50 protein-coding genes and 1 CRISPR repeat array (1 of these 51 running past the window's edge) are annotated in these 57671 nt (G+C 60.8%); of the genes, 23 read left to right on the top strand and 27 right to left on the bottom strand.

Annotation, left to right across the window (positions count from 1 at the left end; translation table 11 throughout):
* A protein-coding gene (locus tag HMPREF0326_RS14665; RefSeq protein ID WP_008686007.1) for an MATE family efflux transporter crosses the window boundary here: on the bottom strand, positions 1-1060 show its 5' portion. The gene continues 371 nt to the left of window position 1, outside the view; 1060 of the gene's 1431 nt are visible here — the first part of the coding sequence; its start codon is at positions 1058-1060; its stop codon lies off the left edge, out of view.
* Between the two features lie 472 nt (positions 1061-1532).
* Positions 1533-2378 carry a 1,4-dihydroxy-6-naphthoate synthase gene (locus HMPREF0326_RS14660; RefSeq protein ID WP_020990713.1) on the bottom strand — a complete coding sequence of 282 codons (846 nt, stop codon included), beginning with the start codon at positions 2376-2378 and terminating at the stop codon, positions 1533-1535.
* An 89-nt stretch (positions 2379-2467) separates the two neighbouring features.
* On the opposite strand from HMPREF0326_RS14660, the gene mqnE reads away from it, so the two are divergent.
* The 3 genes from mqnE to HMPREF0326_RS14645 are packed head-to-tail and all read left to right on the top strand — an operon-like array spanning position 2468 to position 5591.
* Entirely contained in the window at positions 2468-3625 is a 1158-nt protein-coding gene (mqnE, locus tag HMPREF0326_RS14655) for an aminofutalosine synthase MqnE (protein ID WP_008686010.1), read from the top strand.
* A complete protein-coding gene (mqnC, locus tag HMPREF0326_RS14650; RefSeq protein WP_008686011.1) occupies positions 3622-4749 on the top strand; it encodes a cyclic dehypoxanthinyl futalosine synthase in 1128 nt (375 codons plus the stop codon). Before mqnE ends, mqnC begins: the two co-directional genes overlap by 4 nt.
* A 2-nt stretch (positions 4750-4751) precedes the next feature.
* Positions 4752-5591, top strand: coding sequence for a menaquinone biosynthetic enzyme MqnA/MqnD family protein (locus tag HMPREF0326_RS14645; RefSeq protein WP_008686012.1), 840 nt, complete (start codon positions 4752-4754; stop codon positions 5589-5591).
* Positions 5592-5692: 101 nt separating this feature from the next.
* Here HMPREF0326_RS14645 and HMPREF0326_RS14640 read toward each other — a convergent pair whose 3' ends face one another.
* Entirely contained in the window at positions 5693-6547 is an 855-nt protein-coding gene (locus tag HMPREF0326_RS14640; RefSeq protein WP_020990712.1) for a hypothetical protein, read from the bottom strand.
* Between the two features lie 215 nt (positions 6548-6762).
* Positions 6763-7572: a sirohydrochlorin cobaltochelatase gene (locus tag HMPREF0326_RS14630; RefSeq protein WP_008686015.1), complete on the bottom strand. Its 810-nt coding sequence runs from the start codon at positions 7570-7572 to the stop codon at positions 6763-6765.
* A 188-nt stretch (positions 7573-7760) separates the two neighbouring features.
* Between HMPREF0326_RS14630 and rfbD the strand changes: the two genes are divergently transcribed.
* The gene (gene rfbD / locus HMPREF0326_RS14625; RefSeq protein ID WP_008686016.1) at positions 7761-8651 is read left to right on the top strand and encodes a dTDP-4-dehydrorhamnose reductase; all 891 of its coding nucleotides are present in this window, start codon (positions 7761-7763) and stop codon (positions 8649-8651) included.
* Positions 8648-9874 (top strand): DUF3179 domain-containing protein, encoded by a 1227-nt coding sequence (locus HMPREF0326_RS14620; protein ID WP_020990711.1) that lies wholly within the window; start codon positions 8648-8650, stop codon positions 9872-9874. Before rfbD ends, HMPREF0326_RS14620 begins: the two co-directional genes overlap by 4 nt.
* Positions 9875-9899: 25 nt before the next feature.
* Here the strand turns inward: HMPREF0326_RS14620 and HMPREF0326_RS14615 are convergent, their stop codons facing one another.
* Together HMPREF0326_RS14615 and HMPREF0326_RS14610 are read right to left on the bottom strand one after the other, a co-directional pair.
* Positions 9900-10379 carry a hypothetical protein gene (locus HMPREF0326_RS14615; protein WP_008686019.1) on the bottom strand — a complete coding sequence of 160 codons (480 nt, stop codon included), beginning with the start codon at positions 10377-10379 and terminating at the stop codon, positions 9900-9902.
* Complete coding sequence (locus HMPREF0326_RS14610) at positions 10372-11157, bottom strand: HD domain-containing protein (RefSeq protein WP_008686021.1); 786 nt, start codon at positions 11155-11157, stop codon at positions 10372-10374. Before HMPREF0326_RS14610 ends, HMPREF0326_RS14615 begins: the two co-directional genes overlap by 8 nt.
* A 137-nt stretch (positions 11158-11294) precedes the next feature.
* Between HMPREF0326_RS14610 and HMPREF0326_RS14605 the strand changes: the two genes are divergently transcribed.
* From HMPREF0326_RS14605 to dnaE, 8 genes are all read left to right on the top strand, one after another.
* Entirely contained in the window at positions 11295-13619 is a 2325-nt protein-coding gene (locus tag HMPREF0326_RS14605; RefSeq protein ID WP_008686022.1) for a CRISPR-associated helicase/endonuclease Cas3, read from the top strand.
* Between the two features lie 421 nt (positions 13620-14040).
* Positions 14041-14709 (top strand): type I-C CRISPR-associated protein Cas5c, encoded by a 669-nt coding sequence (gene cas5c / locus HMPREF0326_RS14600; protein ID WP_008686024.1) that lies wholly within the window; start codon positions 14041-14043, stop codon positions 14707-14709.
* The gene (gene cas8c / locus HMPREF0326_RS14595) at positions 14706-16442 is read left to right on the top strand and encodes a type I-C CRISPR-associated protein Cas8c/Csd1 (protein ID WP_020990709.1); all 1737 of its coding nucleotides are present in this window, start codon (positions 14706-14708) and stop codon (positions 16440-16442) included. The genes cas5c and cas8c overlap by 4 nt, the downstream gene beginning before the upstream one ends.
* A 3-nt stretch (positions 16443-16445) precedes the next feature.
* Positions 16446-17321, top strand: coding sequence for a type I-C CRISPR-associated protein Cas7/Csd2 (gene cas7c / locus HMPREF0326_RS14590; protein WP_008686027.1), 876 nt, complete (start codon positions 16446-16448; stop codon positions 17319-17321).
* An 18-nt stretch (positions 17322-17339) separates the two neighbouring features.
* Positions 17340-17969, top strand: coding sequence for a CRISPR-associated protein Cas4 (cas4, locus tag HMPREF0326_RS14585; RefSeq protein WP_008686028.1), 630 nt, complete (start codon positions 17340-17342; stop codon positions 17967-17969).
* Positions 17966-18997 carry a type I-C CRISPR-associated endonuclease Cas1c gene (cas1c, locus tag HMPREF0326_RS14580; RefSeq protein WP_008686029.1) on the top strand — a complete coding sequence of 344 codons (1032 nt, stop codon included), beginning with the start codon at positions 17966-17968 and terminating at the stop codon, positions 18995-18997. Before cas4 ends, cas1c begins: the two co-directional genes overlap by 4 nt.
* Positions 18998-19000: 3 nt before the next feature.
* Positions 19001-19291: a CRISPR-associated endonuclease Cas2 gene (gene cas2, locus HMPREF0326_RS14575; protein WP_008686030.1), complete on the top strand. Its 291-nt coding sequence runs from the start codon at positions 19001-19003 to the stop codon at positions 19289-19291.
* Positions 19292-19470: 179 nt separating this feature from the next.
* Positions 19471-20906: direct repeats of the CRISPR family, unit length 32 nt; unit sequence GTCGCCTCCCGTGCGGAGGCGTGGATTGAAAC.
* A 172-nt stretch (positions 20907-21078) separates the two neighbouring features.
* Complete coding sequence (dnaE, locus tag HMPREF0326_RS14570) at positions 21079-24558, top strand: DNA polymerase III subunit alpha (RefSeq protein ID WP_008686032.1); 3480 nt, start codon at positions 21079-21081, stop codon at positions 24556-24558.
* 98 nt (positions 24559-24656) lie between these two features.
* On the opposite strand, the gene HMPREF0326_RS14565 is transcribed toward dnaE, so the two are convergent.
* Positions 24657-26444: a sensor domain-containing diguanylate cyclase gene (locus tag HMPREF0326_RS14565; RefSeq protein ID WP_020990708.1), complete on the bottom strand. Its 1788-nt coding sequence runs from the start codon at positions 26442-26444 to the stop codon at positions 24657-24659.
* 423 nt (positions 26445-26867) lie between these two features.
* Here HMPREF0326_RS14565 and HMPREF0326_RS14560 point away from each other — a divergent pair, with 423 nt between their 5' ends.
* Positions 26868-27083, top strand: a complete 216-nt coding sequence (locus HMPREF0326_RS14560; protein WP_232221623.1) for a hypothetical protein — start codon at positions 26868-26870, stop codon at positions 27081-27083.
* A gap of 286 nt (positions 27084-27369) precedes the next feature.
* On the opposite strand, the gene HMPREF0326_RS14555 is transcribed toward HMPREF0326_RS14560, so the two are convergent.
* The gene (locus HMPREF0326_RS14555; protein ID WP_008686036.1) at positions 27370-28989 is read right to left on the bottom strand and encodes a DUF6056 family protein; all 1620 of its coding nucleotides are present in this window, start codon (positions 28987-28989) and stop codon (positions 27370-27372) included.
* A 115-nt stretch (positions 28990-29104) separates the two neighbouring features.
* On the opposite strand from HMPREF0326_RS14555, the gene HMPREF0326_RS14550 reads away from it, so the two are divergent.
* The 6 genes from HMPREF0326_RS14550 (at position 29105) to HMPREF0326_RS14530 (ending at position 32890) form a co-directional block, all read left to right on the top strand.
* On the top strand, positions 29105-29740 hold the full coding sequence (locus HMPREF0326_RS14550; protein ID WP_009303824.1) for a hypothetical protein: 636 nt from the start codon (positions 29105-29107) through the stop codon (positions 29738-29740).
* Positions 29741-29824: 84 nt separating this feature from the next.
* Complete coding sequence (locus HMPREF0326_RS17275; protein WP_008686038.1) at positions 29825-29992, top strand: hypothetical protein; 168 nt, start codon at positions 29825-29827, stop codon at positions 29990-29992.
* On the top strand, positions 29989-30420 hold the full coding sequence (locus HMPREF0326_RS14545; RefSeq protein ID WP_009303825.1) for a 6-pyruvoyl trahydropterin synthase family protein: 432 nt from the start codon (positions 29989-29991) through the stop codon (positions 30418-30420). The genes HMPREF0326_RS17275 and HMPREF0326_RS14545 overlap by 4 nt, the downstream gene beginning before the upstream one ends.
* Positions 30401-31276, top strand: coding sequence for a WcbI family polysaccharide biosynthesis putative acetyltransferase (locus tag HMPREF0326_RS14540; protein ID WP_020990707.1), 876 nt, complete (start codon positions 30401-30403; stop codon positions 31274-31276). Before HMPREF0326_RS14545 ends, HMPREF0326_RS14540 begins: the two co-directional genes overlap by 20 nt.
* 26 nt (positions 31277-31302) lie before the next feature.
* Positions 31303-32148: a hypothetical protein gene (locus HMPREF0326_RS14535; protein ID WP_009303827.1), complete on the top strand. Its 846-nt coding sequence runs from the start codon at positions 31303-31305 to the stop codon at positions 32146-32148.
* A 118-nt stretch (positions 32149-32266) separates the two neighbouring features.
* Positions 32267-32890, top strand: coding sequence for a flavodoxin family protein (locus tag HMPREF0326_RS14530; RefSeq protein ID WP_008686042.1), 624 nt, complete (start codon positions 32267-32269; stop codon positions 32888-32890).
* Between the two features lie 127 nt (positions 32891-33017).
* Here HMPREF0326_RS14530 and HMPREF0326_RS14525 read toward each other — a convergent pair whose 3' ends face one another.
* Positions 33018-33485, bottom strand: coding sequence for a hypothetical protein (locus tag HMPREF0326_RS14525; RefSeq protein ID WP_008686044.1), 468 nt, complete (start codon positions 33483-33485; stop codon positions 33018-33020).
* A gap of 169 nt (positions 33486-33654) precedes the next feature.
* On the opposite strand from HMPREF0326_RS14525, the gene HMPREF0326_RS14520 reads away from it, so the two are divergent.
* Positions 33655-34356 (top strand): potassium channel family protein, encoded by a 702-nt coding sequence (locus tag HMPREF0326_RS14520; RefSeq protein ID WP_008686046.1) that lies wholly within the window; start codon positions 33655-33657, stop codon positions 34354-34356.
* A gap of 121 nt (positions 34357-34477) precedes the next feature.
* On the opposite strand, the gene HMPREF0326_RS14515 is transcribed toward HMPREF0326_RS14520, so the two are convergent.
* The 9 genes from HMPREF0326_RS14515 to hlyD form a co-directional block, all read right to left on the bottom strand.
* Positions 34478-35626 (bottom strand): ABC transporter permease, encoded by a 1149-nt coding sequence (locus HMPREF0326_RS14515; protein ID WP_020990705.1) that lies wholly within the window; start codon positions 35624-35626, stop codon positions 34478-34480.
* Positions 35627-35628: 2 nt separating this feature from the next.
* Positions 35629-36756 carry an ABC transporter permease gene (locus tag HMPREF0326_RS14510; protein ID WP_008686048.1) on the bottom strand — a complete coding sequence of 376 codons (1128 nt, stop codon included), beginning with the start codon at positions 36754-36756 and terminating at the stop codon, positions 35629-35631.
* Between the two features lie 190 nt (positions 36757-36946).
* Positions 36947-40987 carry an MFS transporter gene (locus HMPREF0326_RS14505; protein ID WP_020990703.1) on the bottom strand — a complete coding sequence of 1347 codons (4041 nt, stop codon included), beginning with the start codon at positions 40985-40987 and terminating at the stop codon, positions 36947-36949.
* A gap of 27 nt (positions 40988-41014) precedes the next feature.
* Positions 41015-41350 carry an ArsR/SmtB family transcription factor gene (locus HMPREF0326_RS14500; protein ID WP_008686052.1) on the bottom strand — a complete coding sequence of 112 codons (336 nt, stop codon included), beginning with the start codon at positions 41348-41350 and terminating at the stop codon, positions 41015-41017.
* Between the two features lie 538 nt (positions 41351-41888).
* Entirely contained in the window at positions 41889-42344 is a 456-nt protein-coding gene (tnpA, locus tag HMPREF0326_RS14495) for an IS200/IS605 family transposase (RefSeq protein ID WP_008686514.1), read from the bottom strand.
* Between the two features lie 238 nt (positions 42345-42582).
* Complete coding sequence (locus tag HMPREF0326_RS14490) at positions 42583-43206, bottom strand: nitroreductase family protein (RefSeq protein WP_008686054.1); 624 nt, start codon at positions 43204-43206, stop codon at positions 42583-42585.
* 64 nt (positions 43207-43270) lie between these two features.
* A complete protein-coding gene (locus tag HMPREF0326_RS14485; RefSeq protein WP_008686055.1) occupies positions 43271-44182 on the bottom strand; it encodes a helix-turn-helix transcriptional regulator in 912 nt (303 codons plus the stop codon).
* Between the two features lie 365 nt (positions 44183-44547).
* Positions 44548-46362 (bottom strand): ATP-binding cassette domain-containing protein, encoded by a 1815-nt coding sequence (locus HMPREF0326_RS14480; protein ID WP_020990702.1) that lies wholly within the window; start codon positions 46360-46362, stop codon positions 44548-44550.
* On the bottom strand, positions 46359-47354 hold the full coding sequence (gene hlyD / locus HMPREF0326_RS14475; RefSeq protein WP_008686058.1) for a secretion protein HlyD: 996 nt from the start codon (positions 47352-47354) through the stop codon (positions 46359-46361). Before hlyD ends, HMPREF0326_RS14480 begins: the two co-directional genes overlap by 4 nt.
* A gap of 172 nt (positions 47355-47526) precedes the next feature.
* On the opposite strand from hlyD, the gene HMPREF0326_RS14470 reads away from it, so the two are divergent.
* On the top strand, positions 47527-48009 hold the full coding sequence (locus HMPREF0326_RS14470; RefSeq protein ID WP_009303837.1) for a hypothetical protein: 483 nt from the start codon (positions 47527-47529) through the stop codon (positions 48007-48009).
* A 76-nt stretch (positions 48010-48085) separates the two neighbouring features.
* Here HMPREF0326_RS14470 and HMPREF0326_RS14465 read toward each other — a convergent pair whose 3' ends face one another.
* From HMPREF0326_RS14465 to HMPREF0326_RS14425, 8 genes are all read right to left on the bottom strand, one after another.
* Positions 48086-48349 (bottom strand): RNA recognition motif domain-containing protein, encoded by a 264-nt coding sequence (locus HMPREF0326_RS14465; RefSeq protein WP_008686059.1) that lies wholly within the window; start codon positions 48347-48349, stop codon positions 48086-48088.
* A gap of 162 nt (positions 48350-48511) precedes the next feature.
* Positions 48512-48769: a CBU_0592 family membrane protein gene (locus HMPREF0326_RS14460; RefSeq protein WP_008686060.1), complete on the bottom strand. Its 258-nt coding sequence runs from the start codon at positions 48767-48769 to the stop codon at positions 48512-48514.
* Positions 48770-48854: 85 nt separating this feature from the next.
* The gene (locus HMPREF0326_RS14455) at positions 48855-49874 is read right to left on the bottom strand and encodes an ABC transporter substrate-binding protein (RefSeq protein ID WP_008686061.1); all 1020 of its coding nucleotides are present in this window, start codon (positions 49872-49874) and stop codon (positions 48855-48857) included.
* 84 nt (positions 49875-49958) lie between these two features.
* Complete coding sequence (locus HMPREF0326_RS14450; RefSeq protein ID WP_008686062.1) at positions 49959-50741, bottom strand: ABC transporter permease; 783 nt, start codon at positions 50739-50741, stop codon at positions 49959-49961.
* Positions 50742-50840: 99 nt separating this feature from the next.
* Positions 50841-51650 (bottom strand): ABC transporter ATP-binding protein, encoded by an 810-nt coding sequence (locus HMPREF0326_RS14445; RefSeq protein ID WP_008686063.1) that lies wholly within the window; start codon positions 51648-51650, stop codon positions 50841-50843.
* 27 nt (positions 51651-51677) lie between these two features.
* Positions 51678-52505 carry an ABC transporter ATP-binding protein gene (locus tag HMPREF0326_RS14440; protein ID WP_008686064.1) on the bottom strand — a complete coding sequence of 276 codons (828 nt, stop codon included), beginning with the start codon at positions 52503-52505 and terminating at the stop codon, positions 51678-51680.
* Between the two features lie 164 nt (positions 52506-52669).
* Positions 52670-53461: a hypothetical protein gene (locus HMPREF0326_RS14430; protein ID WP_008686065.1), complete on the bottom strand. Its 792-nt coding sequence runs from the start codon at positions 53459-53461 to the stop codon at positions 52670-52672.
* Positions 53462-53708: 247 nt separating this feature from the next.
* A complete protein-coding gene (locus tag HMPREF0326_RS14425; RefSeq protein ID WP_020990701.1) occupies positions 53709-55568 on the bottom strand; it encodes a sigma-54-dependent Fis family transcriptional regulator in 1860 nt (619 codons plus the stop codon).
* 458 nt (positions 55569-56026) lie between these two features.
* Between HMPREF0326_RS14425 and HMPREF0326_RS17105 the strand changes: the two genes are divergently transcribed.
* Positions 56027-56784, top strand: a protein-coding gene (locus tag HMPREF0326_RS17105; protein WP_147568307.1) for an IS5 family transposase whose coding sequence is annotated in 2 segments (ribosomal slippage) — positions 56027-56351 and positions 56351-56784 — 759 coding nt in all. Because the reading frame shifts where the segments join, the coding sequence is not laid out codon by codon here.
* 276 nt (positions 56785-57060) lie between these two features.
* Here HMPREF0326_RS17105 and tnpA (HMPREF0326_RS14410) read toward each other — a convergent pair.
* Positions 57061-57516, bottom strand: coding sequence for an IS200/IS605 family transposase (tnpA, locus tag HMPREF0326_RS14410; RefSeq protein WP_008686514.1), 456 nt, complete (start codon positions 57514-57516; stop codon positions 57061-57063).
* Positions 57517-57671: the final 155 nt, after the last annotated feature.

The following is a 57671-nucleotide window of genomic DNA, read 5'->3' as shown; positions in this document are numbered from 1 at the left end:
CCACCGTGCAGACGGCGATAGCCAGAGCGAACAGCACGCTCAGGCCCAGGGCCGTGCGCGCGGCCACCCGGGCCTGCTCCATTTTGTCCGCGCCCAGGCAGTGTCCCACCCGGATGGTGGCGGTCATGCCCAGCGCAAGGGGAAACATGAACATCAGGGTGCTGAAGTTGGTGGCGATCTGATGCCCGGCCACGGCCACCGTGCCCAGTGGGGCCAGCAGGATGGCTGTCACGGCAAAAAGCGAGACTTCAAAGAACAAGGCCAGAGCGCTGGGCAGGCCGATGCGCAGGATACGAAGAATCAAGGCCGGGTCGAAACGCGGATAGTCCGGGGCGGAACCGTCCCTTTGGCGCGCGGCGCTCCGGGAAAACAGAGGCGCGTAGATGGGGTGCAGATCCCGATACTGCGGGTCGCGGCGCAGGTAATAGAACATGGCCAGGGCCATGAACCAGTAACAGAGCGCCGTGGCCACGCCGCAGCCCACCGCGCCCAGGGCGGGCAGGCCGAATTTGCCGTAAATCAGCACATAGTTGCAGGGCACGTTGAAGGTCAGGCCCAGCATGCCGATGATCATGGCCGGGCGCGTGCGCGAAAAGCCCTCCAGGAAGCTGCGCTGGTTGACGAAAAGCATGAAGCCCGGCATGCCCCAGAGAATGGCCCGCAGATAGCCCCCGGCCAGGCGGGCCAGCTCCGGCTCCAGACCGAAGGCGGCCATGTGCCAGGACACGGCGTAAAACAGGCTCATGAACAGCACGCTGATGCCGCAGGTGAGCCAGATGCCCTGGCGCAGCAGATGCGCCGCGCCGTTGCGGTCGCCCGCGCCCACCATCTGGGCGGTCAGGGGCGGCAGCGCGAACAGGCTGCCCAGGCCCAAAAGTGAAAGCGGCGCCCAGATGGAACCGGCCACGGCTACGGCGGCCATATCCTCGGCGCTGGCTTGGCCGGTCATGGCCGTGTCCGCGAAGTTCATGCCCACCTGGGAAAGCTGGGCGATAAAGATGGGCAGACCGATGGCGTAGAAACGCCGGGCCTCGGTCCAGGAAAAAAAGCGTCGGCTCATGCGGGGCCTCTGAAAAATAAAGTGTACTTTCCGGCCGGCGCTCCGGCCTGTCGGCGGCAATGCGCCGCGGTCCGCGCCTGCCGTGAAAAATCGGGCGAGATCCACAGGGCGATGACGAGCATTGCCTTGTCAGGCCATACGGATGGGGCGGTTTGTCCGAAGGCGCTTTGCGGGACAAATTCCGGGACCGTCTCCCAAAAGACGGATCAGAACAGTTCAAGTATCAAATACTCTCAGGCACGGCCCAAGAGGCAAAAGACGCTCTCAGAAGAAGCCCTCTGGGGTTGTTAACACTATGGAATTTTTGTTCGCCTGCAAGGAAGATAAACCCGCTTTAAGGGAGTGTACTCTTGACTCCGTCGTTGCAGCGAAGCTGCTTACGAATGAGGACAGCAGCGATCTGGTACTCGACCGAAAAAGCAGGTAAAATCTGACGCAGCAGGCGGGCAAAAAGACATACCGTTAACAGGTCCTAACGCAAAAACAACCCTTCGTCGGGAATCCGTCGTCCTTCCAGGGCGGCGGCGCGGCCCACCAGCAGCTCAATGGCTTTCCGGCCCGCCTCGCCTAGATCAAGGCTGTAGTCCGTGACAAAGGTTTCGATATGGGCCCGGGTCACGGCGTCGTCCAGCTCCTGCGCGTGGGAGCGGATAAAATCCCGCGAGGCCTCGGGATGGGCGCGGGCGTAGCGCAGGCTCCCGGCTATGGCCGTCTGCACGGCTTTGGCCGTTGCCGGGGGCACGTCACGGCGCACGGCGATGGCTCCCAGCGGCAACGGCACGTGGAACGCGCCTTCCCACCATTCCCCCAGATCCAGAATCCTGGTCAGGCCCATGCGTTGATAGGTGAAACGTCCCTCGTGGATAATCACGCCCAGGTCCGCGTCGCCGCGCGCCACGGCGGGCATGACCTCGCTGAAAAGCATTTCCCGGCGCGGCCCCTGAAAGCCGCCGTGCAGGGTGAGCAGCAGATTGGCCGTGGTCAGCAGGCCGGGCACGGCCACCCGCGCCGTGGCCCAGGCTTCCGGCGGCAGCGCTTCGCGGGCCACCACCAGCGGGCCGCAGCCCCAGCCCAGGGCCGCGCCCGAAGCCAGCAGGGCGTAATCGTCCATGATCCGCGCGGCCGCGCCCAAAGACATCTTGGTCACATCCAGTTCCTTGTGCCGGGCCAGGCCGTTGAGTTCCTCCACATCGGCCAGATGCGGCCTGAAGGCCACGGGCGCGGGCACCAGGCCGTGCAGCAGGGCATGGAAAATAAAAGTGTCATTGGGACAGGGCGAAAGGCCCAGGGAGAGCGTTTCAGACATAGGGGCGGACATTTTTTCCCTCACATTGACAGCGCACGCCGGGCGGGCTTAGTCTTGCCGACGGCCGTTTTGGCCGCCACTCCAGCGTACAGGACTTGCACATGCTTGACGCCGCACACTACGCCGCACTGGGCCTTTCGTCCATCCATGAAAAAGTGCTGTCCGGCCAGCGTCTGAGTTTCGACGACGGCCTGGCCCTGTTCAACTGTCCGGATATCACCGCCGTGGGGGCCCTGGCCCTGCACGCGCGCCGCCGCCTGCACGGCGACGCGGCTTTTTACGTGGTCAACCGGCAGATCAACTATACCAACGTCTGCGTCAACGGCTGCACATTCTGCGCCTTCCGCCGCGACGAAGACAGCGAGCCCGGCGCGTTCCGCCTGAGCAAAGAGGATATCCTGGAGCGGCTGCGCGCGGCCCGGCAAGGCTCCCTGCACCTGGACGAACTGCACATCGTGGGCGGCTGTCATCCCAAACTGCGCCTGGACTGGTTTGAGGACGTGCTGCGCACGGTGCGGGAGATCTACCACGATCTGCCGCTCAAGGCCTTCACGCCCGTGGAAATCGAGCATTTCGCCAGGCTGGAGGGCATCAGCAGCCTGGAAGTGCTCCAGCGCCTCAAGGCCGTCGGTCTGGTCATGATGCCCGGCGGCGGCGCGGAAATTTTCGACGAGGAACTTCGCCCGCAAATCTGCCCGCACAAGGCCGACGCCAAGGCCTGGCTGCGCATTTCCGGCGAGGCGCACGGCCTGGGCATCAAGACCAACTGCACCATGCTTTACGGCCATCTGGAAAATCACGCCCAGCGCGTGGACCATCTCTGCCGTTTGCGCGAGCAGCAGGACAAAAGCGGCGGCTTCACCTGTTTCATCCCACTGCCCTTCCTCACTGAAAACAGCCGCCTCAAGTTGCCCGAGGACCGGCTGGGGCCCCAGCGCGGGCTGGACCAGCTGCGCACCGTGGCCGTGTCCCGGCTGATGCTGGACAACATTCCGCACCTCAAGGCCTACTGGATCATGATGGGGCCCAAACTGGCCCAGACCGCGCTCTGGTACGGGGCCGACGATCTGGACGGCACCATCGTGGAGGAGCGCATCGGGCATATGGCCGGGGCCGAATCCGCCCAGGGGCTGACCATCCCGGAGCTGGAAAACATGATCCGCCAGTCGGGCTTCAGGCCGGTGCGGCGCAACGCCGTTTTTGAAACCATGTCGCCGGACGCCCCCGGCAAAAGCAGCCACGCGGAGGCGCGCTCATGAATTTCGCTCCCGCCCACAGCCCTTTTGAGGAAAACGCGCCCGAATTCGCGGACGTCCGCGAGGCGGCCGCGCTGGCCGCTGGCGGTCAGCGCCTGGATCGCGCCGCCGCCGAAGCCCTCTACTACAAAGCCAGCCTGCACACCCTGGCCGCTCTGGCCCACGCCATGCGCCTGCGCCTGCACCCCGAGCCGGTGGTGACCTATGTGGGCGACCGCAATATCAACTATTCCAATGTCTGTGTCTGCGGCTGCCGTTTCTGCGCCTTTTTCCGTCCCCCGGAAAGCGGCGAAGGCTATGTCATCAGCCGGGAGGAAATGGCCGAAAAGGTGGAGGAAACCCTGCGCCTGGGCGGCACCCAGATTTTGCTCCAGGGCGGGCACCATCCGGATCTGCCTCTGGAATGGTATGAAGACCTGCTGCGCTGGCTGCGCGAAACCTGGCCGGAACTGCACATTCACGCCTTTTCGCCGCCGGAGATTTTTTTCTGGTCCGAAAAATTCGGCCTGACCGTGCCTGAAGTGCTCCGCCGCCTCAAGGCGGCCGGGCTGCACTCCCTGCCCGGCGGCGGCGCGGAAATCCTGCATAACGAGGTGCGGGCGCGGGTTTCGCCCAACAAATGCACGGCCGACCAGTGGCTGATGGTCATGGAAGAAGTCCACAAACTGGGCATGCGCACCACGGCCACCATGATGTTCGGCCATGAGGAGGAACCCTCCCACCGGCTGGACCACCTCTTTGCCGTGCGCGCCAGCCAGGACCGCACCCACGGCTTCACGGCCTTCATCCCCTGGACCTTCCAGCCCGCGCACACCCGCATCCACTGCGCGTCCCTGCCCGCGCCCGCCTATCTGCGGCTGCTGGCCGTTTCGCGCCTGGTGCTGGACAACGTGCCCAATATCCAGTCCTCCTGGGTGACCATGGGGCCGCAGGTGGCGCAGCTGGCACTCTTCTACGGGGCCAATGATTTCGGCTCGCTGATGATCGAGGAGAACGTGGTGGCCGCTGCGGGCGTGTCCTACCGCCTGAGCCGCGGGGAAATCCACAAAATCATCCGCGCGGCGGGCTTCACGCCCGTGCAGCGCACCATGAACTACACGCCTGTGCGGCCCCAGCCCGAGGTTTAACCATGAGCACCCCCCACGTCCTGCGCATGGGCCGCATCAGCTATCTGAACGTGCTGCCCGTGTATCATCCCCTGGAAGCGGGCATCCTGCCCCACGACTTCGAGCTGGTCTCCGGGCCGCCCGCCCTGCTCAACGAGATGATGTCACGGGGCGAACTGCACGTCTCGTCCTGTTCCTGCTTCGAGTATGCCCGGCGGCCCGAGCGTTACTATCTGGTGGGGGATCTCTCCATCGGCTCGCGCGGCCCGGTCATGAGCGTGCTGCTGCTCTCGCGCCTGCCTGTTGAAGAGCTGGACGGGCACGAGATTCTGATCAGCGGCGAAAGCCACACCTCCGTGGCCCTGCTGCGTTTGCTCATGCGCGACCGCTACAAGCTCGACGTGCGCTTTTCCACCGGGCCGGTCACTCCGGCCCTGCGCTCGGACAACCCGCCCACGGCCTTTCTGGCCATCGGCGACGAAGCCCTGCGCCTGCGCAACCATCCGGACTATCCCTACCGTCTGGATCTGGCCGAAGCCTGGCGTGACTGGACAGGCCTGCCCTTCATTTTCGGGCTCTGGGTGGTCAGCCGGGAAGCCGCGGAACAGGGCCTGTTCAGCAGCGACCCCGGCGCCCTGCTGCGCCGGGGGCGGGACTGGGGCCTGTCCCACATGGATGTGATTCTGGATCTCACCGGCCTGGGCTGCCCGTTGTCGCGCGAGGAACTGCGCATCTATTACCGCGACGGCCTGGTCTACAGCCTGGGCGAAGAGGAATTGCAGGGCCTGCGACTCTTTTACAAAAAACTCGCGTCCGCGGACATGATCCCCGCCGCGCCGCCCCTCCGTTTTTTCAGCATGTAACATTGCGACCGCCATGGCAAAGAAGCCGGGAGCGCTGATATGCGTCCCGGCTTCTTGTCGTACAGACCGCGTCTCCGCGTCCGTCGTCTTGCTTTTGGCGTCTACTTCATGGCATCGACAATGGCCTTGGCGCTGACCTGTCCCAGCACCTTGCCGTCCACCACCACTGCGGGCAGGCTTTTGACGCCGTAATAGCGGCAGAGCTGAACCGTCTGGTACATGTTCACATTGCCCGCATTATAACAGTATTTGGCCACCGCCAGTTCATCCCTGGCGGGCACGGGCGGGCGCAGTTTGGACAGGTACCCGTAATGAATGGGATAGTCCGTGGCCGTGGCCGTGGCGTCGTATTCATTGGTAAAGGGCTTCACGCCGCCGGAACGCTTTTGCGCCGCCTTGACGGCGTTCCAGCGTTCAAGAGCGTAGCTCAGGTAGGGCATGGCCTGGCCTGGCCGGGAATAGGAAATCCAGATGGCAAGGCCCATCAGGTCCGTGCCGTAATTTTCCCGGCTGTTGCCGAACACGGCGATCTTACACTGCTTGGGTGATAAAGAGCGGCTGGCCTCAACCACCGCATGCCAGACCTTTTCGCTCTGGGGCGCGGAAAAATCGAGCAGGACCAGGACTTCATGAGGGGCCTTGGGATCGCCGAAAACCACGGGATAGAGTTCCTGACGCCAGTGCCCGCGGTAAGCGGCCTCGCCCTCGATGCTCTGGGTGTGCGCTCCCATCTTGCCGAGCATCTGCGAGGCTTCGGCAGACATCAGGCGGGTGTTGGGCAGGCGGTCATGCATATACGGGTTGAAGGCATTGGCCCCGCCGCCCGGCGTTCCCGGCGCAAGGACGGTTTCCGTTTCCGCGCCGGGGGCGGGATCGCCTGATGCGGCGGTTCCGGCCGCGCCGCAACCGGCCAGCAACAAACCCAGAAGCACTGTGGACACAAGAAGTCCGCGCATGATTCACCTCTTTGCTTAAGAAAATGACACAAACGCGCCGTCCGGCCCTGCCGGGGCGCGGTTCCGGATCAGATTAACTTTGAGATTGTACAATCTCAAAGTTTTGAAGACGCCCGCTTCGGCATTCAACAGCGCAAATAAATTGCGCTTATGCCTCGCGGCGGCCGTCTGCTCACGCAGTCGCCGGAGCAATTTCACTTTGAAATTGTTTCGGATCACGCTTCAGATCCGGCTGCTCCGTTGTCTGCCGCCGCGTCGAAAGAACGCGCGGCGTCCTCAAGATGGCGCAGCCAGATTTCGGCAAATCCGGCATATTCCGCCGTGCCCTTGAGCACCGGCACACATTGGCGGCCGTCGGCCTCAATGCGCGAACGCCAGGATTGCGCCTGTTCCCCGGCCATGTCCTGCAGGGCGTGACGGCCCACCACCGAAAGCAGGGGCATAAGCCAGACCCGTTCCGACGTAAGCCGGGGCAAAATATCTTCCAGCACCACCGCGCCGTTCATGGTGCCCACATGCACGCGCGGGTCCAAGGCGCTCACGGCCTGTGCCAGGTCCCCATAACGGGCCACAGCCGCGTGCCGGGCTCCGTGCCCCATGAGCACCACATCCTCTCCGGGCGCGCGTTCCGGCGGCAGATGGCGCGTCAGGGCCAGAGCCGCCTGGGCCACATCCTCCGGCTCGGCCAGCAAAGGCGCGCCCACCCGGCAGACAAGGCCCTCTTGCGCGGCCACCTCATCCACGGCGGCGCAGACCTCGGCATGCTCGCGCCCGGGAATGGTCTGGAGCGGCTGCACGGCCACTTCGGTAAATTTTTCAAAACACAGCCGCCGCAGGGCCTTGAGCACGGAATCGCTTTTCTGCCTGGCTTTGGCCAGACGTTCGCGCAGCAACAGCGAGGTATAGGCCCAGCGCACCGGCAGGCCCGGAAAACGCGCACGCACGCGGGCGTCAAAATTTTTCAGGGCGCTCTGGCCCTGGGCGCTGCTCGCGCCGAAAGCCACCAGAAGAATTGCGCGTTTCATACCGCTGTGTTGTACGTCACTTGCCCGGGTCAGGCAAGGCGACTCATGCCGCAACAGCGCCGTCCGCCGGAAACTCTCAGATATTGACCCGGCTCCCCCAACAAGGCTACAGTGCCCGCAACATGGTTACTCCGCCCGTTCCGTCGCGCCGTCAGGCCCCGGGGGCGGGAGAAGCCGGGGAGGTTCAGATGGCTAAGGCCTTGGTTCTGGGGGGCGCTACCGGTCTTTTGGGTCTGGCGCTCACACGCGTGCTCACGGAACGCGGCTGGCAGGTGGAAACCCTGGGCCGCGCCGACGGCAATCTGCTGGAGATGCCCTTTCTTGAGGAACGCCTGGCCAAGGCGGACGCGGACGCGGTGTTCAACGCCGTGGCCTGGACGCAGGTGGACGACGCCGAGGACCATCCCGAGGACGCCCTGCTCATGAACCGCACCCTGCCCGACGCTCTGGCCCGCGTGCTCAAGGCGCTGGGGCGAGGACATCTGGTGCATTTCAGCACGGATTTCGTCTTTTCCGGCCCGCATCAGACCCCCTGGCGCGAGGACGACGCGCCGCATCCGGCCGGGGTCTACGGCCGCACCAAACTGGCCGGCGAGGAAGCCGTGCTGCGCGTGCTGCCCGAACGGAGCTGCGTGGTGCGCACGGCATGGCTGTTCGGACCGGGCCGCAAAAATTTCGTGGACACCATTCTGGCGGCCTGCCAGAAACGCGATGCCATCAGCGTGGTGCACGACCAATTCGGTTCGCCCACCTACAGTCTGGATCTGGCCCAATGGAGCACAAGCCTGGCGGAAAAGGAGGCCACGGGCATCTGGCACGCGGTCAACAGCGGCCAGGCCAGCTGGTGCGAACTGGCCTGCGAGGCTATTGCCCTGACCGCCGGACCCTGCCGTCTGGAGCCCATCGCCAGTTCCCAATGGCCCCAGAAGGCGCAGCGCCCGGTCTATTCCGTGCTGGACACCAGCAAGCTCAGCGAATTTCTGGGCAAGAAGCCACGCCCCTGGCCCCAGGCCCTGCGCGATTTTCTGTTCAGCGAATACGTGCCCGGCGCGCACGCCGACAAAGAGGGCACGCATTGAGCCGCAAACGTCCTTCCGGCGCCTGCGCCGCATGGAGGCGGCGACTGGCCGCCCCGGCGGTTCTGGCTACACTGGTCTGCCTGATGTGGGATCTTTGGGCCACGCCGCTTTCAGCCCGCCCGCAAAATCTGCGGCAACTGTCCGAGATCACCAATAAACTGACCGAAACCAGCGTCAGTTACGGGGCCATTCCCGCGCTCTACCGCCCGCGCTACGACCGCGTGCAGGACGCGGATCTGAACATGAGCCAGGAGGATGTGGTCTTTGTGGTCATGCTGCCGGGCGGGCCGCGCATTTATCCGCAGCGCTTCATGGTCTGGCATCAGGTGGTCAACGAACTTATCGACGATGTGGCCTATGCCGTCACCTACTGCCCGATCACCGGCACGCTGATGGCCTACAACGCCTCCATGAACGGTCTGAACCTGATTTTTGATCTGGAGGGCCGCCTCTACGACGGCAACAGCGTGCTCATTGACCGTAATTCCGGCAGCCTCTGGCTCCAGGAGACGGGCATGGCCTTTGACGGACCGCTGCTGGGCCGGGGCATGCCCACCATTCCCGTGTTCTGGACGACCTGGGGCGCGGCGCGCCGGGTCTACCCCGACGCCCCGGTGCTGGCCCAGCCGCGCGGCAGCCGCCCCTACGGCCGCGATCCTTACGGGAGTTATCTCAAAAAAAACACATACTACAACAACGATATCCTGGTCTATCCGGTGCAGCGTCTGGACCGGCGTTTTGCCCGCAAAACGCCCATGCTCTGTCTGGAATACGAAAATTTTCTGTTGGCTGTCGATATCGCCTACGTCAAAAAGAAAGGCGCGGTGAACTTTTTTCTGGGACCGTCGGCCCTGCTGGCCGTGCATGATCCCCAACTGGACGTGGTCCGCATCTATAACCGCCAGATCTGGTCCGAGCCCTTTCTCTTCGTAAGCCAGTACGGCCGCCTTATGGACATCAATACGCGCAGCGTCTGGGATCCGGCCACGGGCAAGGCCCTGGACGGCAATATGCGGGGCGCGTCCATGAAGCAGTATTTCGGCGGCTATTCCATGTGGTTCGCCTGGTACAGCCTGAACCCGGAAACCCTTGTGATTCCCGGCCCCGGCGAAGTGCCCGCCGATCTGCTTTCGCTCACCCCGCCGGGCGTGGATGATCCGGCCGGGAAGAGCCCTTCGGCGAAGAACGGCGATGCGGCGGGTACGAGAAGCTCACAGCCGTAGGCTATCCGCTTCAGTCATCCACCAGTCAGCCTGCCAAACGCAGCAAAACCGCCGCGCCGCCCAGCAGGGGCCGACGTTCCGACACGCGCAGGCCCGCCCGCTGGACGCAGCCTTCAAGACCGCCCTGCTTTAGAAAAGACGCAAACGCCGCGCCGCCGCGCCTACTTGGCCACAGGTCAGGCCAGAAGCCCAGCAAGGCGCGCGCCAGCAGACAGGCGGGCAGTTCCAGATTGCGCTCCGGCGGTTTGAAATCCGCCGCCAGCACTTCCCGTCCCGTCCGGGCGGCCAGGCTCAGCAGGGCCGCGCCCTCATCCAGAGGCAAGTACCACAGAGCGAATGCCAGACGGATGTACGCCGCGCTTCCCGGAGTCGCGGCCCGCAACCAGGCTTTGGAAGGATTGAGCGGCCCGCTCGTCGGCATGTCCAGCGCCGCCTTTGGCCAGGGCACGCGTTCGGCAAAAAAATTTCGGGGAAAGCGGGGCGGCGGGCAGAGAGCGTCAGTCACGCGCGCGGGCTCCGTCAAGCCGCTCCAGCAGGGCCGCGCGCACGGGGCCGTAGGTCGCGTTTTGCGGCAGGCCGTCCAGAAGGCGACGGGCATGGCCGTTTTCCACAAACTGGCGGCGGCTGGCCTCAAAGTGCATGTCAAAGAACCAGGTGCCGAGCAACACGCGAAAGTCATTGACGCTGCGCAGATCGGCATAGGCCGCCACCTGCCCGGCCCTGGCCGCGCGCAGCACGGCTTCCCCGGCCAGGGCCGGATCATCCGGCAGGTTCAGGACCACCGTGGGGCTGTACGGGCCGGGCCCGCCCAGATGCTCGTCCATGATCCGCAGAATATCCAGCTTGTCCGCGTCGCGCACCACATGGGCGGCCAGTTCCGTCTCGCGCGGCAGATGCGCGGGCAAGGCAAAGCGATTGTGCAAGCCCACGGCGGCCAGCACGATCTTGCGTGTGGCCGCGTCCTCTCCGGCCAGACGCGCCTCACGCTTGAGGATTTTCACGCCCAGTTGGCCGTGATTGCAAGATTCCCGGTCTTTAAAAGTGTGGTAGCGCAGATACTGCTCAAAGCGCGCCACGTCGTGGTACAACGCGGCCAGCAGGCAGGCACGGGTCAGGGCGACGCCAAAGCCCTCGCTGGCCGCTATGCGGCGCGCATTGCCCAGCACGGCCATGGTGTGCCGGAGCTTCAGATCCATGGGCGCGGGGTCGCCCTGCTCCTTGGCGCGCTCCCGCGCGGCATAGGCCGCGAACCACTGTTCATGCAGGCAGATATCCGGATTCATGGCCTTGGATGTACGCCGGGGCGGCCCGCAAGGCAAGTCCGGGCCGGAAACCCGGTGTACTGGCGGCTTCAGGCCGCGTTGACGGTACCTGGGATTATTTTTAGCCTTACAGATTCTCCACTCAGCAGGAGGCCGCCATGCTCTATGCTCACAGCCTTCCGGATCAACCTGTTTCCCTCTGGCAGAGTCTTGAACAACATCTGCGGAAAAGCGCACAACGGGCCGAAACATTCGGACGCGCATTCGGCGCGGGCGATTGGGCCGCATTGGCCGCCCGGCTGCACGATCTGGGCAAGGCTTCGCCAGAGTTTCAGGCTTATATCAGCGGACAAGGCGGACGCCGCCGCATTGACCATTCCACCGCCGGGGCGCGCCTGCTCCTGCGGCATTGGAAGACTCGGGGAAAAGAAGGGGAACACATGGCCCTCTGGCTGGCCTATTGCATAGCCGGGCACCACGGCGGCCTGCCGGACCTGGGCGACGGGGCCTCGGATGCGGGCAGCCTGCGCTCCCGTCTGGACCCGTCCTATGCCGTTCCCGACTATTCCGCCGGATTGGATCTGGCGACGCCCGCTGACATTCCCCAACCGGGCGCTCTGCCCTTTCCCTTTCGCCTTTCCAGAGAACATGCCGCATTCAGCGTCAGTTTTTTCGTGCGCATGCTTTTTTCCTGTCTCACGGACGCGGATTTTCTGGATACGGAACATTTTTACGCTCCGGAGAATCGTCAGCAGCGTGACCGCTGGCCCTCTCTGGATACGCTATGCGAGCGGCTGCATGATTTTTTGTCCGCCCAAGGCTTTCTGCTCGCGACGTCTGGCGACAGCCCCATTGTAGCGGCCAGAAAAGAGATCCTTCAGCATTGTCTGAATGCCGCCGCGCTGCCGCCCGGCGCATTCACCCTCACGGTGCCCACCGGCGGCGGCAAAACGCTTTCCTCGCTGGCTTTCGCCCTGGAGCACGCCCGGCGGCATCATCTGGACAGAATCATTCTGGCGGCTCCCTACACCAGCATCATTGAACAGAATGCGCGGGTGCTGCGCGACGCCCTGGGCGCGGACGCCGTACTTGAACACCACAGCAACTATGTCCATCCCGTTGAGCAGGCGGCAGCGGACCAGACCGGGGAAAGCGACGCCCTCCAGGGGGCTGCCGCCCTGCCGTTCAGGCTGGCCGCCGAAAACTGGGCTGCGCCGGTTATCGTCACCACGGCGGTGCAGTTCTTCGAATCTCTGTTTTCCAGCCGTCCTTCCCGCTGCCGCAAGCTGCACAATATGACCCGCAGCGTGGTTATTCTGGATGAAGCGCAGATGCTGCCCGTTCCTCTGCTGGAGCCTTCGGTGCTGGCGCTGCGGGAGCTGACGGAACATTACGGCGCAAGCCTTGTGCTCTGCACCGCCACCCAGCCGGCGTTGCGCCGGGACGGCCCCCTGAAAAACGGCTTTGCAAAGAACAGTCTGCGCGAACTGATCCCCGCCCCACGGATGGCGGAGCTTTTCAAGACCTTCACGGCGCACCGGCGCCTGACCATCAGCCAGCCGGGCAAACTGAGTGATGAAGAGCTGGCCCGCCGCCTGCTGCGGGAACATCAGGTTCTCTGCATCGTCAACAGCCGCGCCCAGGCCCGCGCGGCCTATGAAAGTCTGGAGCGGGACGATGACGCCCACTTTCATTTGAGCGCGCGCATGACTCCCCGCCACCGGCTGCTCGTGCTGGACACCATACGTCAGCGTCTGCGCCGGGGCCTGCCCTGCCGGGTGGCCAGCACATCCCTCATCGAATGCGGGGTGGATATCAGCTTCCCCTGCGTATACCGGGTCCGGTGCGGGCTGGACTCCGTGGCCCAGGCAGCGGGCCGCTGCAACCGCTCCGGTGAACTGCCCTCCGGCAGTCTGCATGTCTATACGCCGGAAAGGCCCGTCTCCCGCGCGCAAGCCGATCTCTATCTGCGCGCCCGTTTTTTCAGTCAGGTGGCGGAAAAACATGCGGATATCCTCGCTCCGGAAGCTGTGGAAGCCTATTTCAGCGAGCTTTACGGCTTCGCGGATCTGGATGCGAAACACCTGCTGAAAACACTGCGCGAAAAAAACAGGCGCTTTGCCGTTCCCCACATCTTTGATTTCCGCACCATGGATGCTCTCTATCAGCTTATCCCGGAAGACACGGCGCCGGTCATAGTCACGCACGGCGTAAACGACGGCGGCGATCTGGCGGAAAAAAGCCACGCGCTTGTACGTCGCCTGGAAACGGAATACCCGCCCCACCGTCTGACCCTGCGTTTGCTGCAGGGCTTCAGCGTACAGGTATACCCATATGAGCTTGAACGGCTGCGCGCGGCAGGCAATCTGGAAAGGCTGCACGGCTGTTTTGACGTGCTGCGCAGCGGCGCGGGTTATGATCCGAAACTGGGTCTGCTGGTGGACGATCCCACCCGCCAGACTCCGGAGGATTGCCTGTTTTAACTTTATAAGCCCAGTAATAGAATTATAGTCTATACTTTATACAAAATTCTTGTTACAGGTTTCTGACCTGAGGGAGTTCTCCTGCCCGCGCCCTCAGGAAGAGAGGTGGCCTGTACACAGGCCACCTCCGCAACAAAGGAGGAAGGCGGGTGGCGGCGTGACGTGTAAACAGCGCCTGTGAAAGCTGGTCGGCGCATCAGTACGCGCCGTGGATTGAAATAATTATTGGGCTTAGGGCAATTTCACGGTGAAATTGCTCGTGGCGGCCGCGTGAGCAGACGCCCGCCACGAGCTTCAGCCATTGGCGGCTATGCCGTCTTGCCTTGAATGAGGGCTGAGCCTAGACAGCGGTCATCCGCGCACCTGCGCGGGCATTTCTGAAACGGGCAACGCCGGAACCCGGCATGTTCAGGAGGTACGCATGGCCTACGGCATAGCACTGCATGTCTGGGGTGAATATGCATTATTCACACGACCGGAGACAAAATCAGAGCGCATGTCTTACGAGGTTATAACCCCGTCAGCGGCACGCGGCATTCTCGAAGCGATTCACTGGAAGCCGGCCATACGCTGGTTTATTGACAAACTGCATATTCTGAATCCCGTCTGTTTTGATTCCATACGCCGTAACGAGCTGGCCTGCAAAGGTTCGGCGCAAAATGCGTTACAAGCCATGAAAAAATCCGGTCCGCTGCATATCGCCGTTGAAGACGTGCGCCAGCAGCGGGCCGCGCTGGTGTTGCGCCGGGTGGCCTATGTGATCGAAGCTCATTTTGAACTTACGGACAAGGCCGGGCCGGACGACAACGAGGGCAAGCATCTGGACATTTTCAACCGCCGCGCCAGAACCGGACAGTGTTTTCACCGTCCCTGCCTGGGCTGTCGGGAATTTCCCGCCCATTTTTCCCTGCTGGAGGGCAGCCTGCCGCCTTCGCAACTGGCCGACGACGCGCCCCGCGATCTGGGCTGGATGCTCTATGACCTGGATTTCGCCCACAATATGCAACCCATTTTCTACCGGCCCCGCCTGGCGGGCGGCGTCATCGACGTGGCGGACTGCCTGCGCAGATCCGGGGAGGCACGGCCATGATTTTGAGTCAACTGGCGGCCTTTTATCAACGCATGCTTGAAGAGACGGATGCGGAACTGCCCCGTCCGGGCTATAGCCGCGAGCTGATCGGCTTTGTGCTGGTGCTCACTCCCGAGGGAGAGTTGCGGCACATTCTGCCCCGCCTGGACGACAAGGGCAAAGCCCGGCCCATGCTGGTGCCCGCGCCGCGAAAGCAGCCCGGCTCCGGCATCAGCCCCAATCTTTTCTGGGACAATACCGGCTACCTGCTGGGGGTGGACAACAAGGGCAAAGCCGAGCGCAGCGCCAAAACCTTTGCCGCCTTCCGACAGGCCCACGCGGCACTGGCCCGTGACACCGGCAATGCCCGGCTTGAGGCCGTGGCCGCCTTTCTGGAAGCCTGGCGTCCCGAGATGTTCGCCGGTCTGGACATCGGTGACCTTATTCTGGACAAAAACGGTATATTTCAGATTGAAGGAGATCAGGGCTTTTTACATGAGCAACCGGACATCCGCACCATCTGGGAAGAGCAGCGCCGCCCCTCCGGGGAGAATGGCCTGACCGGCGTCTGTCTGGTGACAGGAAAAAGCGCGCCCATTGTCCGCATTCATCCGCCTATCAAAGGCGTCAGCGGAGCCAACCCCACCGGCGCGGCCCTGGTTTCCTTTAACTGCGACGCCTTTGAATCCTACGGAAAAAACCAGAGTTACAACGCTCCCGTAAGCAGCGAGGCCGCCGAGGCTTATACCGCAGCGCTGAACTTTCTGTTGCGAAAGGACAGCGGGCACTGCCTGCGTCTGGGCTCCACCAGTCTCGTTTTCTGGACGGAGCAGCCCGGCCCGGCGGAAAAAATCTTTGCCTCCTGCCTGTTCTACGAGGATGGCGAGGCCGTGGAATGCGGCGCTGATACGGCTGAAGACAGGGAACTGCTGGGCAGGGCGCGCGCTGTCCTGCGCGCCGCGCGTGACGGGAAAAAACCGGCGGATAGCGATCTGGCGGCCCTGCGTGAGGCGGAAACGCGCTTTTTCCTGCTGGGCCTGAAGCCCAACCAGGCCCGCCTGGGCGTCAATCTGTGGCAAATCTCCTCGTTCGGGCAACTGCTGAACAACCTCAGCCGCCATTACCGCGATCTGGCCCTCGCGCCGCAGTATGCAGGCGATCCTCCCTTGCCGCCGCTCTGGATGCTGCTGCGGGAGCTGGCTCCGCAGGGCAAAACGGAAAATATTCCGGCCAGCCTGGGCGACGCCCTGTCCCGCGCGGTTCTCTCAGGCGGCCGCTACCCTGAGAATCTGCCGGCGATTGTCTTGCAACGCATCCGCGCGGACAAGAAGATTTCCTATTTGCGCACGGCGCTGCTCAAAGCCTTTCTGCTGCGCAATCATCCCTCACAAGGAGCCTGGACCATGGAACTTGACGACAACCGCAAAGACACTCCCTACCTGCTGGGCAGGCTTTTCGCCCTGCTGGAAAAAACGCAAAGCGACGCCGTGGGCGCGGTAGGCGCCTCCATCAAAGATCGCTACATCGGCGCCGCTTCCGCTACGCCGCTTCTGGTCTTCCCGCAACTGCTGCGCCTGGCCCAGCACCATATCGGCAAGGCGGGCTATGGCAAATATAACGAAGACAAAATAGCCGGGGTCATGCGGGGCATCGACGTTTTCCCGCCCCACCTGACCCTGCCGGAACAGGGAGATTTCTTCATCGGCTATTACCATCAGCGCGTCGCCAATTATCAGAAAAAGGAAAAGGAGTAAGCCATGTCCGCTCTTGCCAACCGTTATGAATTCGTGCTGCTGTTTGATGTGGAAAACGGCAATCCCAACGGCGATCCGGACGCGGGCAATCTGCCCCGCATTGACCCGGAAACCGGCTGCGGCCTGGTCACGGACGTCTGTCTGAAGCGCAAGATCCGCAATTACGTGGAGCTGGCCAAAAACGGGGAGGAAGGCTTCAATATCTACATCCAGGAAAAGGCCGTGCTCAACCAGCGCCATGAACAGGCCTACAAGGCTTGCGCTCTTGAGCCGGACAAAAACGGCAAACGCCTGCCCAAAAAAGCGGAAGACGCCGCCCGCGTGACGGCCTGGATGTGCGCCAATTTTTACGACGTGCGCGCCTTCGGGGCCGTCATGAGCACGGAGATCAATTGTGGGCAGGTGCGCGGCCCGGTGCAACTGGCCTTTGCTCGCAGCGTGGAGCCCATTGTGCCGCAGGAGGTCAGCATTACCCGCATGGCCGTCACCAATGAGAAGGATCTGGAAAAAGAACGCACCATGGGCCGTAAAGCCATTGTGCCCTACGGACTCTATCGGGCCGAAGGCTATATCTCCGCGCCGTTTGCGGAAAAAACCGGCTTTGACGAAAATGATCTTGAACTTCTCTGGGAAGCGCTGCGCACCATGTTTGAGCATGATCACTCCGCCGCGCGCGGAAAAATGAGTTCACGCAAACTCTTTGTCTTCAAGCATGCCAACCGGCTGGGCAACACGCCCGCACATGCGCTTTTCGAGCGCGTCACGGTAACGCGCAAGGGCTCCGGGACTGTTGCGGGTCCGGCCAGAGCTTTCAGCGATTACGACGTTCAGGTGCGGCGCGACGGTCTGGAGTCTGTCGAGATTCTGGAAAAATTGTAGGAAACGGAGTGCCCGCCCATGGACGAAGCGGACTTTGTGCCACTTTCCGCATTGCAGCATTATGCCTATTGCCCACGTCAGTGCGCGCTGATCCACCTGGAACAGATCTGGGAAGAAAACAGCCACACCGCCGAAGGCCGGCTCATGCACGAACGCGCTCACAGCGGGGAAAGCACGGCGCGCGGCCAGGTGCGTCTTGTGACGGACCTGCCGCTGCGCTCCGCCAGTCTGGGCGTCAGCGGCAAGGCAGATGTGGTGGAATTCAGGCGTTGCGGAAACATCTGGCAGCCCTATCCCGTAGAATATAAAAAAGGCTCGCCGCACGGACACGCGGAAGCCGACGCCGTGCAGGTCTGCGCACAGGCTCTCTGTCTTGAGGAAATGCTCTCAGTGGAGATCCCCGAAGCGGCGATCTTTTACGGAAGCCCTCGGCGCCGAAGCGTTATCCCTCTCACTCCGGACTTGCGCCGAAAAAGCGCGGCCATTGCTCTGGCCGTACATGAACTTTTCCGTAACGGCAAAACGCCGCTCCCGGAAGAACGGGGCCATTGCGCGGCCTGCTCCCTTCAAAATGCCTGCATGCCCGCCTGTGTGGAAAAACCCGCGCTGGCCGCGCACTATCTTGAATCCCTGTGGAGCGAGCCATGAAACGCCACCTCAACACGCTTTTTGTGACAACGCAAAACACCTGGCTGTCCAAGGACGGCGAGTGCGTCAGCCTGCGCGCGGAAGGCCGGGAACTGGGCAAAATCCCCATCCACACCATCGGGGCGCTGGTCTGCTTCGGACAGGTCACTTGCAGTTCCTTTTTGCTCGGCCATTGCGCCCGGAACGGCGTCGCCGTGTCCTGGCTCACGGAAAACGGGCGCTTCATGGCCTCAATGCACGGGCCTACCACGGGCAACGTGCTGCTGCGGCGCGAGCAGTACCGCAAAACAGACAGCACGGAGGGGGCGGTTCCTTTGGCCCGCGCCTTCATCACCGGTAAGATTGTCAATTGCCGCACGGTGTTGCGGCGAGCGGCCAGAGAACATCCCGAGAACCACGCCGACGGCGGTCTGGCCCGAGTCTGTGAAAGTCTCACATCCTGTCTGCAACGTCTGCCCCAGGCGCGGTCGCTTGAAGAAATCCGTGGCCTGGAGGGCGAGGCCGCCGGAATGTACTTCAGTGTTTTTGACCGCCTCGTCTCCGTCAAAGCGAAAGGCATACGCTTTGCCGGACGCAGCCGCCGTCCGCCGCTGGATGAGATCAATTGTCTGCTCTCCTTTTTATACACGCTGCTGGCGGCGGACCTGCGCGGGGCCATTGAAAGCGTCGGCCTTGATCCCGCGGTGGGCTTTCTGCATCGGGACAGGCCGGGCCGGCCGAGTCTCGCTCTGGATATGATGGAAGAATTCCGCCCTGTTCTGGCGGACAGACTGGCGCTGACGCTGGTCAACAGAGGTCAGATCCGGGCGAAGGATTTTGAGCAAACCGCGTCCGGAGCGGTCCTCCTGAAGGAAAAAGCCCGCAAGGAAGTGCTGGTGGCCTACCAGGAGCGCAAGCGCGAAGAGGTGCTGCATCCTTTTCTGAACGAACGCATGACCGCAGGCCTGCTCTGGCATATGCAGGCGCGCCTGCTGGCCCGGTATATCCGGGGCGAGATGGACGCCTATCCACCCTTTGTCATCAGGTGACACATGCTTGTTCTGGTGAGCTACGACGTCAATACGGAAGATGCGGCGGGGCGGCGGCGGTTGCGGCGCATCGCCCGGCATTGCGGAAATTGGGGGCAGCGCGTGCAGTTCTCTGTCTTTGAATGCGTTGTGGACCCGGCGCAGTGGAAAAGTCTGCGCGCGGCGCTGCTCAATGAGATGAATCAGGAAAAGGACAGCCTGCGCTTTTATTTCCTCGGCAGTGCGTGGCGAGGCAAGATAGAGCACCTAGGTGCAAAGCCGGGCTACGACCCAGAAGGCCCACTTATTTTCTGATGCGGGAACCTCAAGCTGACGGCTTTTCCCCGGCTGGTTCTCGATATGTATATTATCTTGAAATATAACATGAAAGTTTGTCGTTGTGCAAAAAAATGAGCGTTCCTGACAGAATGCCTCCAAGATGCCCGATATCAGGCCCGTAAATCCTTTAGCCTCGCAGGCCAACGCCTGTCACAGTCGCCTCCCGTGCGGAGGCGTGGATTGAAACTTCGTTGGAGGAGCCCTGAAACACAATCCCACCAGTCGCCTCCCGTGCGGAGGCGTGGATTGAAACTTTTCACCTTGGCTGTCAACTGTATGCGTCCGGGGCCGTCGCCTCCCGTGCGGAGGCGTGGATTGAAACTCTACGGCTCTGATGCCCATAAGAGGAAGTTGGAAGGTCGCCTCCCGTGCGGAGGCGTGGATTGAAACTGGGTATTCCCGGCACGAAAAAATACACGGACCAGGTCGCCTCCCGTGCGGAGGCGTGGATTGAAACTCGGCCTGCTGCGTAAGGGGCGTCTGCCGGAAGCGTCGCCTCCCGTGCGGAGGCGTGGATTGAAACTGCTCCTGGCGTTTGCCGGTCTGCTGTGGACGCAGGTCGCCTCCCGTGCGGAGGCGTGGATTGAAACACTAACTTGCTGAAATTTAAAAATGGCGGTGTCTCGTCGCCTCCCGTGCGGAGGCGTGGATTGAAACGCCCAAAGCCATCAGCTCGCCGGGCATGGCCATGGTCGCCTCCCGTGCGGAGGCGTGGATTGAAACTGGATGGAGGTGGAGAGCAAGTTCACCAGCCCGGTCGCCTCCCGTGCGGAGGCGTGGATTGAAACTGGAGTATTGGAGTCATCTGGAAGACAACCTGCTCGGGTCGCCTCCCGTGCGGAGGCGTGGATTGAAACCGGCTCATTTCCAAGGCAGAAGCGGAGGCGTGAGGTCGCCTCCCGTGCGGAGGCGTGGATTGAAACCAACAGAGTGACAGCTCACTCGCCACAATACCCAAGTCGCCTCCCGTGCGGAGGCGTGGATTGAAACTCCGTGGGATGGTGGGCAATATCCGATGGCAGCCGTCGCCTCCCGTGCGGAGGCGTGGATTGAAACACGCCGCATGCCCTCTACCCTCTTTGTGATAGAGCGTCGCCTCCCGTGCGGAGGCGTGGATTGAAACAATGATGCCCGCACGGGCTGCTGTGGCTACAAGTGTCGCCTCCCGTGCGGAGGCGTGGATTGAAACATGCCGGGTGAAAAACGGACTCCCATGACTGCCGAGGTCGCCTCCCGTGCGGAGGCGTGGATTGAAACACGCCGCATGCCCTCTACCCTCTTTGTGATAGAGCGTCGCCTCCCGTGCGGAGGCGTGGATTGAAACTGTTCGGCAATGCCACCGGCGCGGGCGCGTCCACGGTCGCCTCCCGTGCGGAGGCGTGGATTGAAACCCGCATGGACCGCGGTGCCCAGGCGCGCGGCGTCGTCGCCTCCCGTGCGGAGGCGTGGATTGAAACTCTGCGGCTGGATGATTTGCCCCTGCGCCCGGCGGGTCGCCTCCCGTGCGGAGGCGTGGATTGAAACGGCTTCGCTGACGGCTTCGGCAAATTCAACCTTGGGTCGCCTCCCGTGCGGAGGCGTGGATTGAAACTGTCCTGTCCCTATGGGGGCTTGCCGGGTTGGATGGTCGCCTCCCTGCGGAGGCATTGGCTGAAACAGCTTGCCGGAGACAGTGGCTCAAGCCGTGGGGGGTCCGCTCCGCCTTGAGCCCCGCTCCGCCATTTGCTATAGACAGAGCGCACCCCTTCTTTCAGGAGCCTCCCATGTCCGATTTCGTCCATCTGCATTGTCATACCGAATACAGCCTTCTGGACGGCGCCATCCGCATCAAGGATCTCTGCGCCCGCGCCAAGGATTACGGCATGCCCGCCTGCGCCATCACCGACCACGGCAATATGTTCGGCGCGGCCTATTTCTACGCGGCCTGCAAGGACTTCGGCATCAAGCCCATCTTCGGCTGCGAGGTCTATGTCTGCCACGACCACACGGACAAAACCTCGGAACTGGCGCGCCGCCGTCATCACCTGATTCTGCTGGCCCAGAACGAGCTGGGTTATCATAATCTGGTCAAGCTGGTCAGCCACGGCTTCCTGGACGGTTTTTACTACAAGCCCCGCGTGGACAAGGAGTTGCTGCGCCGCTACGCCGAGGGCCTGACCTGCCTTTCGGCCTGCATCGCGGGCGAGATTCCCCGCGCCATCCTGGCCAAGGACATGGACAAGGCCCTGAGCCTGACCAGGGAATACGCGGACATCTACCCCGGCCGCTTCTACCTGGAATTGCAGTCCAACGGCCTGGCCGAACAGGAAGTCGTCAACAACGCCCTGCTGGAGATCGCGGAAACCGCCGACCTGCCCCTGGTGGCCACCAATGACTGCCACTATCTCAACGCCGACGACGCGGACGCCCATGAGGTTCTGCTCTGCATCCAGACCCAGACCACCATGGACGACCCCAAGCGCATGCGCTTTGAAACGCACGAGCTCTATTACAAGTCCATCGAGGAGATGGAAAAGCCTTTCGCCCATGTGCCCGAAGCCCTCGCCAACACTATGCGCATCGCGGAAACCTGCAATGTGGAGCTGGATTTCGGCCACCACTACTTCCCGGTCTACCAGCTGCCCGAAGGGGCCAGCATGGAGTCCGAATTCCGCCGCCTGGCCGAAGAGGGCCTGGAAAGGCGCCTGGAAAAGCACCCGGATCGCGAAAATATTGATCCGGCGCGCTACCGCGAGCGCCTGCAATACGAGCTCGGCGTCATCCTGGAAATGGGCTTTCCCGGCTATTTCCTCATCGTGCAGGAATTCATCAACTGGGCCAAGAACCACGGCATCCCGGTGGGGCCGGGGCGCGGCTCGGCGGCCGGTTCCCTAGTGGCCTGGTCCCTGCGCATCACCAACCTGGACCCCCTGCCCTACAATCTGCTGTTTGAACGCTTTCTGAACAACGAACGTGTCTCCCTGCCCGATATCGACGTGGACTTCTGCGAACGCCGCCGTGGCGACGTGATCCGCCACATGGTGGACACCTACGGCGAGGGCTCGGTGGCCCAGATCACCACCTTCGGCACTATGAAGGCCAAGGGCGTGGTGCGCGACGTGGGCCGCGCCCTGGGCATGACCTTCGCTGAGACGGACCGCATCGCCAAGCTGGTGCCCGACGACCTCAAAATGACCATCAAGAAGGCTCTGGACCTGGAGCCGGACCTGAGGAAACTCTATGAGGAGGACCAGCAGGTCCGGCATCTGCTGGACACGGCCCGCCGCCTGGAAGGCCTGGCCCGGCACGCCTCCACCCACGCCGCCGGGCTGGTGGTCTCTGACAAGCCCATGGAGGAATACCTGCCCCTTTATCTGGGCAAACGCGGCGAACTTGTGACCCAATTTGACGGCCCCATGACCGAAAAGGCCGGGCTGGTCAAATTCGACTTTCTGGGCCTGAAGACCATGACCCTGATCCAGGACACCCTGGACAACATCAGCCTGCAGGGCCAGACCCCGCCGGATCTGGACAACCTGCCGCTCACGGACGCCGAGACCTACGAACTTTACGCGCGCGGCGACACGGACGGCGTCTTCCAGGTGGAAAGTTCGGGCATGCGCCAGTATCTGCGCATGCTCAGGCCCACCTGCTTCGAGGACGTCATCGCCATGCTGGCCCTTTACCGGCCCGGCCCGCTGGGTTCGGGTATGGTGGACGAATTCATCAAGCGCAAACACGGCCAGGTGCCGGTGGTCTATCCGCACGACTCGCTCACCGAATGCCTGCGCGATACCTACGGGGTCATCGTCTACCAGGAACAGGTCATGCAGATCGCCCAGATTATCGCCAGCTACACGCTGGGCGGGGCCGACCTGCTGCGCCGGGCCATGGGCAAGAAAAAAGCCGAAGCCATGGCCAAGGAGCGCGTAACCTTTGTGGCCGGGGCGGAAAAGAACGGCATCGCCAAGGAAAAAGCCAACGAAATCTTTGACTTGATGGAAAAATTCGCCGAGTATGGCTTCAACAAGTCGCATTCGGCGGCCTATGCCCTGATCTCCTACTTCACGGCCTATCTCAAGGTGCACTATAAGGTGGAGTTCATGGCCGCCCTGCTCACCTCGGAAATGGGCAATCAGGACAAGCTGCTCAAATACGTCTCCTGCTGCAAGGACATGGGCATCGACGTGGTCCAGCCCTCGGTAAACCAGAGCCAGCGGGAATTCACGGCCCACGGCGGTCAGGTGGTCTTCGGCCTGGGCGGCATCAAGAATGTGGGCGACGAAGCCATTCGCGAAATTGTGGAGGGCCGCAAAGAAGGTGGCGACTACATTTCCCTGCTGGATCTCTGCTGCCGGGTCAATCTGCGCAAGGTCACCAAGCGCGTGCTGGAATCCCTGATCAAGGGCGGGGCCTGCGACTGCTTCAATGTTTCCAGAGCAGGCATGCTGGCCGCCCTGGAAATTGTGGTGGCCCGCGCGCAGAAAAAGGCCAAAGACAAGAGTTCCAACCAGGTTTCCCTGCTGGCCATGGCCCCGGTGGTGGAGGCCGCGCCCCAGCCCGGCGTGGGCCTGGACTGCCCGGAAGCCACGCTGCCGGAAATGGAGGACGACCTGAAACTGCGGGCCGAAAAGGAAGCTCTGGGCTTCTTCCTCACCAGCCACCCCCTGCAGCCTTACAGCCGCGAGATCCGCCGCCTGCGTCTGACCACTCTGGAGGACGCGCGCGAGCTCTTCCCCGGCGCGGAAATCAACTGTGCCGTGCTGGTGACCAGCATCAAGGAAGTGCTCACCAAGTCCAAGGGTGAGCGCATGGCCTTTGTGGGCGTGGAGGATCTCACCGGCCACGCGGAAGTGACTTTTTTCCCGCGCTCCTATGCCGAGGCCCGGGAGCTGATCCGGGCTGAGCAGCCCCTCTGTCTGACGGCTCGCCTGGACAGCCAGGGCGACGCCGCCCAGGATGCCGATGAGGAAAATACCGAGGACGCCCCGCGCGAACTCAAGCTCCTGGGCCAGAGCGTGCGGTCCCTGGCAGAAGCCTGCGGCCAGAGCGACACGCCGGTCTGCGTGCAGATTCCGGCGCACCGCCTGGGCCGTGAGGACATGCTGGCCCTGAAAAACATTCTGGAAACCTACCCCGGCCCGGTGGAAGCCGAAGCCCTGGTCTGCCTGGACGGTTGCCAGTGCCATCTGCGCCTGGACAAGGCGCTCAAGGTGCGGCCCGGGCCGGAGCTGGACAAGGCCCTGGCCGCCTGGGCTTCATAGGCTCCGACTCTTCTGAAAGGCAACGCCTGCCCGCAGTGTGGGCAGGCGTTTTATTTTCAGCCGCTCCTGAATCCCTTCGGACGGTGTGCCGGTATGGCTCAGGGCCGATAGATGGTAAAGCCGTTTTTACCACGCTGTTTGGTATGGTACAGCGCACTGTCCGCATTCTTGTACAACGTTTCAAACTCCGTACCCGCCTCCGGCACCATGGCCACGCCGATGCTGGTGGAAATGGAGCAGGTGGTTACGCCGTCCGTAAAGTCATGGCGTAAATCCACCACCAGATCCCGGGCCTTTTTCTCCCCCCATTCCCGTGACGGCGCGGGAGCGAACACCACAAATTCATCTCCGCCGATCCTGCCGACGATGTCGGTATTCCGGAATTCGTTTTTGAGCATTTCCGCAAAACCCGCGATGACCATATCGCCGGCGGCATGCCCGCAGGTATCATTCACATTCTTGAAGTTATCGATATCAAGAATGAAAAACGCGAAGAGCTTGTCGGGATGCTGCAGAAGACCTCGCTGAATATGCTCTTGTGTGGCCACCTTGTTGTATAACCCGGTCAGGGAATCGCTCTCCATTTTTTCAACCAGATGCTGTTCATGTTCTTTTTCCTTATCCACATTCTGACGGTATACGAACATGCGCACCGAATCGTCATCATCCCAATAAAAAATACGGGCCGTAATACGCATCCAGTAATAACTCCGTCCCGCGTTATTGGAAATCATAAAATCATAGCGCAGGCATTCCCTGCCCGCCTGATAAGCCCGCAAGATATTGTCCGGGCTGAACGTATCGAGATAGCTCCGGCGATATTCGGTTTTTATATGTTTCCGGGCGATAATCCGCAGGGCTTCGTTATACGGCGTGCTCCTCGGCACGCCCAGACTTTCGAAATAGACTTCGGTAGCCTCGCTGGCTGCGCGGTTATGGGTGATGTCAATCTCATAAATATTTTCATACAGCTTTCCGGTTTCAGCCTGAAAAACCGAGCTGCGTCTTTTCTCTTGCTCCACTGCTAAGTTGACGATCCGCACATTATACTTGCGGATAATATATGTAATAACTAACAAGACAGGCACTACAACACCAAAAATAACCATAACGCCTGTAAAAAGCTGCTGCCTTGTCTGTTCCGTCAAGACAGATGCATCATTGTCGACAATTAAATACCATTCTAAATTCTGCACATATTGTACAACAAGATAGCCTTTTCGTTCCTCTTTACCATACCAAAAATATTGGTATTTTTCTTTTTCAGAGACAATCCGCTCTCGCAAGCAACTGAAGTCGCAGAAAGAAAATAAATCCGTCTGTTGATAACCTGTCTGATCCGAAGAAACTTCAATCATTCCATCTCCATTGACCAGATAGGATTTGACGCCGAATTTAGTTTCGTATTGCTTGAATATTTCCTGCAAATAATCGACACGGAAGCCGACTCCCACAACTCCGATTGTTTTTCCAGCCTGATCTGTAATCTTACAGTTAATAAAAATCACTATTTCATTATGGGCTGCTTCATCGTTGTCAATATTCAATGCGTAATCCGCAGGATTTTTTAAAAAAGAATAATACCATACGTTTTCTGGATTATCCGGCGTCAGGATCCGATTGATACCGTTAAAGTTGTAATAGCGGTTCGTTCCGGTGGACACCAGAAACACGGAATCATAATGATATTTATCTTTGTAGGCCAAAAGATAATGCTGAAGCGTTTGTATAAATATTCCTTCATCCGCCATTTGTTCTTCATCAATAAGGAAGTTCTTCAGCAGATTGTCATTGGCCATTGTCAATGAGATATTGATAGGCTTTGCAAAAATTGAATCTATCTGATGGTAGATGCCCTCTGCCGTCAGCAGGGCAATATGCTCCATATCCTGCTTAAAAATTTTTCTATTGTATTGATAATTATGAATCGATATAAGAATAAATCCTGAAAGAATTAGTATAAAAATAAGAAGATTTGTTCTTAGCAGAACATGCCTTTTCATATCCCCCCCATATCAGCAGGAGTCCCCTTTTGCGCGGACACGACGTACCGCCCCATGACCTGCCCCCCCAATATTCGCTCATATCCTTGATTCCCTATCACGTTCAGGATATTTGCGGACGATGTAAATTTTGTTTTTTACACTATAAATTTTACTCTGTGTATCACTCTCGTTCCATCGTAGGCAGGTGTATATCTTCCATAGATAGTAAAACATGGACAAAGAGGTGGCGTTATTGTGCGGGTACAGCCCGGCGACGCCATGTGCCCCCGCGTACATGGCTTTTACTTTCCCTTGAATGACGCCATGTCCACCTGCATTATGACACAGGCAGTGAACAGTGCCCTGTATTTCCTTTTTGACGGAATATGGCAGATGCCATTTGCGCTGCTGTCAGCGCCTGAAGCGGAAAAGAGTGGAGAAAACCGGAAGGATGGCGATGTCTGGCGGGGATTCGGGAAAATATATGCCGGTCACTTGCCAAAGGCGCTTGGGAGACAAAAATATGCGGCTCAACGATAAATCAGTGACAGGCTATATTTCATAATTGCAATCATTATACACCATATTTCAGATAATATCGCTATAATTCATGCACTCCTGGATCGCCACCACAACGACATGTGGACATACCGGAAACCGGTCTATTCCATCGGCGGCGAATACGGGAATGAACCCGGAAAACGCATGACCGCGTTTCTCTACAGTCTCCCGAGTCTGGCGGATTTTCTCACCGTGACTCGAGGTCAGACACACAGAGGTTCAACGCAGAGATAAGCGAGAAGGCACTCCTGACGACACCCCCCAGTCAACGCCACGGCCACGTGACACGTTTCCAGCGCAAAGGCTTTCCTTCTTCTTTGACAGCCAGGCAGGCGATGTCCTCCAGCGCGGCAAGTCCTCCCATGTGTACGGCGGCTTTACCGTCGCGGGTGACCGGGGCGGAGGCCAGCGCGTAACGCGCCGTGACCGCAGCCGGGGAAGGCGACGCCGTATCGCCGAGGGGAGACAGTACGCGCAGGCCGCCCTGCACCAGAGCGGCGACCGTGGGCCGGTGCGCCACGGCGGCGATATGGACGGTCCCGGCCGGAAGGTTTTCCAGGTAGACGACATTACATATTACAAGGGCGCTCACATTTTTCATCCCCGCCACCGCTATCGGCCTTGCCTCGCCCCAGGGCACCCTGTCGCGCCAGCCTGTGCCGTACAGGTCAATCTCCCGAATATCGTAGCCAAGGAAAAAATATTTGTCCGTTTCGGGATACGCATAAGCACGGACAGTATCCGTCCCGGACGCCCTGGCCAGCTCCCTTTCCTGTAGAGCGGGCCGGGCCAGAACAAAGACGCGCGCCTCTGCCAGAACACTGGCCAAAAGCATGACGCAAAAAACGGCATAACACGCCTTTGCCGCGCCTCCCTTGAATTCTCCGGATGTGAGAAAAGCAAAACAACAAAGGGCGGCGTAAAAAAATGTGGCCGACATTGCCCGATACGGAGTGGAGGGGCTGAGGACGAATGCGGCCAGGCTGACCTGTGCCATTACAAAAAAGGCCGCTCCGGGCAGATATGCTGACGGGTTCCGCTCCCCCCGGTAATACAACAGACAGGCCACAACAAGGGCTGTCAGAATGTAGGGCAGCATTTCCAGTTGCTGTGAGCCCCAGAAGATCAGAAAACGATGGAAAGATTCCAGCGAAAAGACAGGTATCTTTTCCGCGCCGCCTATCTGCGCCAGCCGCACGGCATTGCCGGGGGCGGCCATCATCAGAGTCCAGCCCGCTACCGCCCCCGCGATACCGGCCGCCGCCCACAGCGGAAGCCGCCGTGTCGTGTGAAAGCGGCAGACCGCGACGCCCGAGGCTACCAGAATCGAGAGCATACCCACATTTTCGTTGCTGCATCCAGCCAAAAATCCGGCCAGCGCATACGCCGGGCCGCCGGAAAGACGGTAGTCCTTTTTTTCGGCCCAGAAGCGATAAGGCACCAGAAACGCCGTGGCAAAGGCCAGACTGTACCCATAGTCGGCTGTGCCCGTACGCCAGAAATACACAGTCCCGAATGCGGGCAGGGCAAACCATACCAGCCCCGCCAGCACCACCGGATGCCAGGCGCGGATTTTCTCGCGCCACCCCACCCCCAGACTCAGCAGCACTCCGGAAAAAACAAGGCCCGTGAAAATGACGGACGTCAGCAGCGGATGCAGCCAGGCGGGCCCGTGCAACAGCACACGCGCCATAAAGTGCCCTGCGAATTTCCCGCTCCAGCTCCTGTACTCCTGAACCTGTGCCGCGAACATGGCTCCCGGGCCGCCGTCACCCGCCCCATAATTGAAATCATCATAGACCCAGGGCGTCATGGCGCAAAAAAAAGCCATCACCGCCGTGATACCTATGGCGGCCCCCAACACAGGGACATATCCAGACTTCACAGGAGCCTCCTCATTGCATCCGCACCATTGCCCTCAAGGCCTGGGCAGGCCAATTTATATATGAAACTTTTAATGTGTCAATGTGTTTCATAAAGTTTCATGGCAATCTGCGGCAATGAAAGAACTGCTGGCGGCATTGGGGGATCTTGTAGCGCTGGAGCGCCTGAACAGGGACAAGCTGGCCGAAAAGATCGGACTGAGCCGCCCCAACATGATTTCGGCCTTCAGCGGACGCCGGGCTATGCCGGACACGGCCCTCCCCAGATTGCGGGCCGCCCTGTCCCTGGATGAGCGCTATCGCCTTGATCCGGCGCGGATCCATTGCCTGCAGGCACGTGCCGGGCATTACGACGCAGCTTCCATCACGGCGGTGGCCAACCGTTTCGCAACGCTTCCACTGCGCATTCGCTGGCTGGTGCGCGGCGTGGGGGAACTGGGATATGAGGGCCTGGCCCTGATATGGGAAGACGCCGCCCAGGCCCTGCTTCTGCTTCGCAATGACGATGCCGTGCTTGTGGAGGCAATGCTGTCTGCCCAGGAAGGGCCGGCGCCCGAGGAGAGAGAAATTTCCCTGAAGGATTTTTCCAGAATCACACAGGGAGAAATTTCTCCCCACGCGGCAAGGGAACTTCTGGGCAGGCGGACTGAAGTGTGGACATGGGCGCGGGTGCGCGACCATGCGGAACAGCGCGGCCTCTCGCCCCGGGATGTGGTGGAGGCCATTGCGGCATGGAGGCGGACGAGCCGCTAGCCGAGACTTCCTTTTGACAAAAAATGGCCACTTGATATGTTATAAGCCTAACGCGCGCTGTGCAAACCATCCTGTGGAAAAAGCATGTCCTTTACATCCTGGCTGCAACGCATGTTCAGCCCTCCCTCCACCGGCGATCCCGATCTGGAGGATGAAATTTCCGGCTTTGAATGGAACCAGAACGTCCGCATCGTTCTGGCGATTCTTGTTGTCTTTATTTCGGCCCTGGTGGTCTGGTGGATTGTCTCATGACGGCACGGCATTGCTGGCGCCTTACGGTGCGCGACGAATTTTCCGCAGGGCATGCCCTGCGCCACTATCAGGGCAAGTGCGAACGCCTGCACGGTCACAACTTCGGCGTGGAGCTCTGTGTGGAGGGCCGCGATCTTACGCCGGGCACCGAACTGCTGCTTGATTTCAAGGTTCTGAAAACCGCGCTCAAGGATGCGCTGCGCGAGCTGGACCACTGCGTGCTCAACGACACGCCGCCCTTTGACCGCATCAACCCCTCCTCGGAAAATCTTTCCCGCCACATCTGGCGGAACGTGGCCGCCCGTCTGGCCGAAAGCCCGGACCCGCAGGCCCGCGCCGTGCGTCTGGTCAGCGTGAGCGTATCGGAAAAGGGCAGCCAGAGCGCCACATATCTGGAGTGGGCCGAGGGTGACCCTCCGGTCCGCTGATGCCATGCCCCAGGCCCTCTGCCTCCTGCACGCCAACTGCCAGGGCGACGCCCTGCGCCCCCTGCTGGAAACAGCCCCGGCGTTCGCCCGGCATTTCCACATCCGGCAATATCTAAACTACACCCGCCAAAGCATCGCCGAAGCGGATCTGGAACAATGCGCGCTCTTTCTGTATCAGCGTCTGGCCCCGCGCTGGGGCGCGCTGTCCACGGAGCAGATGCTGCCGCGCCTGCCCGCCGCCTGCCCGCGTATTGAAATTCCCAACCTTTTTTTCAAGGGCTACTGGCCGTTCTGGACCAATGCGGCACAGGGCATCGACTTTGCCGACAGCCTGCTGGAACGCTTGCTGTCTCAGGGCCTTGCGCCCGAAGAAGCCCTGAACCTCTATCTGCGCGGCGATCCGGCCCTGTTGGGCGATGTGGTCGCCGTGGCCGAAGCATCCCTGGCGCGGGAGGAAGGCAAGGAGGCGGATGCTCTTATTCGTTGCGCCCCCCTCGTGCGTGAACGCTGGCGTGAGGAACAGCTCTTCATCACCGTCAACCATCCGGGCAGAAGCCTGCTTTTTCATGTGGCGGACAGTCTGTTGCGCCTGCTGGGCCTGGGCGGCCTGCCGGAAGAAACACGCCGCGCCTACATCCATCCGCAGGAAGATTTCTGGCTGCCCATTCACCCCGCGCTGGGACCGTTGCTGGGCCTGCCCTTTGCCCACCGCGACCGGCGATACCCGGCCTTCGCCGCCCGGCTTACCCATCGGGAATACACTTCCTGCTATCTGGCCTGCCGCCGCCACGGGGTGGACGACCTGCTGACCCTGCTGCGCAACCTGCCGCCCGGCGGCGCCAAGCGGACGGCCTAAGGCCCCGGTCGCGCCCCGTGTCAGCCATGCCCGCCGCCCGCCCGCCGCGCCTGCCGCATCCGCATGCTCCGCTTCGGGCGGCGCTCTGCCTGTTTCTGCTCGCCCTGCTCCAGCTTCAGGCCTGCGCCGGAGGCGATCCCCGGCAGGCGGCCCGCGCGTTGGGCGCGTCCCGAGGCTTTGCCGAAACGCTCTATCCCACGCCGTATTTTATCCTCTACGGCCAGTTCCGGCCCGGCACCGGGGATGTGCTGCGCGTCTACATCGAAGGCGACGGCCATGCCTGGCAAAGCCGCACCCGGCCTTCCGCCGACCCCACGCCGCATAATCCCGTGGGTCTGCGCCTGGCCCTGGCCGACCCCTCGCCCGCGCCTCTGCTCTATCTGGCCCGGCCCTGCCAGTACGCGCGGGGCGAGGTCCTGCGCCACTGCGCCACGCGCTACTGGACTTCCGCCCGCCTGAGCGAGGAGGTCATCAGCAGCCTGGATGCCGCCGTCAGTGCGGCAAAGGCCCACAGCGGAGCGCGACACGTGGCGCTGGTGGGCTTTTCCGGCGGAGGCGGCGCGGCGGCCCTGCTGGCGGCCCGGAGGCGGGACGTGATTTTTCTGGGCAGCGTGGCGGGCAATCTGCATCTCTCGGCCTGGACCGGCCTGCACAGGCTGAGCCCGCTTTCGGAATCGTTGGAGCCCTTTGCCGTGGCCCCGGCCCTGCACGGCCTGCCCCAACGCCATCTGAGCAGCCGGGGCGACAAGGCCATGCCGCCGGAACTCAGCGCGGGCTTCTGCCGCGCCGCCCGGCAGCCCGAAAGCTGCCGCGTGGTTGAAGGCATCCCCCACAGCGGTCCCTGGACCCAAGCCTGGGACTACACATACTGACGCCTTGCTCCTTGGCCCGCCATTCCGTAAACTGAGCGCCGGTTCACAATCCATATGCGGACCGTTTCCCATGGACAGGCGCAAACGCCCATACCAGCACTCTTGCAAGGAGATTTTCATGAAGGTTCTTTTGATCAACGGCAGTCCGCACCCCAAGGGCTGTACCTATACGGCCCTGTCAACGGTGGCGAAGCAGCTGGAAAAACACGGCCTTTCCACCCAAATGCTCCACATCGGGCATAAAGCCGTGCGCGGCTGCATCGCCTGCGGCAAATGCGCGGAGACCGGGCGCTGTATTTTTACGGACGATCCCGTCAATGAGGGTATTGACCTGTTGCGCGAGTCCGACGCCCTGGTGGTGGGCTCGCCGGTCTATTACGCCGGACCCAACGCCACCCTGTGCGCCTTTCTGGACCGGGTGTTCTACATGAAATCCGCGCCGTACGCCTTTAAGCCCGCGGCTGCCGTGGTCAGCTGCCGCCGGGGCGGGGCCAGCGCCTCTTTCGACCGGTTGAACAAATACTTCACCATCGCCCGCATGCCCGTGGTCTCTTCCCAATACTGGAACTCCATCCACGGCAATACGGCGGAGCAGGCTCTCCAGGACAAGGAAGGCCTCCAGATCATGCGCACTTTGGGCGACAACATGGCCTGGCTGGTCAAATGCATTGCCGCGGGCAAGGCCGCCGGGATCGACCATCCCACGCCGGAACCCTGGGAAGCCACCAACTTCATTCGCTGAGCGCCTTTTTCTCAAGAAACGTCAACGCGCCTCATCCGGCCGGATGGGGCGCGTTGACGCGCTCAGAACTGCTCTCCGCTTTTCAGCGACAGTCCCTGGAGTAGATTAACTCAAAAGTTAAACCGCTCTAAGGTTGATGAGGCATCAACGCCTTATACGGCCCGCGCATTTTATAGATGAAATCCGCCTGCCGCACGTCGCCGCTGACGATGAGCACCAGCAGCAGTTTGGAAATCGGGTCTTCACGCACCACGCTGTAGCCCTTGATGCCCTTCTGTTCAAAGCTGAACTGCAACTGGCCGTCGCGGGCCACGGGCTTGCTGCCTTTCAGGCGCTGGGAACCGGCTTCAGCCGCTTTTTCGGCGTCGCCCGGCTTGGCGGGCCCCACAATGACGGCCGCCGAGGTTTTATGGTCCTTCTGGCCCAGCAACACCTGCACCGCGTCATTCTGTTTCGTGGGGCCGTTGACCACTACCCAGTCCGGCGGCAGATCCAGGCTGTAATACTTGGTGGTCAGCGGCGCCGCGGAAATCCGCCCGGCAAAAGCGGGCAGCAGCAGGGCCAGCAAAAGGACGACACGCGCGACTATTTTCATGACAACTCCCTGTTCGTATTCGTAACCACACGCGGCAATACGCGCATCAGCGTTATGACAAAAACCGCTTCGCGGCCTCCGCGCCGCCACCTGCCGCGCGGCCCGCGAAAAACTTGCCCCCTTCCGGCAAGCCTTGTACCATGCACAGCCAGATTCACGAGGCATAATTATGAACAAAACTACTCTTCCGACCTTTCGGGCCAAGCTCTACTCCTACCGTTTCGAGTTGCTCATGGCCTCACTGCTCTGCGTGTTTGTACTGAATATCTTCTTCCCAGACAACATTTACGGCGGCATGGCCCAGGCCGTGTACCTGCCCTTCCAGCTCCTGGCCGCCACAGTGCTGTTTGAATCCAAACGCAATCTCCTGCGCCTGGTGCTGCTTTTCGCCGTGCTGCTGGTGATCTGCCGGGCTCTGGATCTTTTTTTCATCAAAAATATCCAGAACGAGCTGTTGCTGCTCTATATCTGCTTTTTCGGCAGCGTCATGCTGGAAGTCTTCCGGCAGATCTACCGCGCCCATCTCATCACTACCAAGATCGTCTACGCCGCTGTCTGCGGCCTGCTGCTCATCGGCTATTGCGGCTTCTACATCTTCCTGACCATTGAATTCCACGAACCCGGCTCCTTCAACGGCCTGGGCCAGGGCGTGCAGGCCATGAACGACCTGTTCTACTTCAGCTACGTCACAATTCTGACCGTGGGCTACGGCGACATTACCCCGCACACCTGGATCGCCAAAAACGCCACGGTGCTGGTGGCTTTCACGGCCTACATCTATTCCCTGGTGGTCATCGCCACCATCGTGGGCGAGGCCACGCGCTCCAAAAAGAAAAACGGTAACGGAGACGGAGAAACGGGAAATTCCTGATCCGCGCCCTGCCGCCCCAAGCTGCGGGAGAACAGCATGAGCACCTCGCCGGACGCGGCCTCCCAGCTGGTGATGCTCTACCGGCCGGGCGTGGCCGACCCTGCGCGCTTTTGCGGCCCGCTTACGTCCGGCGCTTGAACATCCACACGGCCACGCCCACGGTGGCCATGCTGATCAGGGTGATCTTGCCCAGGCTCAAGGCCGCCGCCGCAAAGGTGATGTCCTTCAGAAAGACGCCCTGGCTGATGGCCGTAAAGTGCCGCAGGGGGTTGAGCTGGCTGGCGTGCTGCAAAAAAACCGGCATGTTGATGATGGGCGTCACCGCGCCGGAAATCAGAATGCAGGGCACGCCCACGGTGAAGGCCCCCAGAAAGGCCTGCTGCTGGGTGGAGGACAGGGAGGAGACCATCAGCCCGACCCCGCCCGAAGCCACGGCGAAGATCAGCATGGCGAGGTAGAGCAGGGCCACGGAGCCCGTGAAGGGCACGCCGAAGCCGAAGACCGTGATCAGCAGAAAGATGGTGCCGTGGACCAGGCCCACAATGCAGCCCGGCACCAGCTTGGCCAGGGCGATTTCCGTGGGCGTGGCCGGAGAAACCAGAAGCTGGTCAAAGGTGCCCACCTCCCGCTCGCGCGCCACGGACAGGCCCGTGACCACCAGGCCCAGCATAAGGCTGAGCATGCCGATGAGATTGGGCAGGAAAAACCACTGAAATTCCAGGTTGGGGTTGAACCAGCAGCGCATCCGCACGTCCAGGCGGGGCGCGCTGGCCGCCGCCGTGGCCGAGGCCCGGCCCAGCGGCGTGTCCGCAGCCATGCCCTCGATGATCCGGTTGAGGTAATAGGCCGCGATCTGGGCCGCGTTGGAGCGCCGCCCGTCCAGAATCACCTGTGCCTGGGCGGATTCGCCCCTGTCCACCCGGCGGGAAAATTCCTGGTCAAACACCAGGATGAAGAGCGCCTGCTGCCCTTCCAGTACGGGCCGGATGCTCTCCTCCGCCGGGAGAAAACGCACGCTGCGGAAGGTGGGCGAGCCCTCCAGGCGGTGGACGATCTCGCGGCTCCAACGCCCGTTGTCGTGATCCAGCACGGCCACGTCCACATTGCGCACCTCCATGGTGGCGGCCCAGCCGAAAATCACGATCTGCATCAGAGGCGGCACGATGATCAGGACGCGCGAAACGCGGTTGCAGAGCAGGACCAGCAGTTCCTTGCGCACGATGGTGACCACGCGCCGCCAGTTCAGCTGGGGAAGCTCGAAAAAAGCCATATTCAGACATCCAGACGTTTGACGAGATTTTTATACACCAGGCCCAGCAGCACGGCGGCCAGCAGGCCCATGAACAGCAGGCTCGGCCCGAAGATGCTCCAGACGTCGCCGGTCAGAAAGATGGTCCGCAGGCTGGTGTTGAAATAGCTGGCGGGCAGCAGTTTGGTGATAGCCTGGAGAATGGGCGGCATGCTGTTGATGTCGAAAACAAAGCCCGAAAGCAACAGGGCCGGGAGAAAGCCGGAAAACAGCCCGGCCTCGGCCGCCACCAGTTGGCCGCGCAGGCTCACGGAAATGAACAGGCCCTGGCCCAGAGCGCTGAGCATGAACACCGAGGACAGAAGCAACAAGGCCCAGAGCGAACCCCGGAAAGGCACGGCGAACAACGTCACCGCGGCCACGGCGCAGAGCGCCATGCTGAACATGCCCATGCAGAAATAGGGGATCAGCTTGCCCAGCAGCAACTGCATGCGGCTCACGGGCGTGGCGAACATGGCCTCCATGGTGCCCCGCTCCCATTCGCGGGCAAAGACCAGAGAGGTCAGCAGGGTGCCGATGAGGGTCATGATGACGGTAATGGCTCCCGGCACCAGGAACTGCACGCTCTTGGCCGTGGGATTGTACCAGAAACGCGTTTCCAGATTGACGGGCGGCTCCAGGGCCGTGCCGCCGGGCAGGGAGGTGCGTTGCCAGTTGGAGATCAGGCCCTGGCTGTAGCTCTGGATGAACTGGGCCGTGTTCGGCTCGGAGCCGTCCACCAGAAGCTGCAGGCTGCCCGCGCCGCCGCGCGCCAGCTCCTGGTCGAAATCCTGGCGGATGACCAGAATGCCCAGCACGTCCGAATCGCGCATCAGGCGCGCGCCCTGCTCCATGTTGCCCACGGGACGGGTTTCAAACCAGGGCGAGTGGGCGAAATCCGCCGCCAGCGTCAGGGAACGGCTGCCGCCGCTCTGGTCCAGCACTGCCAGACGCAGAATGCCCGCGTCCAGCGTGATGCCGAAACCGAACAGCAGCAGAAAGATCAGCGGCAGCACCCCGGCCACCAGGTAGGATGAGGGATCGCGCGCGATCTGCTGAAATTCCTTGCTCATCAGGGCCATAAGCTGGCGCAGCCAGAGATTCCGCTTCATGCTTTTACCGCGCCTCTCCACCGACCTGTTCACGCCTCCCGTCCGCGCCCCCATATTGCACTCCGCCACGGGCGGAATGCCTGCCCTTTCTTGTGGTAGACCGAATCGCCGCCGTCTTCAAGAGGCTGTGCGGTCCCGACCGCAATAAGCCGGGACCGCCCCATAACCGAATCCGGGACAGAAGCATTCGTCACTCCCCGTCCGCCGCCAGCGCCTTGAGCGCACGATAGTCGGTCTTGCCCGTGCCCAGCACCGGGACGGCCTCGAGCCGCAACACGCGCCGCACGACATACAGGGCGGACAGCCCGGCCTCGCGCAGGGCCGCATTGGCCTCCTCACGGGTGAAGGGCACGGCGCTGCACAGCACGATTTCCGGCAGGCCGTCGCGCTCCACGCTTTCCACGGCCAGAGCCGGACCGCTCTCACCGGCCAGATGCGGCATTGCGGCGTCGCGCCGGGCCTGATAGTCCAGCAGGGCATTTTCCATCTGCGGCAGGGAAATCATTTCCCCACCGAGCTTCACAAAACGGCCCAGGCGCCCGGCAAAGGTCAGACGCCCTTGGGCGTCGGCCCGGACGAGATCGCCGGTGCGGTACCAGCGCAGGCCCTCAAACGCCACAAAGGGATCAGGCGGCGTCTGCCCCGGTCCGGCCAGGTACCCCGCAAAGACATTGGGGCCGCGCACCAGCAGCATGCCCGCCTCGCCCCCGGCCACCCGGCGCAGGGGGCCTTGGGTGCTGACCAGGGCCACTTCCACCGAAGGCAGGGGCAGGCCGATGCTGCCGGGCACGGGATCTTCAGGGCGGTTGACGCTGACGGCCGGGGCGCATTCGGTGACGCCGTAGCCTTCGCACAAAACCCCGCCGCTCTGCGCCGCAAAGGCGTCATAAATCCGTTGCGGGCAGGCTTCCGCACCCACAAAACCCAGACGCAGCGAGGCCAGATCGCCGGGCGCGGCCTGTTGCAGCATGCCGTCCAGAAAAGTGGGCGGAGCCACGGTGAGCGTGGGCCGCCAGCGGCGGCAGATACGGTTGAGGCGGGCCGCCTCCGTGGGATTGGGGTGAAAGACCACGGGCAGGCCGAAGCACAGCGGCAAGGCGATATTGCCGGTGAGCCCCAGGGAATGGAAAGGCGGCAGCATGCCCAGCATACGATCCTGTCCGGTCACGGAAAGCACTGCGGCGATGTCCCGGCAATTGGCCAGAATATTGGCATGGCTCAGGGGCACGCCCTTGGGCGCGGTCTCGGAACCGGAGGTGAACAGCACGGCCGCCGTTTCGGCCATGCGGCCCGGCATGGCCGCCCGCTCCCAGCCCAGCAGGGCCAGACGGCCGCGCACCAAGGCCGCGAGCTTGAGCCCCCAGGGCATGGCGGCGGCCGCGTCCTCCAGGCAGAGCCACGTCGCGCCCGCCCGCGCCGCCGCATGGGCGTCAAAGCCCTGCCCGTCCAGACGCTCCAGCAGTTGCCGGGCCGTGAGGATGGTCCGGACCTCCGCCAGCCGCGCGCAATGGCTGAAATTGGCCGGGCCGGTGGTCCAGTTGAACATCACCGGCGTCTTTCCGGCCAGCAGCACGGCCAGCCAGCTCATGGCCGCCGCGCCGGAAGCGGGCAGCATCACGCCCACGCGCTCCTGCCCGGCGCAACGGCGGCGCAGCAGCAAGGCCAGAGCCAGGGCGCGCGTCCAGAACTCGCGCCAGCTCACAGCGCCGCCAGCGTCGGCCAGGATCAGGCTCGTGGGGCTGCGCCGGGCCTGGCGCAGAATCGCCAAGGGCAGATGCGGGGCGTCGGGCACGTCCAGACGCCGGGCCGGAGTATGGGAAGCGTCCGCGGCCCAGCCTTCGGGCGCGGGGGCCGCGTCCTCGCCGTCCTCCAGCAGTCCGGCGGCGGCCAGCGCGCAATCCCCGGCAGTGAGCAGCAGGTCCAGGCGGCTCACGCTGTGCCCGGCCACGTCCTCCAGCTTCAGGCACAGCTCGGTCAGGGCCAGGCTGTCGATGCCCAGATCCGCCGCCAGCCGCGTTTCAGGCGTCAGGAAGGCCGGGTCCGCCTCCACGGCGGCGCTGTCCGCCAGGATGGCATAGACCTGTTCACGCACGGCCCTGTCCACGCTGTGAAGCGCGTCCGCCGGATTCCGGACGGAACCGGCTTCCGTTTCCACGCGCGGCAGAGGCCGGGGCGCGCCGCCCTGCCAGAAATAATAGGGCACGGCCCTGGCTTCTTCCGGTTCCGCGTCGTACCAGGCCTCCAGGATCCGGTTCAGGGCTGGAGCTCCGGCTTCGGCGGCGGGCAGGTCCCGCAGTTCATGCAGGCTGATGCGCACCTCGCGCCGGGGCATGAAGAAAAGCAGATTGCAGAGCAGACGCCGCGCGCCGCGCGCGAGACCGCGCAGCATGTCGGGATGCTTCCCTGCGGCATGGCTGAACGAGGAGCCCCAGAGGCCCCGGCTGCGCACCAGCACCACACGGCAGTGGGAAACCTGTTGCAACAGCCAGTGCGCCCCGCTGTTGGCGCCGAGATGTTCCCGTCCGTCGCGGCTGAGGCCGCCCGCCGGGTAAAACAGCAGGTTATCACCGGCCTTGAGCGCCTCAGCGCAACGCGTGAGGGCCTCCAGCACGGCCCCGCGCGCCGCACGGCCCTGGGCGCGCAGATCGGGCAGGGGCACGGGCCGGGCCAGGGGCGCGATGCGGCGCACCAGGGGGCGGCTGATCTGCCACTCGTCGGCCAGGGGCCGGGGGCGGAAGGCGATCAAATGGCTGTAAACCAGCACGGGGTCCATAAGAGCCGGATGGTTGGGCATGAACAGAATGGGCCGGTCGTCGTTGGCGGCGCTCACGGCTTCCAGACCGTCCACGCGCACACGGTAGCGCAGGGACAACAGCCCGCGCAGCAGTGCGGCCAGAATGTCCAAGGCCCGCCCTCCGCTATTGCGCTTTTCCGAGCCGGACGCGGGCGGCATGCCGCCTCGCTCCGCCGTTTCCGGTTCGCCGGAAGGCTCGCTGCCATCGGGAGCGGGCAGGGAACGCAGCCCCCAGGCCAGGCAGACGGCCGCCGCCAGAGCCATGCCGCCCAGGATCATGTGCCCCGTGGAGGGCGCAAAGAATTCCAGGCCCCAGTACGCGGCGCTGGCCAGGAGAATGCCGGAAAACACCAGGCAGTTGTCCGTGCCGAGCACGCGGCCCTTTTCCTCGGGAGCCGGGCGCACCTGAATGAAGCTGGACACGGGGATCAGATACAGGCCGCCGCACATGCCCGCCGCGCCGTACATCAGCAGCAGGCTCCAGAAGCGCGCGCCCTGGGGCAGCTGCGGCGCGAAGCCCGCCGCCAGCAGGGCGCAGCCGATGCCGCAGCAGGAAGGCACGAGCCAGCGCCGCCAGCTCCGGGGCGTGCCGCGCGCGGCCAGCAGCGAACCGGCGCAGATGCCCAGCATCAGAGCCGTGGGCAACAGGCTGGTGACGGTTTTGCTGAAGCCCAGCTCACGCACGCCCAGGGCGTTGATTTCCAACAGCACCAGAGTGGAAATAAAGTAGAAAAAGGCATCGGCCGCGATAACCAGGGCCAGAGCCCGGTCCCGTCGCAGCCGCAGAAAATCGTTCAGGGAATCCCAGGTCCCCAGCCAGGGGAAAGGCGGGCGCTCACGGCAGGGCACGGCCGGACGGTACGGAACCAGGGCCGCCCCGGCAAGGCCCAGCACGGCCACCAGCACCACGCCCACGGCCACCAGCCAGCGCCCGAAAGGAATCAGGGTATCCACCCACTGCCTGTCCAGGGCCGCTCCGGCCAGCATCACGCCCAGCAAAATGGACGCCGTGGTGAAGAGCTTGAACAACGCATTGACGCGCGGCACGCTGTGAGGCGGAAATATTTCGGGGATGGAGCCGTTGAGCGCCGGGCTGAACAGGGTGGAGCTAGCCCCCATGCAGAACAGCATAAGCAGCATGGCTGTCCAGTTCAGGGACAGAATGCCCCAGGCCCCGGCCAGCATGGCGGCCAGTTCCAGGCACTTGGCCGCCGTCACCAGATACTTCTTGGGGAAGCGGTCGGCCAGCCAGCCGGCCCAGGCGGAAAACAGCACGAACGGCAGGGCGAACAGAAACGTGCCCCAGGCCTGAAAGCCGCTGTAGCCCAGGCTGACCGCCAGCAGCAGGGCCGCCTGCTTGAAAAAGTTGTCGTTGAACGTGCCCAGCGTGTAGCTGGCCCCCAGAGCCGCCGCCTGCTTCAACAAAACGCCTGCCATCCGCTTTCCCTCCGCGGAGAGGCGGGCTCAGGGCATTTGCTCCCCGGAAGCCGCCAGCATCTCCGCCGCATAGGTTCTGACCTTGTCCAGGGCCTCAATAGCCAGTTCAAGATCAAGACTATAGTAGACTTCCCGCCCTCGTTTCGAGGGTTGCAGCAGTCCGGCCCGCACCAGGGTGGTCACATGGTGGGTCACGGCCGTCCGGCTCAGGGGCAGGAGTTCGGTCAGACTTTTGAGGCTGATGCTCTCCCCCGGTTCGAACAGGAGCAGGATTTTCTGCCGCGTGGCGTCGCCAAGGGCCGAAAATACCCGGGCCACGGCTTCCCAGTCATCCGGCAGGGTTTGCAGGTATTGCGTGTTCATGCCCTGTCATAGGGAAGCCGTCCGGCTGTTGTCAAGAAAAAACTATAAAACTAGTTTTTAATTGTCAACTAAAAAATTAGTTTTATAGTTTTACAACGAAGACCACCTGGATGCCCGGTTCCTTACGCGGTCGGGAGATGCGCCGCCGTGAGGGAGAAATGTTCACTGGCGACGCTTCTGTTTCAGCACCGGGTGCGCACCTTGCGCTTGCCCTTGCTCCCGGCGCATCAAAAAAACGTATCCAGCGTATTTCAATTTCCAATTTGCCACATCCGGATTTTATATATTTCATAATATATTGAATAAGCTATAAAATTTTTAGCTTGCTCTTGATGCCCGTGAACTACCCATAATTTTGAAAGATTCAAAAAATTTTCCCGGACGCTTCTGGTCTATTTTTACGAGGAAGTATCCCGGAAAATCAAAACCACCCGCATAGCGGGTGGTTTGCTCCAGCCCTATAAGGGCTTGTTACCGGCCAGCGTCTAAAGGCGCTGGCTTTCACTTTGTTCAAGCCCAGTGCCCTTGCCGCTTTGGCTTACCCCTGGAAGGGGTTTTGGTATTCTCGGGTACTTACTCGATCTTGCAGAATATCATGCTTCTCTTGCTGCTGAATGTATTTTTTGACCGTTACCTCATTGAGTCCTACCGTACTGACGAAATATCCTTCCGCCCAGAATTTCCTATTGCCAAATTTGTACTTCAGGTTTGCATGCTTATCGAAAATCATCAATGAGCTTTTTCCTTTCAGGTACCCCATGAAACTTGATACACTGATTTTTGGAGGAATACTCACCAGCATGTGCACATGATCCGGCATGAGATGGCCCTCGATAATTTCAACACCTTTATATTTGCATAAGTCCTTAAGAATTTCTCCGATACTTTCTCGAATGTTGGCAAATATTATTTTCCGCCTGTATTTTGGAGAAAAGACAATGTGATACTTGCACAACCATTTTGTGTGGGCTAAACTTTGAACTCGAGTTCCCATATAAAAACACCTTTCCCTTAAAAATTACGATGGGCTTGAACAACTCTATCGTATGGGAAAGGTGTTTTTTGTATAACAAATTATTTCCACCCGCATAGCGGGTGGATTTCTGTTTCGCTCGCAAACGCTCGCTCAACTGGCTAAAGCCCCTTATTAAAAAAAAAGGCCGCTCCATGAGGAACGGCCTTTTACTGGAAGCGGCAATATGCTACGCCATAACACTAATAATATGGTAATATTACCATTTATCAGTATGCATTTTCTCTCTTATCTGGATATTTTTTTGCTTCGGCTTAGAGGCATTCTTTGCAGGATATCCCAAAGCGATATAACACGGCATGACATAGTTATCCGGATGTCCAATAACTGTCTTAATATGCTCAGATTCTTCGGCCATAGGAATACGAGTCACACCAAATATTCCCTCAGATGCTGATGCAAGCAATATATTTTCAATGCAGCACCAAATTGAGGCAAAATCATTGAGAGAGCTTAGTGAGCTTGGGTGGAGCAACGGCTCTCGTACTTTGAAAAAAGGAAGTATCAGGCATCCGGCATTATAGAGCATGGAGAACTGCCTTGGCATGGCTTCGTGGAACATGTTGCGTTGAACCTCGTCAGTCAAGCCGAATCCATCAAGCATCTTATCGCACTCATCCCGGCCGGCCATGTTCTTTACCCGTAAAACCTTTGCCCTTTCCTCTCTGTCATTGATGATGACAAATTCCCATTGGCGGAGGTGATTGTTGGTCGGCGCTTTCAGACCGGCGTCAAGCACTCGTTCAATGATGCTCATTTCAACCGGTTTATCCTCAAAATCCCGAATGGTTCTCCGAGTCGCAATCGCTTCGTAAACGTCCATCGTTGCCTCCATCTTTGGGGTGTGGAAATTTGATGCGCAAACCATACCGCCAGGAATCGGACAACTATTTGTCATATTTCTTTTTCATCAGACAAATTTTTTCTTTCAGGGCATTCCGCAGGGTTAACGGCTCAATGACTTCCAGACCGTCAGCAAATGAAAGAAGATAGCCTGTAAGCCATTCATTTATGGGCATTGGCTCCTCTATCAGGAACGTACCGTCTGGCTGAGGGTAAATGTTCTGATCCGGAAATTCGTCGAAAACTCTGAAGGCGTGTTCAGCTTTCACGCGAAGGACTACCCGCTGCAATTCATAGCTGGTTGAATAGTCCGGGGTTGCCATAGGGTCAGCCTGCATGACGCGCTCAAATATTTCATCCGTTACACGCAAATTGCGGATGCGTGAAGCCCGCAGTATCATTTCACGGTTCTTTTTTCGGTCAAAAACACAGACATACCAAGCCCGTTCCCGGAATAACAGGCATAAAGGTTCCGCACATCTTTCTGAAATACGATTTTCAGAACTGAAATATGTGAACGTGATAACCTTTTTACCAAGAATTGCGCCTTTCAGCCGGTCGAATTTTTCTTTGCCAAAGCCCGAAACGCACCAGGAGGAAAAATCCACGCGCAACCAGCTGTCTTCCATTTTTTTTCTGAAAAGGGCGGCGAATTTGTTGAAAGAGTCGTTAGCGTCAGCGTATCCCGTTCCCTGTAGAGCTTGCAGCCCATGCAAGATATCCGTCTGCTCCTGTTCAGTCATAAAAGCCTTGTCGAGTGTGAATTCCTTGAGCAATCCCACCCCACCGCCATATCCCCGGCTGGAACATATCGGAATACCCGCCAAACTTAGGGCATCCAAATCCCTTTGGATAGTTCTTACGGATACGGAACAATATTCCGCCAATTCTTTAGCAGTTGTATAAGAGCCATTCATTAATAAAAAAATTATTTTTAAAAGGCGTTCAACTTGCATAAGATGCTACTCTTGCAATATGTCCCTGTATTGGGACTGTGTATTTATTCCAGTCTCTCGTGCAGTCAGACTTCAATTCACCGTGGGCCCAAAGATGATGTCTTTTGCGGGGAAAGCTCCCGTTTAATTTCAGCAGCCTCGAGGGTGAATCTTTGAATCTGCTTCGGGGTAGGCCGAACGACGGTAATGTGATGTCTCCCGCCGTTTCAAAAGCATAACCGACAACGTGCCCATCAGGAACGGGATGGGATTACCGCTCAATCCAGTCACGGTTGTAGCCAAGCTTATTGAGAAGCGTGAAGGCCATAGTGCGAAAGCCGTGGATGCACATCACGTCTTTTCTGTACCCGGATCCGCCTGCGGCGCTACAGGGGATGCTCCCTGTCGTAGCGCTCAATGCTGGCGATAAACGCTTCCTCCAGCGTGGGGTCGGTGAGGCCCGTGGCCGAGGCCTTGAGTTCGTCCGGCGTGCCCACGCTGATCATGGCTCCCCGGTAGATCAGGGCGATACGGTCGCAGTATTCGGCTTCTTCCATGAAGTGGGTGGTCACCAGCACGGCGGCCCCGGCCGAGGTCATGGCCAGGATGTGTTTCCAGAAGTCGCGCCGGGTGCGGGCGTCTACTCCGGAGGTGGGTTCGTCCAAAAAAAGCACCGGCGGTTCGTGCAGGGTGGCGCAGAGCAGCGCCAGGCGTTGCTTCAGGCCCAGCGGCAGGGCCCCGGTGCGGCTGCGCAGAAAATCCTTGAGCTCCAGGGCCTCGGCCAGCACGGGCAGCAGCTCGTCCCGGCGTTTTTTGTCCAGGCCGTAGAGATCCGCGAAAATGCTGATGTTGTCCTTCACCGCGATGTCGGGATAGAGCGAGAATTTCTGGGCCATATAGCCCAGGCGCGAACGCGCGGCGCTGCCCGCGCTGAGCAGATCCACGCCGTCCACCGCGCAGTCGCCCGAAGTGGGCCGGGACAGGCCGCAGAGCATGCGGAAAGTGGTGGACTTGCCCGCGCCGTTGGGCCCCAGCAGGCCGAAGATCTCACCGGCCCGCACCTCAAAGCTGATTTCATGCGCTGCCGTGAAGTCCCCGAATTTCTTGGTCAGCTTGCGGGCGGCGATGCGCGGCCGCGCCGCGTCCCCGGATTCGCGGGGGCCGTGGCCGTGATTCACGGCAATACGGCCGTAAGGCGAGGGCTTCTGGTTGATGCCGCCCACGGCGCTCATATAGGCGTCTTCCAGATCCGGGGGCGTGGGTTCCCCGCCCTGGGCCAGCACCTCCTCGCGCAGGGCGGCGGGCGCGTCGGCGGCCAGCACCAGACGCAGACGGCTGCCCTGGATCAGGGCATCCTCCACGCCGGGGCGCATGCTCCAGCGGGCCAGGGCCTCGCGGTGCCCCCCGCCGCGCTCCCGGCCCCGCTTGTCTGCGGCGCCGCGCAGCAGAAACACCCTGCCCTCGGCCCGTCGGGTCAGATCCTCCGGTGGCCCGGCAAAAAGCACCTTGCCCGCGTCCAGCATGATCACGCCGGGACAGCGCGCGGCCTCGTCCAGATAGGCGGTGGACCAGATCACGGTCATGCCGCCGTGGCTCAGTTCCTGCACCATGCTCCAGAGTTCACGGCGCGACTGCGGGTCCACGCCCACGCCCGGCTCGTCCAGCAAAAGCAGGCGCGGCGAGCCCAGCAGGGCGCAGGCAATGCCCAGCTTCTGCTTCATGCCGCCGGAAAGCCGCCCGGCCAGCCGTTCGGTGAACGGTCCCAAAGAGGTAAATCCCAGCAGCCTGGCAAAAAGTTCGTCCCGGGCCTGGCCCGTGAGCCCGCGCAGGCTGGCGTGCAGGCGCAGATTCGCCATGACCGTGAGATCTTCATACAGGCCGAAGCGCTGGGGCATGTAGCCGATGCTGTTGGGCTCGCGCCGGGCCAGCTCCATGGCCGGGCGGCCGAACACCAGAGCCCGGCCGCCGGTGGGCTGCATCAGGCCGGCCAGAATGCGGATCAGGGTGGTCTTGCCCGCCGCGTCCGGCCCCACCAGTCCGGTGATCCGCCCGGCGGGAATACGCGCGTCGATGCCTTTAAGCGCTTCCACCGACGTTGCGCCCTTGCCGAAACTCATGCCCAGATCTTCCAGGCGCACCGCGATGCCGGGTTCGTCCGGCCCCGGCTTTTCCGGCGTGGCGGGCCCGACGGCGGGCCTCATGGCGTCACCGGCTCCAGGGTAATGGTCACGGGCATGCCCTGGCGCATGACGTTTTCCGGATCCTCAACCTGGACACGCAGACGGTAGACCAGAGCCGTGCGCACTTCGCGGGTTTCCACGGTCTTGGGGGTGAACTCGGCCGTGGGCGAAATAAAGCCCACCGTGCCGGGGAACGTCTTGCCCGGCGCGGCGTCCACGGCCACGCGCACGGACATGCCCGGCTTGACCCTGCCCAGATTGGGTTCGTCCACATAGGCCCGCAGCCAGACCGGATTGGTCAGGGTGAGGGTGTAGACGGTCTGTCCCGCCTGGACAATGGCCCCGGCCTCGCGGGCGCGGGTCAGAATAATGCCCTTCTGCGGCGCGGCGAGCACCGCGTCGCGCACCTGGATTTCCGCGTGGTTCAGTTCGGCGTCCGCGGCGGCCACGGCGGCGCGCTGGGCCAGCACGTCCTCCTCGCGGTAGCCGGAGGTAAGCATATCCAGCTGGTCCTGGGCCGAACGCAGCTTGGCCGCCGCCTCCCGCTCCGCCGCGCGGGCGTTGTCCAGTTCCTTCTGGGAAATGGCATTGGAGGCGCGCATGGCCGCGACGCGCTTCAGATTGATGCTCGCATTTTCCGCCACGGCGGTGGCTGCCACCACCGAGGCGCGGGCCTGAGCGATTTCCTCCACGCGGTAGCCGCGTTCCAGGCGGGCCAGATCGGCCTTCTGCCCGGCCAGTTTGGCGGCGGCCTGGTCCCGCTGCTGGCGCAGCAGATCATCGTCCAGCCGGGCCAGGGGCTGGCCCTCGCTCACCGCATCGCCTTCATCCACCAGCACCGCGGCGATACGCCCGCCCACGCGAAAGCCCAGATCCACCTGCCGGATATCCACATTGCCGTACAGGGTCAGATCGCCGCTCTGCCGCGCTCCGAACAGGTGCCAGGCCAGGAACCCGGCCCCGGTCAGAATGGCCAGAACGGCAATGACTTGTATTTTACGGGGAATATGCATGCCTTTTATCCCGGATAATATAATTAACGCTGCCGCCTTCCGTGCCCGGATGGCGGTATGGCGGGGCGTCGGCCCGCTTTTCCGAAATATAACGCCGGAAACAGGGAGCGTCCAGCCGCGCGCCCGGCTTCCGTCCTTGACAGCGCAAGCCGGGCATGCTGTGCTGCCCTCCATGATTCCTCTTTTCCGCGAAATTCGCCCCGTCTTCCGCCTGTTGGGCATGCTGCTGCTTCTGTCGGCCGCCGGACCGGCTTCAGCACAAGACTTCGGCTGGTTTGAACTGGACATCCCGCCGGACTGGCAGGCTGAAGAGCCCCGCCGACTGGGCGGAACCTGGGTGCTGAGCCTGCGCAACGCCGAGGCCGGTTCGCAGGTGAGCATTCTGGTGGGCAAAACCGCCGGGCCGCCGGACGCCGCCGACGTGGCCGGCCTGCTGCGCGCGGCCACGGGCGTGCCTGAACCCGCGCGCCGCCTGAAGGGGCGCTGGCTGTTCGCGGGCAAGGACGCCCAGGGCGTGGACACGGCCTGCGTCGTCAGCGCGGACCGCAAGGCCGGGCTCTATCTCGCCGTGCTGCGCTCCGGCGGGGCGGCCCCGGCAGAGGCCCTGCTGGCGGGCCTGCGCAGCAAAAAATATCCCGCCCTGCTGCCGCGCTGAACGGCATTCTCCCTCAAAAACAAAGAAAAGGCCGTGGAAAAAATCCACGGCCTTTGAGATTACTTTGGGAACAGGCTTACCAGCGGCGGGGCGCGGGACGCTTTTCAGCTTCGTTGACGCGCAGGGTGCGGCCTTCAAATTCCACGCCGTTGAGACCGGCGATGGCATTGCGGGCGTCGTCCTCTTCCATTTCCACAAAACCGAAGCCGCGCGGGCGACCGGTGACGCGGTCCATGATCAGATTCACGGACAGCGGCGTGCCGTACTGGGAGAAAAGATTCTCAAGGCCGGCCTGGGTGCTGGAAAAAGACAGATTGCCGACATAGATAGAAGTAGCCATGGTAAAACTCCAAACGTTACGGGGATGTACACTTTCCGCTTGAAGCCTTACCCATGCAAAGTCTCTGGCAAAAAAGAAATACGTACGCCCAATCAATCAACGGCGGGAATATACATGCGGATGGAAAGCGGGTCAAGTTTTTTCTGTGATAAGCTCTTTTTTTCATGGTCGGGCCGACCGACGGCGCAGGCAGTTGATGATGCCGTACAGGCTGATCACGAACCAGAAGGCCTCCACCAGAAAAGCGGACATATTGAAGGCGAAAAGCAGGGAAACGCCGATCAGCAGCGCGGCCAGCGCATTGAGCAGAGAATAGAGCGGCCGTGTACTGTCGATTTTGCCCATTTGCAGCAGCAGATAGGTTCCCAGCAACAGGACAAGGCCGATATTGCCGATAAAATCATGAAAGGCATAATGCATGACAACCTCGCGCTCCGCTCTCTCCTGTTCCGCCGGAACGCGGGGACGACAACCGCCCGCCGCGTTCCGGCGTCCAGAGGAGGGTTTACTTTATATTCCGTCCGTCGCGCAGGGCCTCAAGGAATTCCGGATGCAGGAAGTCCTCGGCCTTCTGTCGCGGCACCTCATTCTTGATACGGCCTTGTTCCAGCAGGAAGGCGGCCACATTTATGATATCCCCGGCCGACCGGCCCTTGTGGGCGCTGGTGCCCAGGAAAGCGGGACTCAGCTGCTCGTCCAGGCCGATGAGCCGGGTTCCGGCCATCATGCGCTCGGCGTCCTCCACGGAAATGCCGCCCAGTTCCTTGGCAATGATTTTTGCCGCCTCTTCCGGATGCTCCCGCCAGTACTCCATGGCCGCCAGTTCGCTTTTGATGAACATCGTGACCAGTTCGGGATACTTCCGGGCAAACTCCGGCTGTACGCTGATCACATCCCAGGTCAGATGCCCCTTTTCGGCCATCTGCTCGCTGGTCAGCAGAATCTTGCCGCCGTTTTGCACCACCAGGCCGAGGCCGGGCTCCCAGATATAGGCGGCGTCAATGTCGCCCCGGATAAAGGGGGCCAGGGCTTCGCCGGGGGCCATGTCCATGATCTTGACCTTGCCCATGTCCACCCCGGCCTCGCGCAGGGCTTTGATCAGCAGATAGTGGGTGGTGGAGCCGAAGGGGGCCACCACGGTCTTGCCCTCCAGGTCCTTGAGACTGTTGATGTCCTTGCGCACCACCAGGGATTCCACCGCGCCCAGCACATTGGCGTTCATGATGCCCCAGTAGTTCATGCCTCCGGCCAGGCCGATCGTGGCCGGGGGCAGGCCCACATTGCCGAAGTCGATGCTTTTGGAGGCCATGGCCGTGTTGACGTCCCGCCCGGAATTGAAGCGGAACCACTCCACGGGTACGCCCATTTCTTTCTCATGCAGTTGCAGGTACTTGGAAAGAAGCTGCCCGTTGACCAAGGAGAGATAGCCGATGCGCACCTTTTCCGGCTTGTCCGCCGCTTGAAGCGGCTGAGCGGCCGACACAACGAACAGCGCCAGGAACGCCAGGCAAATGAATTTCTTCATGGCAGTACTCCCGATTGGTTTATGTGCATGAATGTCCGCGTGACCTTTGCAGACGGATTTTGTTTTTCGGCAGGGAAACAGGCGCTACTGCCGCTTCCAGCGCAGAAGATGCTTCGCCGCAAAGCGCAGGCAGGCGTCCAGGCCGATGCCGGTGACGCCCATGGTGATGATGCCCACAAAAATGATGTCCGACCGCATGAACTTGCTGGCGTCCCAGACCATCCAGCCTATGCCCTCCGTGGCGGCCACGATTTCGGCGGCCACCAGCACGGTGTAGGTAAAGCCCAGGCTGATGCGCATGGAGGTGATGATGGCCGGGGTGGTGGCGGGCAGAATGATCCTGCAGAAGACTTGCCGGCTGTCCGCGCCCAGGGAACGCGCGGCCTGGATCACCGAAGGGCTGACCTCCTTGACGCCTTCCACCGCGCCGATGGTCAGGGGCGGGATGGCCGCCAGGAAGAGCAGCAGAATCTTGGAAAATTCACCGATGCCGAACCAGAGCACCAGCAGGGTGTAATAGGCCAAAGGCGGCAGAGGACGGTAGAACTCAATGAGGTAGTCAAATACGGCCCGCACCTTGGAACTCAGGCCCATGGCCAGTCCCAGGGGGATGGCGACCACGCAGGCGGCCAGCCAGCCCAGCAGCACCCGGCCCAGGCTGACCATGCAGTGGTAGAAAAGCCCCCGGCCATGGTAGCCTTGGAAAATGGTTTCCTCAAAGCCCTGCCAGACATCATAGGGCGAGGGGATGAAAATTTTGGGCACAACGCCCCGGCGGGTCACTTCATACCAGGCCAGAAAAATAATCAGCAGGGTCGCCAGGGTGATCCAGTTTTCCACCCTGAACTTGAAACGCGTGCCGCTCATAACTACCTCCGCAACGCCGCAGCTTGTCAGATTTTGCCGTCCGGGCAGGCGGCGCGCCAAGCCCGGAGCGGACAGATTGCAACCGCCCTTCCCCGGGGCTCAGCGCCCGCCGGGAACATGCTCGAAGGATTTCAGCGCCTCGGACTCCAACACCTCAAAGGCCTCGCCCTGAATCTCCGCGAATTCCGGGCAGGTCTGGTGCTCCACCAGGCGTGGCCGGGGCAGATCCACGCGCATTTCTTTCTTGATGGCCGTGGGCATGGTGGACAAGAGATAGAGCACGTCGCCCATGAACACGGCCTCATCCAGCTCCGAGGTGATCAGCAGCATGCTGATGCGCGTGCTTTCAAAAACCCGCAGAAAATATTCCTGCATCATGCCCCTGGTCATGGCGTCCAGACCCCGGAACGGCTCGTCCATGAGCAAAATCCTGGGCTCGTTGATCAGGGCCCGGATCAGCTCGGCCCGGCGCTGCATACCGCCGGAAAGCTGGCCGGGGAACTTGCCCTCAAAGCCGTCCAGACCGGTAAGGTGAATAAGCTCCCTGGCCTTTTCCCCGGCTTCTTTCAGGTTTTTGCCCTGAATACGCGGGCCGAACAGGGTATTGTCCCAGAGGGTCATCCACTGGAAGAGCGTATTTTCCTGAAAGACGACCAGGCGGTCCGGGCTGGGCCCGCTGACCGGCTGCCCGTCGAAGAGGCAGGAGCCGCTCTGCGGCGCGAGATAACCGGCCAGTACGGACATGATGGTGGTTTTGCCGCAGCCCGACGGGCCGCAGATGCAGGTGAAGTTTCCCTCTTCCATGCTGAAGGACAGATCGTCCAGAATTTTCGTATCGCCGAAGCTGACGCTGACATGGTCAACCCGCATGATGGCCGGCGTCGCCGCCGCCTGAGCCGCATCCGACATGGCTTTTCCTCCGCTTGCTCCCGCAGGTTACGCGCCCTCGCGCTCGCCGCGCTCAAAGGATTTCCGGGCTTCCTCCCGCACCGCTTCGATAGTCTGGCGTTTGTAATCGAGAAATTCCGGCATCTTCTTGGTGCCGAAAGTACGCGGCCGGGGCAGATCCACATGAATCCATTTTTTGAAACGGCCCGGCCGGGTGGTCATGATGCCCACCTTGTCCGAGAGATAGATGGCCTCATCCAGGTCATGAGTGATGAAAAGCACGGTCTTGTGCACCCTGTCGAACATATCCAGCAAAAACTGGTGCATCACTGATTTGGTGATGGCGTCCATGGCCCGGTAGGGCTCGTCCAACAGCAGGGTCTTGGGTTCATTGATCAGGGCCCGCAGAATTTCCACGCGCCGCTTCATGCCCGACGAAATGCGGATGGGGTAGGCGTCCTCATAGCCTTTCAGCCCGGCCATGCGGATCAGCTCCATGGCCCGCGCTTTGGCCTGGGCCTCACTCATGGCGCCGGTGGACAGCGGGCCGAACATGATGTTCTGCCGCACTGTCATCCAGTCGAACAGGGCCCCGGCCTGAAAGACCACCACCCGGTCCGGGCCGGGCCGGGGCGTCCGACCCGGACCGGCAATGACCTGGCCGTCCATGCGGATCTCGCCCCTGGAGATGTCCTCGAAACCGGCGGTCATGTTCAGCAGCGTGGTTTTGCCGCAACCCGAAGGCCCCACAATGGCTACAAATTCCCCGGCCCGGATCTCAAAACTGCAATTGTCCACCGCGAGCACATTGACCCCCTCGGGATCGTAGATCTTGCTCGCATTGATGATCTCCAGATGTCCTTCCTTGGTGTCCACGGCATTCCCCCTGATGGTTCAGGCACGGCCGGGTCTGGGCCCGGACGGAATATGGCGGGAAGAGGATCGTGCGGAAACCGCCGCGCGGGCGGCGCCGCCCAGGCGCTCCCTCCGGCGTCCGCGCCGCTACGCGGCGGAACCGGCGGAGGGAGCGCCGACAGGTTCTAGACCTTTTTGGGCTTCAGGCGATACTGATACAGCTTTTCGTAGTACGGCAGGCAATGCTCGTAGAGCATTTTGAGCATGGGCAGATCCTCGAAGATGGCGTCCACCACCTTGTCATCGTAGAGGAAGGCCTCCATGTTCTTCTGGATGCCGGTGCTGCCGCTCACATCGTAGTAAAAATCCTTGCAGTGGTCGTATTCGGGACGCCATTCCGGGGCCCAGCGCAGGGTTTCGGGCTTGAATTCCAGGCCCACGGCCTCGCACCAGGCGGCCATGATGCCCGCCGGATCGTTCTGGAAGTCGTCGCCGTCAATGACCAGCGGGGTTTTGCCGTTATCCAGGGCATGCAGGCCCAGCTCACTGAGCCGGTTGAAGACCCTGTCCGAGGCTAGAGGCCCTATGTCCTCAATACGCATGGAGCGTTGCGAGCCGATGACCTTCCAGAAAGACAGAACCACATACTTGGGGTTGCGGATCTGGAACATGTGGGTGCAGCGGCGCAGATAATTTTCGTCGGCCAGGTAGTTGTCGATGGCGTGGTAGGGGCATTCCTTGATGAAGGTGGGCGTCTGTTCCGCGATGCCGTAGATCTTCCGGATGATTTCCTCATAGACCACGGGCCAGCCCTCATAGTCCTGATGCGACTGCACGCCGGGCTCGTTTCTGTTGCGCCAGTACAAAGGCAGAGTGGGTTCAAAAATAGTGTGGAAATCCCCCCGGTTGGTGATGGCCCGCATAAAGACCGTGGTGAGCGAGCGCGGGTACATCCAATTGACGATGATTCTGTTCATGCCAGCCTCCTGAAGTTTCCTGTAAATACGAGCTCCGGAATCAGGCGGGCGAATAAAAATCCGGACCGATGCCGCCAGCCGGGCTCTGCACGGGGAAGAGCAAGGAGCATGCCAGGAGCATGGCCTGAAACTGAAAAATTATTCAGTTATTTTAGCTGATTATAAAATAAAGATAAAAAGCGCGGCATCAATGTTTGTGCGGCTGTAGCAAGTCGCACACTACTGGTGCAACAAAAGTGTGCGAATGCTACAGTTCTTCGCCCGGCCGCTCCAGACCATGGCGGAGCAGGCGGCGGTAGAGGGTCCAGCGACTGACACCCAGCAGTCGGGCGCTCTTGCTGATATTCCAGGCGGCTTTTTCCAGCGCGGCCAGGAGGCGCTGTTTTTCATCGGCGGGCACCGCCGCGACCGCTTCCTCCCGCTGGACCGGGCGCGCGGCGGCTTCCAGGGCGATATGCTCGGGCCGGATCATTTCCCCGCCGCAGAGCACAAAGGCCCGCTCAATGACGTGTTCCAGTTCGCGCACATTGCCCGGCCAGGGATGGCCCATGAAGATCTCCATGACCTCCGTGGACACCCCGGTAATGGACTTGGCATACTGGCCGTTGAATTTGAGGCGGAAATGCTCCGCCAGCAGGGGAATGTCCTCCACCCGCTCGCGCAACGGCGGAATGCGGATGTTCATGACGTTGAGCCGGTAATAGAGATCCTCGCGGAAGGTTCCCTCGGCAATGGCTTTTTTGAGATCGCGGTGGGTGGCGGCCAGAACGCGCACATCCACCTTGCGGGGCGTGGTTTCGCCCACGCGTTCGATCTCCTTTTCTTCCAACACCCGCAGCAGCTTGAGCTGGATCAGCGGCGAAATGTCGCCGATTTCGTCCAGCAGAATGGTGCCGCCGTGGGCAGCCTCAAAACGCCCCACGCTCTCCCGGTCCGCGCCGGTAAAAGCCCCTTTGGCATGGCCGAACAATTCGCTTTCCAGCAGGCTTTCGGCCAGGGCCGAGCAGTTGACCCGGATAAAGGGCCGCCCGGCCCGCCGCCCGCCGTAATGCAGGGCGTGGGCGATTTTCTCCTTGCCGGTGCCCGATTCGCCGGTGATCAACACCGTGGTGTTCATGTCCGCCAGCGTGTGCAGCAAATCATAGACCTTCTGCATTTTCTCGCTTTGGCCGATGATGCCCTGGTAGTTGCGTCGTTCGCGCAGGACGTTTTCCAGACGAGCCAGGCGGGTGATGTCGCGGATGACCAGAACCCCGCCCAGAAAGCCGCCTTCGCCGTTGAGCAGGGGGGAACAGTTGACCGCCGCCATCTGTTCCCTGCCTCCGCCCCGGAAACAGCAGATCTGCGAGTCGCGCAGGCTGCGCTGTGTCTCCAGGGTTTCCTTGAGCAAGGCGAGACAGGCCCTGGTGCAGTCCCTGGCGCAGAGATCAAAGCGCTTGCCCGCCGCGATATTCTTGTGGCAGATGCCGGCGGCCGCGCGGTTGGCGGTGATGATGCGCAGGGAGGCGTCCACCGTGATGATGGCGTCCTGCACGCTGCCGAAAATGGATTCCAGCAGATTTTTATTTTCGACGAGCTCACGTTCGTAAATCTTGTTTTCAATGGCCCGCGACAGGATCTGGGCCGCCGTGGTCAGAATGTAGAGGTCGGAATCGTGCCACTGGCGGTGGAATCTGTGTTCGTCAAAGCCGATGAAGCCGTACATGCTTCCGTAGACGAAAAGCGGCACGTTCAGGGTGGATTTCACCCCTGAGGCGAGCAGATGGTCCCTGTAGTTTTTGAAGGGCATGGTCGCCGTATCGGGATAATTGAGCACCGTGCCGGAGGTCAGCTCCCCGGCGGCGGCGGGAATGTGCAGCACAATGCCCCCGGAACCGCGCCTGACGCCCAGTTCCGGGTCGTCCCAGCCGCAGCGGCAGGCGAAGGTGCGGTCTTCATGCTGATAGCCGAACATGAACACGCGGCTGACATGCAGCGTTACACCCATGCGCTGTAAGGCCTGTTGCAGAAAGGCGTCCATATCATTGACGCGCACGGCCATTTCAGAAATCTCGGCAAGCATTTTTTCATAGGAAATACGCTTTTCCAACATTTCTTTACTGTGCATGGCTCACCCCGTTCGCAGCGCGCTGCGTGAAACCATCTTTATATATAGAATAATAATTATGTAAATAATACAATTAAAGAGATACAGAGGTCAAATCCAGCGCCACGCACAGAGCGTTTTGATATTGAAAATATCTCAACGCGCTGTGCGGATTTTCCGTGAAAAGCCGTACCGCGAAATTATCGCAAGGCGAATTTACTTCGCCGTTAAGCGATAATTTCAAGCGCAAACCGCTCTAACGCCGCACACGGTGCGGCACGCCGCGAAGACCGACCCGACGGGCAGCCCGAAGGGCTGTCCCCGTTGGTGACAACAGAGCCATACGGGGATCGACAGCAACGATAACCACGTTTTTCGCCCGAATGTTAACTTTGAAATTTGTAAAATTTCAAAGTTAATCTGCTCTAGGTCCTGTTAACACTATTTGACAAAGAGCGAGTATTCCGTAAGAATGTCTTATGCAAATTACTCGCGAACAATATGAGAGAATCGCTGACTGCTTCCCGCGCCAAAGAGGTAATGTCCATTTTGACAATCTCCAGGTATTGAATGCGATTCTGTACGTTGCGGAGCATGGGTGTAAATGGCGTGGACTGCCGAAAAATTTTGGCTGTTGGCACAGCATCTACACGCGCATGAACCGCTGGAGCAAGAACGGAGTTCTTGACCGTATATTTGAACGCCTTCAACAAGAGCAGATACTCCGCCTTAAAATAGAAGCAGTTTCTCTCGACAGTACTATTGGTAAGGTTCATCCCGATGGAACAGGGGCCTTAAAAAAACAGGTCCGCAGTCCATCGGAAAGTCCAGAGGCGGCTGGACGACCAAGCTTCATATGGTTGCCGCGAATGCTGAATGCGCGTTGAATTTCAGCCTCACTCCCGGCAACGCCGGCGATGCCCCCGAGGGGCGCAGGCTGCTTGTCCAGTTGGGGCCGATGCCAGCGCCGTGCAGCTTGCTTATGGATGGCGCATATGAGGGTAATGAAACGACTCGCTTGGGACGTGAGTTGGGCTTCACTCCGGTGGTGCCGCCCAATCCCAACCGACTGAAACCGTGGGAGTATGACAAAGAGCTATACAAAAGACGTAATGAGGTAGAACGGCTTTTCAGGAGGCTCAAAGGCTTCCGCCGTGTTTTTACTCGCTTCGATAAGCTCGATGTCATGTTCCTGGCCTTTGTCGTCTTTGCGTTAATTGTTATAGCTCTGAAATAGTGTTAACAGGCCCTAGGGCCTGTTAACACAAACAAAGAATAAACATAATTTTTACAAATGGTTATTCTCATTTTTGAGCAATGCTGAATTTTCCTTCAACCCCTTTCAATCATTGGAAAAATTCAGCACAGTGTGAACAGGCCCTAGTCCGCGCGACAATCAAAACCACCCGCATAGCGGGTGGTTTGCTCCAGCCCTATAAGGGCTTGTTACCGGCCAGCGTCTAAAGGCGCTGGCTTTCACTTTGTTCAAGCCCAGTGCCCTTGCCGCTTTGGCTTACCCCTGGAAGGGGTTTTGGTATTCTCGGGTACTTACTCGATCTTGCAGAATATCATGCTTCTCTTGCTGCTGAATGTATTTTTTGACCGTTACCTCATTGAGTCCTACCGTACTGACGAAATATCCTTCCGCCCAGAATTTCCTATTGCCAAATTTGTACTTCAGGTTTGCATGCTTATCGAAAATCATCAATGAGCTTTTTCCTTTCAGGTACCCCATGAAACTTGATACACTGATTTTTGGAGGAATACTCACCAGCATGTGCACATGATCCGGCATGAGATGGCCCTCGATAATTTCAACACCTTTATATTTGCATAAGTCCTTAAGAATTTCTCCGATACTTTCTCGAATGTTGGCAAATATTATTTTCCGCCTGTATTTTGGAGAAAAGACAATGTGATACTTGCACAACCATTTTGTGTGGGCTAAACTTTGAACTCGAGTTCCCATATAAAAACACCTTTCCCTTAAAAATTACGATGGGCTTGAACAACTCTATCGTATGGGAAAGGTGTTTTTTGTATAACAAATTATTTCCACCCGCATAGCGGGTGGATTTCTGTTTCGCTCGCAAACGCTCGCTCAACTGGCTAAAGCCCCTTACG

Source organism: Desulfovibrio sp. 3_1_syn3 (assembly GCF_000145315.2).
Classification (GTDB): Bacteria; Desulfobacterota; Desulfovibrionia; order Desulfovibrionales; family Desulfovibrionaceae; genus Desulfovibrio; species Desulfovibrio fairfieldensis.
This window is presented reverse-complemented; position numbering and strand designations above follow the sequence as displayed.

Coding starts and splice junctions, on each gene's coding strand:
- HMPREF0326_RS14660 (WP_020990713.1), bottom strand. CDS start 2,378: ATGTCCGCCCCTATGTCTGAAACGCTCTCCCTGGGCCTTTCGCCCTGT.
- mqnE (WP_008686010.1), top strand. CDS start 2,468: ATGCTTGACGCCGCACACTACGCCGCACTGGGCCTTTCGTCCATCCAT.
- mqnC (WP_008686011.1), top strand. CDS start 3,622: ATGAATTTCGCTCCCGCCCACAGCCCTTTTGAGGAAAACGCGCCCGAA.
- HMPREF0326_RS14645 (WP_008686012.1), top strand. CDS start 4,752: ATGAGCACCCCCCACGTCCTGCGCATGGGCCGCATCAGCTATCTGAAC.
- HMPREF0326_RS14640 (WP_020990712.1), bottom strand. CDS start 6,547: ATGCGCGGACTTCTTGTGTCCACAGTGCTTCTGGGTTTGTTGCTGGCC.
- HMPREF0326_RS14630 (WP_008686015.1), bottom strand. CDS start 7,572: ATGAAACGCGCAATTCTTCTGGTGGCTTTCGGCGCGAGCAGCGCCCAG.
- rfbD (WP_008686016.1), top strand. CDS start 7,761: ATGGCTAAGGCCTTGGTTCTGGGGGGCGCTACCGGTCTTTTGGGTCTG.
- HMPREF0326_RS14610 (WP_008686021.1), bottom strand. CDS start 11,157: ATGAATCCGGATATCTGCCTGCATGAACAGTGGTTCGCGGCCTATGCC.
- HMPREF0326_RS14605 (WP_008686022.1), top strand. CDS start 11,295: ATGCTCTATGCTCACAGCCTTCCGGATCAACCTGTTTCCCTCTGGCAG.
- cas5c (WP_008686024.1), top strand. CDS start 14,041: ATGGCCTACGGCATAGCACTGCATGTCTGGGGTGAATATGCATTATTC.
- cas8c (WP_020990709.1), top strand. CDS start 14,706: ATGATTTTGAGTCAACTGGCGGCCTTTTATCAACGCATGCTTGAAGAG.
- cas7c (WP_008686027.1), top strand. CDS start 16,446: ATGTCCGCTCTTGCCAACCGTTATGAATTCGTGCTGCTGTTTGATGTG.
- cas4 (WP_008686028.1), top strand. CDS start 17,340: ATGGACGAAGCGGACTTTGTGCCACTTTCCGCATTGCAGCATTATGCC.
- cas1c (WP_008686029.1), top strand. CDS start 17,966: ATGAAACGCCACCTCAACACGCTTTTTGTGACAACGCAAAACACCTGG.
- cas2 (WP_008686030.1), top strand. CDS start 19,001: ATGCTTGTTCTGGTGAGCTACGACGTCAATACGGAAGATGCGGCGGGG.
- dnaE (WP_008686032.1), top strand. CDS start 21,079: ATGTCCGATTTCGTCCATCTGCATTGTCATACCGAATACAGCCTTCTG.
- HMPREF0326_RS14565 (WP_020990708.1), bottom strand. CDS start 26,444: ATGGAGCATATTGCCCTGCTGACGGCAGAGGGCATCTACCATCAGATA.
- HMPREF0326_RS14560 (WP_232221623.1), top strand. CDS start 26,868: ATGTCCACCTGCATTATGACACAGGCAGTGAACAGTGCCCTGTATTTC.
- HMPREF0326_RS14550 (WP_009303824.1), top strand. CDS start 29,105: ATGAAAGAACTGCTGGCGGCATTGGGGGATCTTGTAGCGCTGGAGCGC.
- HMPREF0326_RS17275 (WP_008686038.1), top strand. CDS start 29,825: ATGTCCTTTACATCCTGGCTGCAACGCATGTTCAGCCCTCCCTCCACC.
- HMPREF0326_RS14545 (WP_009303825.1), top strand. CDS start 29,989: ATGACGGCACGGCATTGCTGGCGCCTTACGGTGCGCGACGAATTTTCC.
- HMPREF0326_RS14535 (WP_009303827.1), top strand. CDS start 31,303: ATGCCCGCCGCCCGCCCGCCGCGCCTGCCGCATCCGCATGCTCCGCTT.
- HMPREF0326_RS14530 (WP_008686042.1), top strand. CDS start 32,267: ATGAAGGTTCTTTTGATCAACGGCAGTCCGCACCCCAAGGGCTGTACC.
- HMPREF0326_RS14525 (WP_008686044.1), bottom strand. CDS start 33,485: ATGAAAATAGTCGCGCGTGTCGTCCTTTTGCTGGCCCTGCTGCTGCCC.
- HMPREF0326_RS14520 (WP_008686046.1), top strand. CDS start 33,655: ATGAACAAAACTACTCTTCCGACCTTTCGGGCCAAGCTCTACTCCTAC.
- HMPREF0326_RS14515 (WP_020990705.1), bottom strand. CDS start 35,626: ATGGCTTTTTTCGAGCTTCCCCAGCTGAACTGGCGGCGCGTGGTCACC.
- HMPREF0326_RS14510 (WP_008686048.1), bottom strand. CDS start 36,756: ATGAAGCGGAATCTCTGGCTGCGCCAGCTTATGGCCCTGATGAGCAAG.
- HMPREF0326_RS14505 (WP_020990703.1), bottom strand. CDS start 40,987: ATGGCAGGCGTTTTGTTGAAGCAGGCGGCGGCTCTGGGGGCCAGCTAC.
- HMPREF0326_RS14500 (WP_008686052.1), bottom strand. CDS start 41,350: ATGAACACGCAATACCTGCAAACCCTGCCGGATGACTGGGAAGCCGTG.
- tnpA (WP_008686514.1), bottom strand. CDS start 42,344: ATGGGAACTCGAGTTCAAAGTTTAGCCCACACAAAATGGTTGTGCAAG.
- HMPREF0326_RS14490 (WP_008686054.1), bottom strand. CDS start 43,206: ATGGACGTTTACGAAGCGATTGCGACTCGGAGAACCATTCGGGATTTT.
- HMPREF0326_RS14485 (WP_008686055.1), bottom strand. CDS start 44,182: ATGCAAGTTGAACGCCTTTTAAAAATAATTTTTTTATTAATGAATGGC.
- HMPREF0326_RS14480 (WP_020990702.1), bottom strand. CDS start 46,362: ATGAGGCCCGCCGTCGGGCCCGCCACGCCGGAAAAGCCGGGGCCGGAC.
- hlyD (WP_008686058.1), bottom strand. CDS start 47,354: ATGCATATTCCCCGTAAAATACAAGTCATTGCCGTTCTGGCCATTCTG.
- HMPREF0326_RS14470 (WP_009303837.1), top strand. CDS start 47,527: ATGATTCCTCTTTTCCGCGAAATTCGCCCCGTCTTCCGCCTGTTGGGC.
- HMPREF0326_RS14465 (WP_008686059.1), bottom strand. CDS start 48,349: ATGGCTACTTCTATCTATGTCGGCAATCTGTCTTTTTCCAGCACCCAG.
- HMPREF0326_RS14460 (WP_008686060.1), bottom strand. CDS start 48,769: ATGCATTATGCCTTTCATGATTTTATCGGCAATATCGGCCTTGTCCTG.
- HMPREF0326_RS14455 (WP_008686061.1), bottom strand. CDS start 49,874: ATGAAGAAATTCATTTGCCTGGCGTTCCTGGCGCTGTTCGTTGTGTCG.
- HMPREF0326_RS14450 (WP_008686062.1), bottom strand. CDS start 50,741: ATGAGCGGCACGCGTTTCAAGTTCAGGGTGGAAAACTGGATCACCCTG.
- HMPREF0326_RS14445 (WP_008686063.1), bottom strand. CDS start 51,650: ATGTCGGATGCGGCTCAGGCGGCGGCGACGCCGGCCATCATGCGGGTT.
- HMPREF0326_RS14430 (WP_008686065.1), bottom strand. CDS start 53,461: ATGAACAGAATCATCGTCAATTGGATGTACCCGCGCTCGCTCACCACG.
- HMPREF0326_RS14425 (WP_020990701.1), bottom strand. CDS start 55,568: ATGCACAGTAAAGAAATGTTGGAAAAGCGTATTTCCTATGAAAAAATG.
- tnpA (WP_008686514.1), bottom strand. CDS start 57,516: ATGGGAACTCGAGTTCAAAGTTTAGCCCACACAAAATGGTTGTGCAAG.